At 70.7% G+C, this 47837-nt stretch carries 44 protein-coding genes and 1 pseudogene (1 of these 45 only partly in view); 26 read left to right on the top strand and 19 right to left on the bottom strand.

What is annotated here, in order from left to right; translation table 11 throughout:
• Positions 1–62: 62 nt before the first annotated feature.
• From ligM to RS82_RS09565, 3 genes are all read right to left on the bottom strand, one after another.
• Entirely contained in the window at positions 63–1469 is a 1407-nt protein-coding gene (ligM, locus tag RS82_RS09575; RefSeq protein ID WP_045298694.1) for a vanillate/3-O-methylgallate O-demethylase, read from the bottom strand.
• A 68-nt stretch (positions 1470–1537) separates the two neighbouring features.
• Positions 1538–2413 (bottom strand): formyltetrahydrofolate deformylase, encoded by an 876-nt coding sequence (gene purU, locus RS82_RS09570; protein ID WP_045298773.1) that lies wholly within the window; start codon positions 2411–2413, stop codon positions 1538–1540.
• Positions 2410–3231 carry a methylenetetrahydrofolate reductase gene (locus tag RS82_RS09565; RefSeq protein WP_169748686.1) on the bottom strand — a complete coding sequence of 274 codons (822 nt, stop codon included), beginning with the start codon at positions 3229–3231 and terminating at the stop codon, positions 2410–2412. The genes purU (RS82_RS09570) and RS82_RS09565 overlap by 4 nt, the downstream gene beginning before the upstream one ends.
• A gap of 411 nt (positions 3232–3642) precedes the next feature.
• Here RS82_RS09565 and RS82_RS09560 point away from each other — a divergent pair, with 411 nt between their 5' ends.
• From RS82_RS09560 to RS82_RS09540, 5 genes are all read left to right on the top strand, one after another.
• On the top strand, positions 3643–4626 hold the full coding sequence (locus tag RS82_RS09560; protein ID WP_045298690.1) for an ABC transporter substrate-binding protein: 984 nt from the start codon (positions 3643–3645) through the stop codon (positions 4624–4626).
• 94 nt (positions 4627–4720) lie between these two features.
• Entirely contained in the window at positions 4721–5548 is an 828-nt protein-coding gene (locus RS82_RS09555) for an ABC transporter permease (protein ID WP_084695555.1), read from the top strand.
• Positions 5545–6369: an ABC transporter permease gene (locus tag RS82_RS09550; RefSeq protein WP_045298688.1), complete on the top strand. Its 825-nt coding sequence runs from the start codon at positions 5545–5547 to the stop codon at positions 6367–6369. Before RS82_RS09555 ends, RS82_RS09550 begins: the two co-directional genes overlap by 4 nt.
• A complete protein-coding gene (locus tag RS82_RS09545) occupies positions 6362–7183 on the top strand; it encodes an ABC transporter ATP-binding protein (protein WP_045298686.1) in 822 nt (273 codons plus the stop codon). The genes RS82_RS09550 and RS82_RS09545 overlap by 8 nt, the downstream gene beginning before the upstream one ends.
• Before the next feature lie 2 nt (positions 7184–7185).
• Positions 7186–8040 (top strand): PaaX family transcriptional regulator, encoded by an 855-nt coding sequence (locus RS82_RS09540; RefSeq protein WP_052676768.1) that lies wholly within the window; start codon positions 7186–7188, stop codon positions 8038–8040.
• Positions 8041–8052: 12 nt separating this feature from the next.
• On the opposite strand, the gene RS82_RS09535 is transcribed toward RS82_RS09540, so the two are convergent.
• The 6 genes from RS82_RS09535 to RS82_RS09510 all read right to left on the bottom strand — a co-directional run bounded on the left by RS82_RS09535 (position 8053) and on the right by RS82_RS09510 (position 13595).
• On the bottom strand, positions 8053–8514 hold the full coding sequence (locus RS82_RS09535; protein ID WP_045298683.1) for a DUF3237 domain-containing protein: 462 nt from the start codon (positions 8512–8514) through the stop codon (positions 8053–8055).
• On the bottom strand, positions 8511–10034 hold the full coding sequence (locus RS82_RS09530) for an acyl-CoA synthetase (protein ID WP_045298681.1): 1524 nt from the start codon (positions 10032–10034) through the stop codon (positions 8511–8513). Before RS82_RS09530 ends, RS82_RS09535 begins: the two co-directional genes overlap by 4 nt.
• A gap of 85 nt (positions 10035–10119) precedes the next feature.
• Positions 10120–10572 (bottom strand): MaoC family dehydratase, encoded by a 453-nt coding sequence (locus RS82_RS09525; protein ID WP_045298679.1) that lies wholly within the window; start codon positions 10570–10572, stop codon positions 10120–10122.
• Between the two features lie 20 nt (positions 10573–10592).
• Entirely contained in the window at positions 10593–11783 is a 1191-nt protein-coding gene (locus RS82_RS09520) for an acyl-CoA dehydrogenase family protein (RefSeq protein WP_045298677.1), read from the bottom strand.
• A 1-nt stretch (position 11784) separates the two neighbouring features.
• The gene (locus tag RS82_RS09515; protein WP_045298675.1) at positions 11785–12669 is read right to left on the bottom strand and encodes an amidohydrolase family protein; all 885 of its coding nucleotides are present in this window, start codon (positions 12667–12669) and stop codon (positions 11785–11787) included.
• On the bottom strand, positions 12666–13595 hold the full coding sequence (locus RS82_RS09510; RefSeq protein WP_045298673.1) for an SDR family NAD(P)-dependent oxidoreductase: 930 nt from the start codon (positions 13593–13595) through the stop codon (positions 12666–12668). Before RS82_RS09510 ends, RS82_RS09515 begins: the two co-directional genes overlap by 4 nt.
• Before the next feature lie 93 nt (positions 13596–13688).
• Here RS82_RS09510 and RS82_RS09505 point away from each other — a divergent pair, with 93 nt between their 5' ends.
• Positions 13689–14153, top strand: a complete 465-nt coding sequence (locus RS82_RS09505; protein ID WP_045298671.1) for a MarR family winged helix-turn-helix transcriptional regulator — start codon at positions 13689–13691, stop codon at positions 14151–14153.
• 24 nt (positions 14154–14177) lie between these two features.
• Here the strand turns inward: RS82_RS09505 and RS82_RS09500 are convergent, their stop codons facing one another.
• From RS82_RS09500 to RS82_RS09490, 3 genes are all read right to left on the bottom strand, one after another.
• The gene (locus RS82_RS09500) at positions 14178–15404 is read right to left on the bottom strand and encodes an MFS transporter (RefSeq protein WP_245619571.1); all 1227 of its coding nucleotides are present in this window, start codon (positions 15402–15404) and stop codon (positions 14178–14180) included.
• Between the two features lie 84 nt (positions 15405–15488).
• Positions 15489–16673 carry a 4-hydroxybenzoate 3-monooxygenase gene (locus tag RS82_RS09495; protein ID WP_045298665.1) on the bottom strand — a complete coding sequence of 395 codons (1185 nt, stop codon included), beginning with the start codon at positions 16671–16673 and terminating at the stop codon, positions 15489–15491.
• A 238-nt stretch (positions 16674–16911) separates the two neighbouring features.
• Complete coding sequence (locus RS82_RS09490) at positions 16912–17664, bottom strand: IclR family transcriptional regulator (protein ID WP_045298663.1); 753 nt, start codon at positions 17662–17664, stop codon at positions 16912–16914.
• 77 nt (positions 17665–17741) lie between these two features.
• Between RS82_RS09490 and RS82_RS09485 the strand changes: the two genes are divergently transcribed.
• The 12 genes from RS82_RS09485 (at position 17742) to RS82_RS09430 (ending at position 28207) form a co-directional block, all read left to right on the top strand.
• Positions 17742–18500 carry an IclR family transcriptional regulator gene (locus RS82_RS09485; protein WP_045298661.1) on the top strand — a complete coding sequence of 253 codons (759 nt, stop codon included), beginning with the start codon at positions 17742–17744 and terminating at the stop codon, positions 18498–18500.
• Between the two features lie 72 nt (positions 18501–18572).
• Entirely contained in the window at positions 18573–19442 is an 870-nt protein-coding gene (pcaH, locus tag RS82_RS09480; protein WP_045298659.1) for a protocatechuate 3,4-dioxygenase subunit beta, read from the top strand.
• Positions 19442–20017 (top strand): protocatechuate 3,4-dioxygenase subunit alpha, encoded by a 576-nt coding sequence (gene pcaG, locus RS82_RS09475; RefSeq protein ID WP_045298657.1) that lies wholly within the window; start codon positions 19442–19444, stop codon positions 20015–20017. Before pcaH ends, pcaG begins: the two co-directional genes overlap by 1 nt.
• Complete coding sequence (locus RS82_RS09470) at positions 20007–21407, top strand: lyase family protein (protein ID WP_245619570.1); 1401 nt, start codon at positions 20007–20009, stop codon at positions 21405–21407. Before pcaG ends, RS82_RS09470 begins: the two co-directional genes overlap by 11 nt.
• Positions 21404–22183 (top strand): alpha/beta fold hydrolase, encoded by a 780-nt coding sequence (locus RS82_RS09465; protein WP_045298655.1) that lies wholly within the window; start codon positions 21404–21406, stop codon positions 22181–22183. The genes RS82_RS09470 and RS82_RS09465 overlap by 4 nt, the downstream gene beginning before the upstream one ends.
• Positions 22180–22584, top strand: coding sequence for a 4-carboxymuconolactone decarboxylase (gene pcaC, locus RS82_RS09460; protein ID WP_211255898.1), 405 nt, complete (start codon positions 22180–22182; stop codon positions 22582–22584). The genes RS82_RS09465 and pcaC overlap by 4 nt, the downstream gene beginning before the upstream one ends.
• A gap of 98 nt (positions 22585–22682) precedes the next feature.
• Positions 22683–23129, top strand: coding sequence for a MarR family winged helix-turn-helix transcriptional regulator (locus tag RS82_RS09455; RefSeq protein WP_045298653.1), 447 nt, complete (start codon positions 22683–22685; stop codon positions 23127–23129).
• 84 nt (positions 23130–23213) lie between these two features.
• On the top strand, positions 23214–24578 hold the full coding sequence (locus RS82_RS09450) for an alpha/beta hydrolase family protein (protein ID WP_045298651.1): 1365 nt from the start codon (positions 23214–23216) through the stop codon (positions 24576–24578).
• A gap of 181 nt (positions 24579–24759) precedes the next feature.
• Complete coding sequence (locus RS82_RS09445; protein ID WP_045298649.1) at positions 24760–25521, top strand: 3-oxoacid CoA-transferase subunit A; 762 nt, start codon at positions 24760–24762, stop codon at positions 25519–25521.
• Positions 25518–26204, top strand: coding sequence for a 3-oxoacid CoA-transferase subunit B (locus tag RS82_RS09440; RefSeq protein WP_045298647.1), 687 nt, complete (start codon positions 25518–25520; stop codon positions 26202–26204). Before RS82_RS09445 ends, RS82_RS09440 begins: the two co-directional genes overlap by 4 nt.
• Position 26205: 1 nt before the next feature.
• Complete coding sequence (locus RS82_RS09435) at positions 26206–27378, top strand: thiolase family protein (RefSeq protein ID WP_045298645.1); 1173 nt, start codon at positions 26206–26208, stop codon at positions 27376–27378.
• A 37-nt stretch (positions 27379–27415) separates the two neighbouring features.
• Positions 27416–28207 (top strand): IclR family transcriptional regulator domain-containing protein, encoded by a 792-nt coding sequence (locus RS82_RS09430; protein ID WP_045298643.1) that lies wholly within the window; start codon positions 27416–27418, stop codon positions 28205–28207.
• A gap of 27 nt (positions 28208–28234) precedes the next feature.
• On the opposite strand, the gene purU (RS82_RS09425) is transcribed toward RS82_RS09430, so the two are convergent.
• Complete coding sequence (purU, locus tag RS82_RS09425; protein ID WP_045298641.1) at positions 28235–29110, bottom strand: formyltetrahydrofolate deformylase; 876 nt, start codon at positions 29108–29110, stop codon at positions 28235–28237.
• A gap of 98 nt (positions 29111–29208) precedes the next feature.
• On the opposite strand from purU (RS82_RS09425), the gene RS82_RS09420 reads away from it, so the two are divergent.
• On the top strand, positions 29209–30213 hold the full coding sequence (locus RS82_RS09420) for an acyl-CoA thioesterase (RefSeq protein WP_045298639.1): 1005 nt from the start codon (positions 29209–29211) through the stop codon (positions 30211–30213).
• A gap of 9 nt (positions 30214–30222) precedes the next feature.
• Here RS82_RS09420 and RS82_RS09415 read toward each other — a convergent pair whose 3' ends face one another.
• A complete protein-coding gene (locus RS82_RS09415) occupies positions 30223–30597 on the bottom strand; it encodes a MerR family transcriptional regulator (RefSeq protein WP_045298636.1) in 375 nt (124 codons plus the stop codon).
• 78 nt (positions 30598–30675) lie between these two features.
• Here RS82_RS09415 and RS82_RS09410 point away from each other — a divergent pair, with 78 nt between their 5' ends.
• On the top strand, positions 30676–31887 hold the full coding sequence (locus RS82_RS09410) for an MFS transporter (RefSeq protein ID WP_052676765.1): 1212 nt from the start codon (positions 30676–30678) through the stop codon (positions 31885–31887).
• A gap of 23 nt (positions 31888–31910) precedes the next feature.
• Here RS82_RS09410 and RS82_RS09405 read toward each other — a convergent pair whose 3' ends face one another.
• Entirely contained in the window at positions 31911–32864 is a 954-nt protein-coding gene (locus tag RS82_RS09405; protein WP_045298634.1) for a LysR family transcriptional regulator, read from the bottom strand.
• Positions 32865–33080: 216 nt separating this feature from the next.
• Between RS82_RS09405 and RS82_RS09400 the strand changes: the two genes are divergently transcribed.
• The 5 genes from RS82_RS09400 (at position 33081) to RS82_RS09380 (ending at position 40005) form a co-directional block, all read left to right on the top strand.
• Entirely contained in the window at positions 33081–34382 is a 1302-nt protein-coding gene (locus RS82_RS09400; protein WP_045298631.1) for a C-glycoside deglycosidase beta subunit domain-containing protein, read from the top strand.
• A gap of 26 nt (positions 34383–34408) precedes the next feature.
• Positions 34409–35890 carry a C-glycoside deglycosidase beta subunit domain-containing protein gene (locus RS82_RS09395; protein ID WP_045298629.1) on the top strand — a complete coding sequence of 494 codons (1482 nt, stop codon included), beginning with the start codon at positions 34409–34411 and terminating at the stop codon, positions 35888–35890.
• Positions 35883–36791, top strand: coding sequence for an alpha/beta hydrolase (locus RS82_RS09390; RefSeq protein WP_045298627.1), 909 nt, complete (start codon positions 35883–35885; stop codon positions 36789–36791). The genes RS82_RS09395 and RS82_RS09390 overlap by 8 nt, the downstream gene beginning before the upstream one ends.
• Complete coding sequence (locus tag RS82_RS09385; RefSeq protein ID WP_045298625.1) at positions 36788–38416, top strand: DUF5597 domain-containing protein; 1629 nt, start codon at positions 36788–36790, stop codon at positions 38414–38416. Before RS82_RS09390 ends, RS82_RS09385 begins: the two co-directional genes overlap by 4 nt.
• A gap of 128 nt (positions 38417–38544) precedes the next feature.
• On the top strand, positions 38545–40005 hold the full coding sequence (locus RS82_RS09380) for a family 43 glycosylhydrolase (protein WP_045298761.1): 1461 nt from the start codon (positions 38545–38547) through the stop codon (positions 40003–40005).
• 1 nt (position 40006) lies between these two features.
• Here RS82_RS09380 and RS82_RS21810 read toward each other — a convergent pair whose 3' ends face one another.
• The 4 genes and pseudogenes from RS82_RS21810 to RS82_RS09365 all read right to left on the bottom strand — a co-directional run bounded on the left by RS82_RS21810 (position 40007) and on the right by RS82_RS09365 (position 46933).
• Positions 40007–40231, bottom strand: a complete 225-nt coding sequence (locus RS82_RS21810; protein WP_245619573.1) for a fibronectin type III-like domain-contianing protein — start codon at positions 40229–40231, stop codon at positions 40007–40009.
• 213 nt (positions 40232–40444) lie between these two features.
• Positions 40445–42089, bottom strand: a pseudogene (locus tag RS82_RS09375) (glycoside hydrolase family 3 N-terminal domain-containing protein); the annotation flags it as partial.
• 159 nt (positions 42090–42248) lie between these two features.
• The gene (locus RS82_RS09370; RefSeq protein WP_045298623.1) at positions 42249–43541 is read right to left on the bottom strand and encodes an ABC transporter substrate-binding protein; all 1293 of its coding nucleotides are present in this window, start codon (positions 43539–43541) and stop codon (positions 42249–42251) included.
• 179 nt (positions 43542–43720) lie between these two features.
• Positions 43721–46933 carry a glycosyl hydrolase gene (locus tag RS82_RS09365; RefSeq protein WP_045298620.1) on the bottom strand — a complete coding sequence of 1071 codons (3213 nt, stop codon included), beginning with the start codon at positions 46931–46933 and terminating at the stop codon, positions 43721–43723.
• Between the two features lie 147 nt (positions 46934–47080).
• Between RS82_RS09365 and RS82_RS09360 the strand changes: the two genes are divergently transcribed.
• On the top strand, positions 47081–47837 hold the 5' portion of the coding sequence (locus RS82_RS09360) for a carbohydrate ABC transporter permease (RefSeq protein ID WP_045298618.1). Its footprint extends 203 nt past the window's final position; only the first 757 of its 960 coding nucleotides appear in the window; it begins with the start codon at positions 47081–47083; its stop codon lies off the right edge, out of view.

Below are 47837 nucleotides of genomic sequence, written 5' to 3'. Positions count from 1 at the left end.
GTGGTGGGGGAAACGGGGGGAGGGGACCGCCCGGCCGGACGGGCCCCTCGCGGCCGGACGGGTCAGGCCGGCTGGTACTGCGTGCGCCAGCCGCCGTGATAGGTCTGGCGGGCGACAGTGGAGTACGGCACGGGCGAGACCACGGCGCGCACCTCGAGCTGCTGGTGCGGCTCGACGGAGGCCTTCGTGGTGCCGCCGTTCGGCTCGCCCCACACGACCGTCACCTCGGCGCCCTCGGGCACGTCGGGGTTCACCGTGGCGAGCGAGAGGGCGCGCTTCTCGTTTGCGCTGTAGCCGGTGAACATCGAGAATCCGACGACGTTGCCGTCGGCGTCGGTCACGGAGTCGTAGTTCGCCGAGCCGTAGTTCGCCAGCGGCAGGTCGAAGAACTTGTAGCTGTCGCCCTCGGTGTCCAAGAGCGAAGCGAAGATCTTCGTGACGTCCTCGGCGTTCCAGGCGAGGGTGACCTTCCGGCGCTGGGTCTCGGGGTCGACCTGTTCGAGGGCGTCGCGGCCGATGAAGTCGTGGTCGAACTTCACGAACGAGCCGTACCCGAGCTCCCACGGGGTCAGGTAGTAGTCCGAGATGTCGTCCGACACGAAGGACCCTGCGAGCGTGCCGGTCGCCTCGTAGCTGTCGACGCCGAGCCACTCGCGGTAGCCGCGCTCGGCCTCGCCCGAGTAGATCGCCGGCAGCGGCGAGGGGATCCAGCCCGATTCCAGCGTGTTCGACGGGTACGCCCGCGAGCCGACCGGGACGAGGCCGAACTCGGCGCCCGCCTCGACGATGATGTCGCGCACGCGGTGGTGGTCCTCGTAGGGGCCCCACACCTCGAGGCCGGGGGCGCCGGCCATGCCGTGGCGAAGGGTGCGGACATTCGCGCCGCCGATCTGCATCTCGGACATGCTGAAGAACTTCAGCTGCTCGAGCGGGCCGCCGTTGAGCTTCTCGATGACGTTCCACGCCGCCGGACCCTGGATCTGGAACCGGTAGTACCGGCGGCTGACCGCGTCGCCGTACGGGCGCGAGGGCGAGCGACGGTCGACGGTGATGTCGAGGTCCGAGTACCCGCCGGTCTCGCCGTGGTACAGCAGCCAGTTCGACGCGGGCGCGCGGCCGACGTAGACGTACTCGTCCTCCGCCTCGTGGAAGAGGATGCCGTCACCGATGACATGGCCCGACGCGGTCGTCGGCACATACTGCTTGGCGCGGTTCACCGGGAAGGTCGCGACGGAGTTGATCGCCGTGTCGGAGATCAGCTTGATCGCGTCGGAGCCCTTGAGGAACACATTGTCCATGTGGTGCGACTGGTCGTAGAGCACGGCGGTGTCACGCCACGCGCGCTGTTCCTTGATCCAGTTCTGGAAGTCCGCGGGGACCACCGGGTAGATGTACGAGCCGATCTGCGAGTTGCGCAGCATCTCAACGGCGTTCTGGCCGTCGAGCAGCTCCTGCAGATTCTTCGCCATGGGGAACCTCTCTGTTCATGGGATGGAGTTCAGCGGGACGGATGCCTCGGCGCGAGGCATCCGTTCGATCATGTGAAGACGATGGTGTGGTTGCCGTGACGGATGACGCGGTCCTCGGCGTGCCACTGGACGGCGCGGGAGAGCACCGCGCGCTCGACGTACGCGCCCCGGGCCTGCAGGTCACCGGCCGTCATCGCGTGGGTCACGCGGGCGACGTCCTGCTCGATGATGGGCCCCTCATCGAGGTCTTCGGTGACGTAGTGGCTGGTCGCGCCGATGAGCTTGACGCCTCGTTCCTTCGCCTTGCGGTAGGGCGCCGCGCCGATGAAGGCGGGCAGGAACGAGTGGTGGATGTTGATCACCGGCACCCCCACCTCGTCGAGGAACGAGTCGGAGAGGATCTGCATGTAGCGGGCCAGCACGACGAAGTCGACGTTCCCCTTGAGCAGCTCGACGATCTTCGCCTCGGCGGCGGACTTGTCGGGTCCCTGCGAGGGGACGTGGAAGAACGGGATGCCGAAGCTGCGGACATCCTCGGCGGTGTTGGTGTGGTTCGAGATCACCATCGGGATGGTGACGGGCAGCTCGCCGCGGCGGTGGCGCCACAGCAGCTCGAGCAGGCAGTGGTCGCTGGTGGAGGCGAGGATCGCCATGCGCTTGGGGATGGACTGGTCGGTGATCCGCCACTCCAGGCCCAGCGGGCCGAGCGTCTCGTCGAGATCGGCCTCGATGGCAGGCAGGGCGGCCTGGAGGTCGGGCCGGTGGAACACCACCCGCTGGAAGAACTCGCCGCCCTCGGGGTTGTCGGAGTACTGGTCGAGCGTGACGATGTTGCCTTCGTTGCGGGCGACCAGCGCGGTGACGGCCGCCACGATGCCCGAGCGGTCGGGCCCGTGCACGATCAGGCACGCATGGTCGCGCCGCACATCGAGGTGGGTCGTCATCGACGAGCCCCCGAGGACTGCGCCGCGACGAACTCGCGCGCCCACTGCGAGGTCGCAGCGAGGCCTCCGAACGTGTAGAAGTGCAGCTTCACGTCGCCCGAGCCCGGGTCGTCGGCGAGGAGCGTCGCGAGGTCCGACACGAAGCGGTCGGGTCCGGCCGTGCCCATGAGGTTCGTGAGCGAGAAGCCGTACTTCTTCACGATCATGGCGTTCGCTCCGATGCCGAAGCGGCGGGCGAAGCCGAGCAGCCGCTTGATCCCGGCGGGGCCAGGGGTGCCGATGCGGATCGGCGTGTCGATCCCGCGGGCGCGCACCGCGTCGATCCACGTCATGACAGGATCCGTGTCGAACGCGAACTGCGTCAGGATCACCGCATCCAATCCCTGCTGCGCGAGCGCGAGCGCCTTCTCGTCGAGATGGCTCCACAGCACGTCGTCGGAGATGTCGGGGTGGCCCTCCGGGTAGCCGGCGATCGAGACCTCGCGCACGCCGAACCTCTGGAGCACGCCCGAACGGATCACGGTGAGTGAGTCCGGGTAGGGGCCCTCGGGCTCGGCCGGGTCGCCGCCCACGGCGAAGACGTGCTCGGTGGCGCCGACCTCCTGGAGCCGGCCGAGGAACTCCTCGAGCTCGTCCTGCGAGCGCAGGCGGCGGGCCGAGAGGTGGGGGACCGGCACGAAGCCCATCTCCTTGACCGCCTTGGCGGCCGCGACGCGCATCTCGAGGTCCTCGTTTCCGAGGAACGTCACGTTGATCTTCGTCCCCTGCGGGATCAGCTCGCGCGCCTCTTCGAGTCCGGCGATGTCCTTGCCGGTCATCTCGAGCGAGAAGCCGTTCACGAGCGAGGCGGCTTGCGGGGAGACGGGGATCGAATGAGCCACTGTCGAGGTCCTTTCCTCTGCCGGGATGCGTCGCTGCACCGGCTGGATCCGAGAATACCTATGACCATAGGTAATGGCAATAGGCACGCTGTGCGTGCGCCTCCATCCTGCGGGGCGGCGTGCGTGGCCTCCTGCGCGGCTTCCATTGGCCGGACATCATCGCCTCCGGCTTTCTCGGCATGCGTCGCATTGTTCACGAGTTTCGTGACGGGCGTCACGGAAGCATTGACAATCGATCCGACGTGGCGCACCATGACATGTGTCCGGCACGCCGCGGTGAGGACTCCGACTCTTGGGACGGAACCCGGGCCGCCGGCACAACCCGCATCTGCCACGAGAGGCCCGTCAATGAAGAAGAGTCTTGCCACCATCGGCGTGCTCGCCGCCGCCGCGATCGCGCTGAGCGGCTGCACCGATTCCGCCGCCGGCCCGTCCTCGAGCCCGACCGACGACAGCGCGTCGGGCGAGCTCACCGCCGTCCGCGTCGCCGCTCTCCCCATCGCCGAGACCGGCGCGCTGTGGGCCGCGATCGACGAGGGCATCTTCGAAGACCACGGCCTCGAGGTCGAGGTGGTCCCCGCGCAGGGCGGCGCCAACGCCATCCCGGCGCTCATCAGCGGCGACATCCAGTTCGCCATCGGCCAGCCGTTCGGTCCGATCCGCGCCGACCAGCAGGATCTCGGCGTCGTGATCGTCGGCAACTACGCGAACAGCCTCGCCGACGGCGACGACGTCAACGCCGTCGTCGCGCTCGGCGACTCCGGCATCATGCGCCCCGCCGACCTCGCCGGCAAGAAGGTGTCGGTCAACACGATCGGCGCCGCCGGCGACCTCACGATCCGCAAGGCCGTGGCGGACGACGGCGGCGACCCCTCGACGATCGAGTTCGTCGAGGTCGCCTTCCCCGACGTGCCGGCGCAGCTCGAGGCGGGCACGATGGATGCCGCGTGGGCGCCTGACCCGTTCCGGGGGATGATCCTCGGCGAGGGCGGTGTCTCGGTCGTGCAGCCGTACCAGGCGACCATCCCGGGGCTGTCGGTGCTCACGAACATCACGACGCAGGCGCTCCTCGATGAGGACCCCGACCTCGTCGCAGCGTACTCGGCGGCGATGGCGGAGGCGCTCGAGTGGGCCTCCGGCAACGAGGAGGCCGTGCGTGCCGCGATCGCGACGAACCTCGAGATCCCCGAGGAGGCGGCGGCGGGCATCACCCTCCCGACCTTCACGTGGGACCTCGCCGACGCCGGCATCGAGGACCTCGGCGCGCTGGCCGTCGAGTACGCGTACATCGACACCGAACCCGACTACGACCGCCTGCTCCAGCAGCAGTAGCCACGCGACGAGAGGGTGACGGATGCCTCGCCCCGAGGCATCCGTCGTCCTCCCGCCCTCTTTCTCCTTCATCCGCATCGTCGATCGGATTCACATGGCCACCGCCGCCGCCGTGCCCGCCCCCGTGAGGCGGAGCCCGCGACAGCTGCGCACGCTGCGAAAGCTCGCGCTCGGCGTCGCCGGCATCCTCGGATTCCTGGTGACGTGGCAACTGCTGCCCACCTTGGGCCTCGTCGACCCGCGCTACTTCCCTACGGCGACGGAGACCCTCGCCCAGCTCGGGCAGGAGATGCGCGACCTGGAGTTCTGGCGCAACGTCGGGCGCACGCTGACGGCCTGGGGCATCGGCCTCGTGATCGCGACGGTGCTCGCCACGGTGCTCGGCACCGTCATCGGGCTCGTGCCGTTCCTGCGTCGCGCGACCCACACCACCGTCGAGTTCCTGCGGCCGATTCCGTCGGTCGCCCTCATTCCGCTCGCGGTGCTGCTGTACGGCTACCAGCTGCAGGCCGCGCTCATCATCATCGTGTTCGCGAGCTTCTGGCAGGTCTTCATCCAGGTCCTCTACGGCGTAGCCGATGTCGACGCCGTCGCCCGCGACACCGCGCGCAGCTTCGGGCTGTCGCGCGGCTCGCGCATCGTGAACCTCGTGCTCCCCACGGCCCTCCCGTATCTCATGACCGGCCTGCGCCTGGCTGCTGCGGTCGCGCTGATCCTCGCGATCACGGCGGAGATGTTCATCGGAAACCCGGGACTCGGTCGTGAGATCGTGTTCGCGCAGTCGGCGGGCAACTGGCCGGTCGTCTATGCGCTCGTGATCGTCACGGGCCTGCTGGGGCTGCTCATCAACCTGGTGTTCCGCGCGATCGAGCGCCGCTCCCTGGCGTGGCATCAATCGGTGCGAGGAGAGGAAGTGTTGTGACCCTCTACACGAGCACCGTCGTCACGCCCCGCCCCCGCTCGCGCGTCTGGGCGAAGATCGGCGAGAACACGGCGTACGCGATCGGTCTGCCGCTCATCCTCGTGGTGATCTGGGGGATCTGGGCGACCGTCGCCCCGGCGCAGTTCTTCCCCTCGCCCGCTGAGCTCCTCGAGGCGTTCGTCGACACGTGGATCGGGCCGGCTTTCGTCACCGACGTGCTGCCCAGCCTCGGTCGTCTCGCCATCGGCATCGTGCTCTCGATCGTGGTCGGCGTCGTCGCAGGCACGCTGATCGGCCTGAACCGCTGGCTGCGGGAGCTGCTCGAGCCGATGCTCGAGTTCTTCCGTGCCGTGCCGCCGCCCGTGCTCCTTCCGATCGCGGTCGTGCTGATGGGGCCGACGGACGCCATGAAGATCGTGGTGATCGTGATCGGGTCGGTGTGGCCGATCCTCCTCAACACGATCGAGGGCGTGCGCTCCACCGATTCGGTCATGACCGAGACGGCCCGTTCGTTCGCGCTGACGCGAGGGGAGCGGCTGCGCTATCTGGTGCTGCCCGCGGCGAGCCCTCGCATCATGGCCGGCGTACGCCAATCGCTGTCGATCGCGCTGATCCTCATGGTCATCTCCGAGCTCGGCTACTCGTCGTCGGGTCTCGGCTATCAGATCGTCTTCTTCCAGCGCAATTACCTCATCGCCGAGATGTGGAGCGGCATCCTGCTGCTCGGCCTCATCGGTATCCTGCTCGCGGCGATCTTCGGTCTCGTCGAGCGACGCGTGCTGCGCTGGTATCACGGAATCAAGGAGGTGGAGCGTGCCTGACTCGCTTCGAACAGCACAGACGCTCTTGAACGTCGAGCACCTGCGCAAGGTCTACGAGTCGTCGACCGGGAACGTCGAGGCGATCGGCGACATCGGATTCCGGATGGATGCCGGTGAGTTGGTGTGCATCGTCGGCCCCTCGGGGTGCGGCAAGACGACGCTGCTGAAGTGCATCGCGGGACTGCTCAAGCCGACGTCGGGCGTCGTGGAGCTCGGCGGGCGGCGGGTCACCGCTCCGCCGCCGAACATGGCCTTGGTCTTCCAGGAGTACGGGCGCAGCCTGTACCCGTGGCTGACGGTGCGCGGCAACGTCGAGCTGCCCCTCAAGCACAAGAAGCTGTCGCGCACCGACCGCGATCGTCTCATCGACGATGCGCTCGTCGCGGTGGGCCTCGACCATGCCGCCAAGAGCTATCCGTGGCAGCTGTCCGGGGGCATGCAGCAGCGCGTGGCGATCGCGCGCGCTGTGGCCTACCAGCCCGAGGTGCTCATCATGGACGAGCCGTTCGCCGCCGTCGACGCGCAGACGCGCGCCGACCTCGAGGATCTGGTGCGGGCGCTGCACCGCGAGCGCGGCATGTCGATCCTGTTCGTCACGCACGACATCGACGAGTCGGTGTACCTCGGCGAGCGTGTCATCGTGCTGTCGAAGTCTCCCACGTGGGTGCAGGAGGACCTCGCGATCGACCTCGCGCCCGAGCGCGACCAGATCACGACGCGGGCGCTGCCCCGGTTCACCGAGCTGCGCACGCACGTGTACGAGCAGATTCAGCGCGCGAAGCGCGGCGAGGCCGTCCGACCGGAGGCCGCGTGAGCGTGGCTAACGTACGCGCGACATCGCCGGCGGCGGGAGCGTCGCTCCTCGAGACGTCGGTGCTGACGCGCAAGCCGCGGCAGCTGCTGCTGGCGTTCTTCGGCGAGTTCGTGTGCGACCGCTACTTCGAGCCGTTACGGGCCAGCGTGCTGATCGGCACGCTCGAGAGTGCGGGCGTTGCCGCCTCGGCGGTGCGGACCAACCTCGATCGCATGGTCGAGAGCGGACTCCTCGAGCGCCGGCGTCTCGGGCGTGAGATCGGATTCGAGCTGACATCGCACGGCAGCGAGGTGCTGCGCGAGGCGTCCGGCCGCGTCAACGGCCCGGCTCCGTTCGAGCCGCAGGGCGAGGGCTGGACCCTCGTGACCTTCACCGTTCCCGAGCACCTGCGCGACCTCCGGCACCGGCTGCGCGCGACACTCACCTGGTCGGGGTTCGCAGTGCTGCGCGACGGACTGTGGATCGCGCCCGGTTCGGTGGACTTGGCCGCTGCGCTCGAGGCGATCATCCCGGAGCTGCCCCCGGCATCCGTCAATGCCTTCTCGGCGACGGAGCTCGCCGGCTTCCCGATGGCCGAGACGGTGCGCGTCGCCTGGGACATCGAGGGCATCCGCGCCGCCCACGACGAGTTCATCGAGCACTGGGAGGGGGAGGACGCCGCCGCCGACCTGCCTGCCGTCACGGCGCGGACGCTCCTCGTGGCCGACTGGCTCGCACTGCTGCGCGCCGACCCGCGGCTGCCGCGGCAGTACATGGGCGATGACTGGCCCGCCGACCGCTCCGCCGAGCTCTTCACCCGGCGGCACCGGGAGTTCGCCTTCCCGGCCGTTCGCGATTTCGCGGGACTCGTCGACTGAGACCCGGCCGCGCTAGGTCACGCGGTAGGCCACGTACTGCACGCGGTGCGCCTCGCGGATGTACGAGGCGAGATAGACCGACCGTTCGAACTCGGGATGCGCGGCCGACTCGAGCGTGAGCGCGGCGCGGAAGTAGTAGTCGGCGGGATCGACGTCCTCGCCGCGCAGGAGCGCGTCGAGCACCGCCGGGTCGCCGCTGCGCACACCCCGGGCGCGGATGTAGAGAAGCGACCCGTCGTCGCCGCGCGCGCTGTAGCGCCCGTCGATCTCGACCGATCCATCGGCGCGAACGGTCTGCCAGTCGGCGCCGCCGGAGAGGATCGTGCCGGTGAAGTCGCCGGTGATCGTGCCGCCGACCACCGGGATGACGCGGCGGTGGCCGGCACGCGTCATGCCGTGGTCCTCGAGCGGGCCGAGGTCGGCGACGACCTCGAACGCGCGTTCCAGCGAAGGCACCGGCGGTTCGTGCGTCATCGGCTCTCCCCGTAGCGGGCGCGGAGGTCCGCCTTGCGCACCTTGCCCGAGGCGGTGCGGGGCAGATCCTCGACGACGACGACGTTCTTGGGCAGCTTGTAGCGCGCGAGCAGGCCGTCGAGGTGCGCGCGGACGATCTCGGTGTCGACTTCGGCGCCCTCGCGGAGTGTGACGACGGCCCACGGGACCTCCCCCCAGCGCTCGTCGGGAACGCCGACGACGGCCACGCCCGAGATGCCCTCGATGTCGGCGATGAGGTTCTCGACCTCGGCGGGGTAGATGTTCTCGCCTCCCGAGATGATCATGTCCTTCAGCCGATCTGAGATGTAGAGGTAGCCGTCGGCGTCGAGGTAGCCGAGATCGCCCGAGCGGAACCATCCGTCCGCGGTGAAGGCGGATGCGCTGGCCTCGGGCAGTCCGTGGTACCCGAGGAAGACGTTGGGACCCGCGACCTCGATCTCACCCACGGTCCCCCGCGGCACGACGTCGCCGTGCTCATCGGTGATGCGGACTTCGGTGAAGAAGTGAGGCAGTCCCACGCTGCCCTGCTTCACTCGGGTCATCGCGGGCGAGAGCGATGTCGCGCCGGGGGAGGTCTCGGTCATGCCGTACCCCTGCGAGAACGACAGTCCCCGCTCCTCGTATGCGTTGAGGATGCGGGTGGGCACGGCGGACCCGCCGCAGGTGAGCTTGCGCAGGGTCGAGAGGTCGGTGGACGCCCACGAGGGGTGGTCGGCCATCAGCTGGTAGGTCGTCGGGACGCCGCTGAGCATCGTGATGCCGCGCTCCTGGATGAGCGCCAGCGCGCGGCCCGGCTCGAAGCCCTTCTCGAGCACCAGCGTCGCGCCCTTCAGGAGCACCGGAAGCGCGCCCATGCCGAGTGAGGCGACGTGGAAGAGCGGCGAGATCATGAGCGACACGTCGGTCGAGACCACGTCGTAGTCGACGATGCAGTTGAGCGCGACCCACGTGAGGTTGCCGTGGGTGAGCACGGCGCCCTTCGGCCTGCCGGTGGTGCCCGACGTGTAGACGATGGCGGCCGGGTCGTCGAGGTCGACGTCGGCGACGGTGTGGCCGCCGGGTGCGGTGGCGGTGAGCCGCGCGAGACCGGGGTGCTCGGCAAGGCCCTCGCCCGTGACGATGACGTGAGCGATCCGGCCGGCTTCCACGCCCGGCATCGCCCGCTCGAGGAACTCCGGGTCGAGCACCACGGCCCGCGCCGCGGAGTCGACCAGCAGGTGCTGCACCTCGGGGGCGGCCAGACGGGTGTTGACCGGCACGAACACCGCCCCGAGCTGCGCGGCGCCGAACATCACCTCGAGGAACTGCGGGCTGTTCTCGCCGATGTACGCGACGGCGTCGCCGCGACGGATGCCGCGGTGCCAGAGCACGGCGGCGACGCGGTCGGCGGCGTCCGCCAGCTCTCGGTACGTCAGCTCGTGGTCGCCGAAGACGACGGCGGTCTTGTCGGGGTCCTTCAGGCGCCGTTTCGCGAGCCAGAACCCGATCCCCTTGTGCATCGTTGCGGTGTCCTCTCCCTCGAGGAGTCTGTCGGGTCCTCGAGCCGGTCGAAGGGCGCTTCGACCAGCTCGGCGACCGCGGAGGTCAGGCGTAGAAGCGGTAGAGGCCGCGTGCGACGAGGGCGGGCTTGCCCCCGCCCTCGATCTCGATGGTCTGGTCGACGGCGAACTGGTAGCCGCCGGGGATCTCCGTGACCTCGGCGATGACGGCCCCGCCGCGCACGCGCGCGCCGACCTTCACCGGCGACACGAACCTCACCTTGTCGAGGCCGTAGTTGACCCGCGTGGTCACGCCGGTGACATCGAACAGCTCGGACCAGAACTTCACGGTCAGCGACAGCGACAGGAAGCCGTGCGCGATGGCGCCGCCGAACGGGCCCTCGGCCGCGCGCTCGGGGTCGACGTGGATCCACTGGTGGTCGTCGGTGGCGTCGGCGAAGAGGTTCACGCGCTCCTGCGTGACCTCGAGCCACTCGGTCCAGCCGAGATCGGTCCCGGCGAGTCCTGCGACGCCGGCGTAGTCGACGGTGGTGGTCATGGGTTCTCCTTCGATGGGTTTCAGGTGAAGGCCGAGGCGCCCGTGAGGGCGCGGCCGACGATGAGGGCGTTGATCTCGTGCGTGCCCTCGTACGAGTACACGGCTTCGGCGTCGGCGAAGAAGCGGGCGGCGTCGTGCTCCAGCAGGATGCCGTTGCCGCCGAGCACCTCCCGCCCGAGCGCGACGGTCTCGCGCGCGAGGCGGGCCGTCTGCAGCTTGGCGAGCGCGGAGTTCTCGTCGGCGTACTCGCCGCGGTCCTGCCGCAGCGACAGCTGCACGACCATCGACAGCGAGGCGACGACGTTGCCGAGCATGCGCGCGAGCTTCTCCTGCACGAGCTGGAACCCGCCGACAGGCCGCTCGAACTGGTGCCGCTCGCGCACGTAGCGCACCGCCGCGTCGAGCGCACCCGCCTGGAGTCCGGCGGCGATCCACGCGACGTCCGATCGCATCGCCCGCAGGATCCGCGCCACGTCGCGCCAGCCGTTGACGTTCTGGAGGCGGGACGCGTCGGAGACCCGCACGCCGTCGAGCGTGATCACGGCGTTCTGCATGGGGCGCAGGGCGATCTTGCCGCCGATCGCCTCGAGTCGCACGCCGGCCGCACCGGTGGGCGCCAGGAACGCCTTGACCGCGTGGTCGTCGACGTCGCGGGCGAACACGACGAGCACATCGGATGCCGCGGCCCCGCCGATCCACTTCTTTCGGCCATCGAGCACCCACGCGTCGCCTTCGCGGCGCGCGGTGGTGGCGAGTCCGCCTGCGATGTCGGACCCATGCTCGGGCTCGGTCAGCGCGAAGACGCCCTTCAGGTCGAAGCTGCGCACGCGCGGATCCAGCTCCTCCGCTTGCGCGGGCGACCCGCCGAGCCCGATCGAGGTGCGGAAGAGACCCGACTGCGCGTTGTAGAGCGTCGCCACCGACACGTCGGTGCGTGCCAGCACGTAGTTGCGGAACCCGGAGTACACACTCGACGCCGCCTCCGCGGCATCCACCCCCGCCGGCTGCATGAGGTCGAGTGGGATGAGGGCTTCCAGCACCTCGCGCGGCATGGTCGCGGTCTCCCACGCCTCCGCGAGGAGCGGACGGATGCTGCTCTCCAGCGTCTGCTGCAGACCCCCGAGCGCCGCCCGCGCGGCGGGGCTCAGATGCGCGGCCGCGATCGCGTACGGGTCGAACCCGAATGTCGCATCCGCCTCGAGCGCGGGCATGTCAGCCCGCCAGTCCCAGCAGCCGCGCCGCGTTGTCCTTCAGGATGCCGGGCATGACCTCGGGCTTGAGGGCGGTCTGCTCCGCGTCGCGGAGCCAGCGGTCGGGGGTGAGCAGCGGGAAGTCCGATCCGAACAGCACCCGGCTCCTGAGGTACGAGTTCGCGGCGCGCACGAGCGACTCGGGGAAGTACTTCGGGCTCCAGCCCGACAGGTCGATCCACGTGTTGTGCTTGTGGGTCGCGACGGAGAGGGCCTCGTCCTGCCAGGGCACCGACGGGTGGGCCATGATGATCTGCAGCTCGGGGAAGCGGGCCGCGACCGGGTCGAGCAGCATGGGGTTCGACAAGGCCAACAGCAGGCCGCGCCCGCCGGGCAGGCCCGCGCCGATGCCGGTCTGACCGGTGTGGAAGAGCGCGACGACTCCGGCGTCCTGCAGGGTCTCGTACAGCGGGGAGTGCGCGGGGTCGGACGGATCGAAGCCCTGCACCGTGGGGTGGAACTTGAAGCCCCGCACGCCGTGGTCCTCGATGAGGCGGCGGGCGTCGTCGACGGCAGTCGGCACGAGCGGGTCCACCGAGCCGAAGGGGATGAGCACGTCGTTGTTGCGCGCGGCACCCTCGGCGATGTCGGCGCTGGAGATGGGCGCGTGCCCGAAGTTCGTGCGTGCGTCGACGGTGAAGACGACGGCCGCCATGCGGCGCTCGCGGTAGTAAGCGGCCACGCCGTCGAGGTCGGGGTTCGGCCCGTCGGAGCTGAAGTACTTCGCCGCGGCGTCGCGCAGGTCATCGGGCAGCGACGAGTGCCCGTGGTGGTCGACCTCGATGTGCACGTGCACGTCGATCGCGGTGATCGCGTCGAGGTCGATCGCGGGTTCGTAGCGGGTCACGAGCGCTGCAGCTCCTCGGGCAGCGGCGGGAACTTCTCGCCCACCGACTGGAGGGGGCCCGCCGCGTCGGCGAAACCGGTCGCGAGGTCGTCGTACGACCAGCCGCCGTCGCGGTAGGCGGTGGCGACGGCGTCGGGGTGCGACCACAGCTGAAGGCGGTCGCCGCCGATGCCGATGGCCTGACCGGTGACGGCGGCCGCGGCATCCGATGCGAGGAAGGCGATGAGTCCCGCGACGTCCTCCGACGTGCCGAACCCGAGGTCGTGGCGGAAGAACGCGGGCATCGGCTCGCCCGCAGCGTCGGCCTCGACAGCGGCGGCGAAGTAGGGCACGGTCGCGGTCATCGCCGTTGCGGCGACAGGGATCACGGCGTTCGCGGTGATGCCGGCCCGCTTCAGCTCGAGCGCCCAGGTGCGCACCATGCCGACGATGCCGGCCTTGGCTGCCGCGTAGTTGGTCTGGCCGAAGTTGCCGCGCTGGCCGGTGGGGGAGCCGATGCAGATGATGCGGCCGGCGACTTCGTTCTCGCGCATCCAGCTCGCGGCTTCGCGCACGCAGGTGAACGTGCCGCGCAGGTGCACGTTGATGACGGTGTCGAAGTCGTCGTCGCTCATCTTCCACAGCACGGTGTCACGCAGGACGCCCGCGTTCGTGACGAGGATGTCGAGCCCGCCGAACGTGTCGACAGCGGTGCGGACCAGCTCCTGCGCCGTCGCGGTGGGGCCGACCGGCAGGGCCACGGCGACCGCGCGGCCGCCTTCCGCCTCGATGGTGGCGACCGCCTCGGCGGCGGTGGCCTCGTCGACGTCGTTGACCACGACGGCGGCGCCCTGGCGAGCGAGTTCCTGGGCGTAGGCGAGGCCGAGGCCGCGGCCCGAGCCGGTGACGATGGCGACCTTGCCGTCGAGCGGTGCGTGCGATGACATGCGTGAACTCCTTCGTGTCGGATCCATTGAAGACCCAACTGTTGAGAAAGTCAATCATTCCGTTCATCCATGAATTGGACTACCATCTTGGGCATGCCCCACACCGCTGACCCCATCGCCCCGGAGGGGCTGCGGGCGTCGGTGCTGACCGACGACGTGAGCTTCCTGCTCGCGCGTGCGAACGCCGTCGCGCTCGCCGCGGGCAACGCCGCGCTCGCCGAGCACGGGCTGAAGGCGCGCTCGTACTCGGTGCTGGTGCTGACGTCGGGCGAGGCCAGGCCGTCGCAGCGTGAGCTCGCCGAGTTCCTCCGGCTCGACCCGAGCCAGGTCGTCAGCCTCGTGGACGAGCTTCAGTCGCGCGGCCTCGTCGAACGCAAGCCCGATCCGGCGGACCGGCGCGCCAACGTCGTCGTCGCGACCGACGCCGGGCAGGCACTCGTCGGCCAGGCGCGGGAGTCGGCCCGGGCGGCCGAAGAGCGCGTGCACGCCGACCTGTCGGAATCGGAACGCGCGACGCTCGCCACGCTGCTGCGCGCGGTCGCCTTCCCGTCCGACTGACGGCGACCCGCGGCATCCGTCCGGCTAGCGACGTTCGAGCACGTACCGATCGCGACCGGCGAACATGCCTACCACCGTGAGTGCGACGAGCACCGCGAGCACGAGCGCGAGGGACGCCGTCCAGCCGCCGGTGACGCTGTGCAGGGCGCCGAAGGCGACCGGGCCGAGCGCGGCGATGACGTAGCCGACCGACTGCGACATCCCCGACAGGGCCGCCGACGTGTCGTGGTCGCGGGCGCGCTGGGCCATGAGCGTGAGTGACATCGCGAGCGTCGCGCCACCCGTCAGTCCGATGAGGGAGCCCCACACCAGCACGCCGTCGGGCGCGATCATGAGGCCCGCGACGCCGACGACCGCGAGCGACGGGATGAGCGCCGGCGCCCAGCGCTCGAGTCCGCCGCGCACTGCCAGTGGGAGCAGCAAGCACCCGGCGAGAGAGAACAGCTGGTAGACCATGACGTCGACCCCGGCCACGACCTCGGAGCGTCCGATCGACATCGAGAGCGGGGCGAGCCAGGTCACGAACATATAGAACATGGATGCCTGCAGGCCCATGTATCCGGCGACCAGCCAGGCGATCGGGTCGCGCCAGATGCCGGTGCGCCCGCGCGGTGCCGCGGAGCGGTCGTGCGTGCGGGCTGCCCCGCGGTGCGCCCGCCACCACGCGACGATCGCGAAGGGCAGGAGTGCCCCGCCCGTGACGAGCAGCGCGAAGCGCCAGCCCGCCGGATCCCCGCCGACCTCGATGTGCGAGATCGGCACGACCACACCCGACGAGACGGCGCCGAGCCCGGCGAGCAGCGCGGTGTAGACCGCGGTGACGGCGGGGACGTGGCCGGAGAACTCGCGCTTGACCACGGCGGGCATGAGCACGTTGACGATGGCGATCCCGATGCCGATGATGGCCGTGCCGATCCACAGGCTCACCACCGGGCCCGGGATCGAGCGCACGAGCGTGCCGACGAGCAGCACCAGCAGTGAACAGAGGAGAACCCGCGGCTGGCCGAAGCGGCGGCTCAGGTCGTGCGCGAGCGGCGAGAACAGCGCCCACGCGACGAGCGGCACCGCGGCGAGCAGGCCCAGCGCCGAGACCGACATGCCGGTGTCGGCGCCGATCTGGTCGAGCAGCGGCCCGAGGCCCGTGATCGCCGGCCGCATGTTCGCCGCGACCAGGCACACGCCCGCGAGGAGCATCAGGGCAGAGGCGGTGCGCGACGGCTCGGGCGGTGCGGTCCGGGGCGGTGAGGCCATAGGCACCGGACTATAGCCGAGGCCGGGGCCGCAGCATCCGTTCATTCCCGTTCAGCGGCAATGCCGCGGGCGCGCAGTTCCCCGTCAGGCGAGGCCCTCGAGCGGCCAGCCGGTGTACGCCTCGGCGAGGAAGCGGCGACCGGCTTCGGATTCGACGACCGAGCGCAGCTCGCCGAGTTGGCGCAGGCGGTCGAAATCCGAGGCGTCGGGTGCGACGTGGAGCATGTTGGTCATCCACCATGAGAAGTGCTGGGCCTTCCAGATTCGGTGCAGCGCCTTCTCGGGGAACGCCTCGATGAGGCGGTCGTCGTTGTCGAGGAGGAGGGCGCGCAGCGCTCGTTCGAGAACGAGCACATCGGCGACGGCGAGGTTCATGCCCTTCGCGCCGGTCGGCGGAACGGTGTGCGCGGCGTCGCCGATCAGTGCGACGCGGCCGTTCAGCAGCTCGTGGGCGACGAAGCTGCGGAACCGCAGCACGTCGCGCTGGAAGATCGGGCCCTCCTTGAGCGTCGTTCCGGGCACCCGCTTCTGCAGCTCCTCCCACAGCTGCTCCTCGCTGAGGGCGTTCGGGTCGGCGTTCGGGTCGCACTGGAAGTACATGCGCTGCACCGTGGCGCTGCGCTGGCTGATGAGCGCGAACCCGCCGGGCGAGTTGCTGTAGATGAGCTCCTCGGCGCTCGGCGGCGCCTCGCACAGGATCCCGAACCACGCGAACGGGTACTCGCGGAAGTAGCCGCCGGTCGACGAACCCGTGACCGCCTCGCGCGCGACGCTGCGCGAGCCGTCGGCGCCGACGACGAACTCGGCCTCGATCTCGAGGGGCGCGCCGTCGGCGTCGGTCGCGATGACGCGGGGGCGATCGGATGCCGCGTCCTCGACCCGCACGGCGGTCACGCCGAAGCGGAGGTCCTGGCCCTTGGCGAGGCGCACCGCGATGAGGTCCTTGAGGGCCTCGTGCTGCGGGTACAGCCAGACGCCGCGGCCGACGAGGTCGGCGAAGTCGATGCGGTGGCCGGCGCCGGCGAAGCGCAGCTCGATGCCGTCGTGGCGGTTGCCGACGGTGCGGACGCGGCTGGACGCGCCCGACGAGTCCAGCACCTCGACGGTCCCCTGCTCGAGGATCCCGGCGCGGATCGTGGTCTCGATCTCTTCGCGCGAGCGCTGGTCGATGACGACCGACTCGATGCCGGCGATGCCCAGCAGGTGCGACAGCAGGAGCCCGGCCGGGCCGGCGCCGATGATGGCGACGCGGGTGCGGATCGTGGACATGGACGTCTCCTTCGACGTTCGGAACGGATGCCTCGCCCCAGTGTGAGCCCGCCGTGCGCGGCGTGGTCGAGATTCCCGTTGAACGGGCACACCGCCGCGGCGGTCATCCCCGCATCGGCTCGTCCCATGCCGGATGACGTTCCTGCGCGGAAACGCTCCTGGGGATAAGGACCCCGACCCTTGTCCTTATCCGCAGGAGCCCGCGAACGGGCATGAGCGGATGCGGCACCACCGGCGCTCAGCGGCGGTCGGCCCGCAGGTCGGCCTCGATCCCGGCCGCCGCCTCCCGCAGCGCCTGGATCGCCGGCTCAGGGTCCGTCTCGCGGGGAAGCACGACCGACAGCGCCGCGACCACTTCGCCGGCGTCGCGGATCGGCACGGCCACGCCCGTCGACACGGCCTCTATCGAGCCGGGCGCCACCACCACCCCGGCACGGCGCACCTCGGCGAGCAGGCGGCGCAGGCGCGCGGCATCCGTCACCGTCTCGGGAGCGAGGGGGCGCAGCGAACCGGCGAGCACCCGCTCGCGCAGGGCGGACGGGGCATGGGCGAGCAGGACGAGGCCCGACGACGAGGCGTGCAGCGGAAGGCGCCCGGCGATCCGGGTGATGTTGGCGCCCGCATCGGGGTGGGAGAGGCGCTCGAGGAAGAGTGCCTCGTCCTGCTCGAGCACGGCGAGCTGGGTGTGCTCGCGGATGCGCGCCTGCACCTGCTCCATGTGGGGCAGTGCGGCCTGGCGGAGTCGCAGTGCCGTCGAGCCGCGGAGGGCCAGCTCCCACAGGCGCATGCCGAGGTGCACGCGGCGGTCCTCGTCGCGTTCGAGGAGGCCTGCGTCGACGAGCTCGTCGACGATCCGGTGCGCGGTCGACGAGGGCAGTCCCGCGCGGCGGCCGATGTCGGCCGCGGACTGCATCGAACGCTCGGCGGTGAACGTCTCGAGCACCCGCACGATGCGCTCGGTCATCGAGTCGCCGGAGGGCGAGTTGGCCATGCGCCCACTCTGCCATTGCGGCGAGGCTCGACGCTGTCCCGCAGCGTGGGGCGGGTAACGTCGCACGAGGAGGATCCATGGCGGAGGGCGAAGGCGTGCTCGAGCGCACGCTGCGCGTGCTCGGCTGCTTCACCGACGACGAGCCGGCGGTCACCGCGACGACGCTCGCGGCGCGCACCGGGCTCGCGTCATCCACGCTGCACCGCCTGCTCGCGACCCTCGTCGCCGAAGGCCTCCTCACGCGCGGGCCGGGCCACACCTATGCCATCGGTCCGCGGCTCTGGGAGCTCGGCGAGCTCTCGCCCCTGTCGCTGCGCCTGCGCGAGACGGCGCTGCCCCATATGGTGCGGCTGTACGAGGCGACCGGCGAGAACGTGCACCTCGCGGTGCTCGACGGAGCGGCGCCCGCGACGACGACCGCCCTGTACGTCGGGCGCCTCACCGGACGCCAGTCGATCCCGACGCTGAGTCGCATGGGCGGGCGCGGGCCGCTGCACACGACGGGCGTCGGCAAGGCGCTGCTCGCGACGCGCGACGAGGCCTGGCTGCGGCAGTACTTCGACGCTCCGCTCGAACGGGAGACCGTGAACTCGATCACGTCCGAGCAGGAGCTCCGCGCCGATATCGCACGCACGAGGGCGCTCGGGTATGCGACGACGCGCGAGGAGATGACCCTCGGCAACGTCTCCGTCGCTGCCGCGCTGCCGCGCGTCGAGGGCCTGCCGCCGGTCGCGCTCGGGCTCGTCGTGCACCTCGCGCGTGCCGACGAACGGCGCCTGGGGCCGCTCGTCGTGCAGGCCGCGAAGGACCTCCACCACGACCTCCGTTCCCACTGAGTGGGATTCCGCGGCGTCGAGTCCACGCGGGAGTGCGACCCTGGGACGACCCGAGTCGTCGAAGGAGACCTCATGACACAGGCCCAGCCCGATACCCAGGGCGAGGAGGCGTTCTCGTCGTCGGTGGTGCTCGAGCAGACGGCGGCGGCCCCCGAGTCGCTGCTGGCCTCGCCCGACCAGCTCACCCAGCGCGAGATCACGCAGGAGATCGTCGACTACCACGCCGCCGCCGCACGGCGTGAGGCGGCGGGGGAGCGGCTCAACATGAGCTTGCACGACTTCCCGCCGTACCGGTCCAGCCTGCTGCGCCACCCGACCAAGAACCCGAAGCTCGTCGACCCCGAGACGATCGAGCTGTGGTCGCCGGCCTTCGGCCAGCGCGACGTCGCGGCCATCGAGTCCGACCTGACGCTGCAGCACATCGGCGAGCCGCAGGGCGAGCGCATGACCGTCGAGGGCCGTGTGCTCGACTCGTGGGGGCGTCCCGTCGCCAATCAGCTCGTCGAGATCTGGCAGGCCAACGCCGCGGGCCGTTACATCCACCAGCGGGATCAGCATCCCGCCCCGCTCGACCCGAACTTCACCGGCGCGGGCCGCATCGTCACCGACGACGACGGGTTCTACAAGTTCACGACGATCAAGCCCGGCGCCTACCCGTGGAAGAACCACGTCAACGCGTGGCGGCCGGCGCACATCCACTTCTCGATCTTCGGCTCGGGCTTCACGCAGCGCCTCGTGACGCAGATGTACTTCCCGGGCGACCCGCTGTTCCCGCTCGACCCGATCTACAACACCATCTGGCGTCAGAAGGACCGCGACCGCCTGATCGGCCAGTACGACCACGACCTGTCGGTGCCCGAGTTCTCAATGGGCTACCGCTTCGACATCGTCGTCGACGGCCCCGACGCGACCTGGTTCGAGCCCGAAGAAGGAGAGCACTGATGGCCCGCTCCGCCCGCGATCTCGGCCCGAAGACCCACGAGGCCACCGGCGGGCAGACCGTCGGTCCGTTCTTCGCCTTCGGTCTGGACTACGAGAAGAAGCACCAGGTGGTGTTCCCGCACAGCCCGGGCTCGGTCGTGCTCGGCGGCACGGTGTTCGACGGCGCCGGCAACCCGATCCCCGATGCGGTCATCGAGATCTGGAGCGCCGACGAGAACGGCCGGATCCCGCGCGCCCACGGCGCCTTCCACCGCGACGACCACTCGTTCACGGGCTTCGGCCGGGCGGCGACGACCGACGTCGGCCGCTACGAGTTCTGGACCCGCAACCCGGGCCCGATCGACGGCGGCGCGCCGTTCTACTCGGTCATCGTGTTCGCGCGCGGCCTTCCCGACAAGCTCGTCACGCGGATCTACCTGCCCGAGCCCGAGGAGCTCCTCGCCGCCGACCCGCTGCTGTCCTCGCTCGAGGAGGACGAGCGCGCTACGCTCATCGCGACGCGCCTGCCGGACGGCAACCTGCACCACGACATCCACCTGCAGGGCGAGAAGGAGACCGTGTTCCTTGCCTTCTGACCGTGACCGGCCCCCGCTCGATGAGGGCCTGCTCTCGCCCGTGACCGTCGGTCACGACGAGACGGTGACGGATGCCGCGTACCTCGACGCCCTCGTGACGGCCGAGGTCGCGCTGGCGCGGGCCTACCGCGAGGTCGGCCTCGCGCCCGATGAGGCGGTCGACGAGATCGAGACGGAGTTCGGCTGGCAGGGCGCGCTCCGCGGTTGCCGCGACCACGGTGTCGACGGCACGGCGCTGGCCGCCTCGGCCGTCGCCGGCGGCAACCCGGTGATCCCGCTCGTCGTGCGCCTCAGGGAGCGCGTCGGAGCCGACGCGCGGGTCTGGGTGCACCGCGGCGCGACCAGCCAGGACATCGTCGACACCGCGGCTATGGTGGTCGCCCGGGCGGCGACGAGCCGGATCGTCGCGGCGCTCGTGCACGCCGAGGTGTCGCTGCGCTCGCTCGCCCGTTCGCGTCGCGACGAGGTCGCGGCGGCGCGCACGCTGACGCAGCACGCCGTGCCGACGACCGTCGGCCTGCGCGCGGCCGGGTGGCTGCGCGCCGTCGAGCGTGCGAAGGAGCGCGTCGAAGAAGCGCAGCAGCGGCTGCCGGCACAGCTCGGCGGCGCCGCGGGAACGCTGGCGTCCTTCACCGAGATCGCCGGGCCGGAGGCCGCCGCCGCGCTTCCCGCCGCCTTCGCGCACGAACTCGGACTCGCCGCACCCGACGCCCCGTGGCACACGAGCCGCTGGCCGGTCACCGAGCTGGGCGACGCCCTGGTGCAGGCGATCGACGCCGTCGGCAAGATCGCCACCGACGTCGCCACCCTCAGCCGTACCGAGGTCGGCGAGCTCGCGGAGGGCGCCGGCGGCGGATCCTCGGCGATGCCGCAGAAGCGCAACCCCGCGGCATCCGTCCTCATCCGCTCGGCCGCGCTGCGCGCCCCCCAGCTCGGGGTGACACTGCACCTCGCGTCGGCCCTCGCCGCAGACGAGCGCCCCGACGGCGCGTGGCATGCGGAGTGGCCGACGCTGCGGGAGCTGCTGCGCCTCGCACTCGGCGCGACCGCGCACGCTGCGTCGCTCGTGGCCGGCCTGCACGTCGACACCGCCGCCGTCGCCCGCAACCTCGAGGCCACCGGGGGGCTCATCGTCTCGGAGCGCCTCTCGATCGTGCTCGGACCCGCACTGGGTGCGGCGCGCGTGTCGGAGCTCGTGACCGAGGCCGCCGCGGGAGGCGACCTGGCAGGTCTCCTTGCGGCGTCGCCCGACGTCGCCGCCATCGCGCGCGAGCGCGACACGACTCCCGAGGCTTTCGTCGCCGACCTTCTCGACCCCGCCCGCTACACCGGAATCGCCGGCCGCCTCGTCGACGAGGCCGCCGCACGCACCGCAGAGGAGGACGCGTGACCGTCCCCGCCATCTCCCTCACCGACCCCGTCGGCCCCTCACACGCGCCGCTGCTCCTGCTCGGGCCGTCGCTCGGCACGTCGACGCTGCTGTGGGACCGCGTGGTCCCGGCGCTCGCCGAGCACTACCGCGTCGCCCTGTGGGATCTGCCCGGCCACGGCGCCGCGCCCGCGTCGACCGACCGGTTCTCGATCGCCGAGCTCGCCGACGCGGTCGCGACCGCCGTCGACGGGCCCTTCCTCTACGCCGGGGTCTCGCTCGGAGGCGCCGTCGGGCTCGAGCTGCTGCTGCGCCACGGTGACCGCATCGCCGCCGCGGCGATCCTGTGCTCGGGCGCGAAGATCGGCACGCCGGAGGGCTGGCACGAGCGGGCGGCCCAGGTGCGCGCGCAGAGCACCTCGAGCCTCATCATCGGTTCGGCGCAGCGCTGGTTCGCGCCGGGCTCGATCGAGCGCGATCCCGATCTCACCGGGCGGCTCCTCCACGTGCTGCAGAACACCCACGACGAGAGCTACGCCCGCTGCTGCGAGGCGCTCGCCGTCTTCGACGCGCGCGACCGGCTGGGCGAGATCGCCACGCCGGTGCTCGCGGTGTGGGGCGATCACGACGCGGTCACGCCCGAGGCATCCGCTCGCGAGATCGCCGCAGGTGTGCAGCACGGCGAGGCGATCGGGATCCCGGATGCCTCGCACCTGGCGCCCGCGGACTCCCCGGCGCAAACCGCCGCGGTGCTGCGGGGGTTCTTCGACACGGTCGCCGCGGAGCGTGCCGCGTGAGCCGCCCGGACGGCGAGGGCCTCACCGACGAGGAGCGGTACGACCAGGGCATGGTCGTGCGCCGCGAGGTGCTGTCGGACGCCCACGTCGACCGCGCGATCGCGGGCACCACTGAGCTGACCGCCGACTTCCAGGACTTCATCACCCGCGTCGCGTGGGGCGACATCTGGTCGCGCCCCGGCCTCGACCGCCGGTCGCGGTCGGTCGCGGTGCTCACGGCGCTCATCGCGCTCGGGCACCACGAGGAGCTCGCGATGCACCTGCGCGCGGCGCTGCGCAACGGCCTCACCGTCGACGAGATCAAGGAAGTGATCCTCCAGGCGGGCCTGTACTGCGGCGTTCCCGCCGCCAACACCGCGTTCCGCATCGCGAAGGACGTGTTCGCCGAGGCCTCCTCTTAGGTGGCGCAACACGCGCGATGTCGCGGGGGATGCCGCGACTTGGCGTAGGCGGCGGCGCAACCCCGTAGTCTTCATCGCATGACGGACCCGGGGACCGCATGACGGCCGAGCACGCGCCGCGCATCCTCTACCAGGTGAAGCAGGTCGAATTGGCCGTCCGCGGGCGGCTCGACGCCGTGGTCCGCCCGCACGGCATCACCGTCACCCAGTACACCGCGCTCACGGTGCTGGAGCAGCATCCGGAGATGAGTTCCGCGCAGCTCGCACGGCATGCGTTCGTGTCGGCCCAGGCGATGGAGGGGATCGTCCGCGCGCTCGAGGGGGCCGGGCTCATCGAACGGGCGCGCGACCCGCAGAACCGACGTCGCATGACGATCTCGCTCACTCCGGCCGGCGTGGCGCTGCTGGCGGCGTGCCGAGACGATGTGGATCGCATCGAGGGCGAAGCCTTCGCGAGCCTGTCCGCGCAGCAGCGGGGTCAGCTCGGCCGCTGGCTGCAGGAGGCGCGAAGAGCATTGGAGCAGCCCGCGGCACCTGTTGACTGATCATCAGGAAAGTTGATAATTGGTCCCAGCGCCGTCGATGACGACGGCGCCACTGTCGACGACGACAACGGAAGGACCATCCCCATGTCCCCACGCGTTCGCATTCGCACACTCGCGGTCGCCGCGGCCACCGGTGCGGCACTCTCGATCGGTCTCGTCGCGCCACCCGCGATGGCCGACGCAGGCGCCGACTATTCCGGCTCGCTCGCGAACGGCACGACCTGGCTCGCGTCCGTGCCCTCGGACTGGAACGGCACCGTCCTGCTGTACAGCCACGGCTACCGGCCCTCGTTCGTGCCGGGGAATCCGGCATCCGTCGCCCCGAACGACGACACCAAGGCGCTCCTGCTCGAACGCGGCTACGCGCTCGTCGGGTCGTCGTACGCCTCGAGCGGCTGGGCGGTCCCCACCGCCGTCGACGACCAGCTGCAGTCGCTCGACGCCATGCTCGATCAGACGGGACTCGAGCCTGAGCACATCCTCGCCTACGGCACGTCGATGGGGGGCCTGGTCACCGGGCGCCTCGCCGAGTCGGCCGGCGACGTCATCGAGGGGGCGATGCCGACGTGCGGGCTGATGGAGGGCGCTGTCGACCTGAACAACTACCAGCTCGACGGATCCCACGCGATCGCGCAGCTCCTTGCCGGTCAGGACCTCCAGATCGAGGGGTACGCGACGCTGAACGAGGCCTTCGCGACGTCGGCCGCTCTGAGCGCCGCCGTGCAGGCGGGTCAGCAGACGGCCGAAGGCCGGGCGCGCGTCGCGCTCGCTGCCGCCCTCTTCCATCTGTCGGACGGCGTGCTCGAAGCGGAGGCGACGAAGGACCCCGCTGTTCGGCAGGAGTCGCTCTACACCCAGCTGCTCGGAACGATCGGGTTCGTGACTCCGGGTCGCTTCGACATCGAGTCGACGGCGGGCGGGAACGCGACCTGGAATCTCGGGGTCGACTACGGCAAGCTCTTCGCGCAGTCGGAGGATCGCGGCCTCGTCGCCGAGCTCTACCGCGAGGCGGGCCTCGACCTCAAGGCCGACCTTGCGACACTGACGCAGACCGCCGACATCGCGGCCGACCCGGGCTCGGTCGAGACGCTGCGTGCGTCGTCGGGCCTCACCGGCGACCTGCAGATGCCCGTCGTCACGCTGCACACCCTCGACGACGTGCTGGCGCCCGTCCAGGTCGAGCAGGAGTACGCCGAGGACGTCCGCGGCGCGCACGACGCGAGCCTGCTGCGCCAGTTCTTCGTGGATCACGTCGGCCACTGCAACTTCACCGCGGCCGAGATCGCCGCGGGCATCGAGGTGCTCCAGCAGCGGGTCGAGACCGGCCACTGGTCGGGGAGCTCGGCGACGGTCATGAACCGACTGGCAGCCTCGCTCGACGACAGCGGCTCGGCGTTCGTGGCCACCCAGCCCGGCGAGTTCCTGGGCGACCGCGAGGGGCGGCGCTGACGTCCACCGGCGCGCACGCAGCGGGGCGACATCCGAACGGATGCCGCCCCGCTGCGTGTTCCCGGCGCGCCGCGTTCGCGCGTCCTCCGCGGCCGGGTCTTCCCTGTTCGGAGTCGGCCGCGTAGACTGATCGGTAATGCGAACAGTCGTTCGCACAGCGAACACCCCAGCGAGGTGCCGAATGATCGACAAGACCGTGGCGACCGTCGAGGAGGCCGTGTCCGGCATCCGTGACGGAGCGACCATCATGATCGGCGGCTTCGGCCGGGCCGGACAGCCCGTCGAACTCATCGACGCCCTCATCGCCCAGGGGGCGTCGGGCCTCACGATCATCAACAACAACGCCGGCAACGGGGATGTCGGGCTCGCGGCGCTGCTCGCCAAGAAGCGGGTGCGCAAGATCCTCTGCTCGTTCCCGCGCCAGCACGACTCGTGGGTGTTCGACGGCCTCTACCGCGCGGGCGAGATCGAGCTCGAGCTCGTGCCCCAGGGCAACCTCGCCGAGCGCATCCGCGCGGCGGGCGCGGGCATCGGCGCGTTCTTCTCGCCCACGGGCGTCGGCACCCAGCTCGCCGAGGGCAAGGAGATCCGCGAGATCGACGGCCGCTCCTACGCGCTCGAGTACCCGATCACGGCCGACTACGCCCTGGTGAGCGCGTACCGCGCGGACCGGTGGGGGAACCTCGTGTACCGCGAGACCGCGCGCAACTTCGGGCCGATCATGGCGTCGGCGGCGACCACCACGATCGTGCAGGTCGACGAGCTCGTGCCCCTCGGCTCGCTCGACCCCGAGACGGTCGTGACCCCCGGCATCTTCGTCGACCGCGTCGTCGCCGTGGGCGAGCGCGGGTGGCTCGACGCCGGCGCCTTCGTCGGGGGAGTGGACATCGAGGGTCGCCCGCTCGCCGGCGCGGCAGCATCCGGAACGGAGGTCGACCAGTGACCGAGACGACCGCGCAGGCGACGCGCATCACCCGCGAGCAGCTGGCGGCGCGCATCGCGCAGGACATCCCCGAGGGCTCCTACGTCAACCTGGGGATCGGCGCGCCCACGCTCGTCGCCGACTACCTGCCGCTGGACCAGGAGATCATCCTGCACACCGAGAACGGCATGCTGGGCATGGGCCCGTCGCCCGAGCGCGGCGAGATCGACCCCGACCTCATCAACGCCGGCAAGCAGCCCGTCACGGCGCTGGCCGGTGCCGCGTACTTCCACCACGCCGACTCGTTCGGCATGATGCGCGGCGGGCACCTGGACGTGTGCGTACTCGGCGCGTTCCAGGTGTCGCAGCGCGGCGACCTCGCCAACTGGTCGACCGGGGCGCCCGGCGCGATCCCGGCGGTCGGCGGTGCGATGGACCTCGCCATCGGCGCGAAGAACGTGTATGTCATGACCGACCTCCTCACCAAGACCGGTGGGTCGAAGCTCGTCGAGGCGTGCACGTACCCGCTCACCGGCGTCGGCTGCGTCACGCGGGTCTACACCGACCACGCCGTCTTCGACGTCACGCCCGACGGCTTCGCGGTGCGCGAGGCCTTCGGCGACAACACCGTCGAGCTCCTCGCCGAGCTCACGGGCCTGGAACTCGTGGATGCCTCGACCCGCGGCATCCGGGAAGGTGAATGACATGACCACCTACGTCTACGACGCCGTCCGCACGCCGTTCGGCCGCGCCGGCGGCGCGCTGTCGGGCGTGCGCCCCGACGACCTCGCGGCCGTCGTCATGAAGGCAACCATCGAGCGCACCGGCCTCGATCCCGCCCGCATCGACGACGTGATCTTTGGCGACGCGAACCAGGCAGGGGAGGACAACCGCAACGTCGCACGCATGGGAGCGCTGCTCGCCGGGTTCCCGACCACGGTGACCGGCGTCACGGTCAATCGGCTCTGCGCGTCGTCTGTCGAGGCGGTCATCCAAGGCTCGCGTGCGATCGACGCGGGCGACGTCGACGTCGTGCTCGCCGGCGGCGTCGAGTCGATGAGCCGTGCCCCGTACGTCGTCGAGAAGTCGCCGCGGCCGTGGCCCAGCGTCGGCAACCAGACGCTGTGGAACACGGCGATCGGGTGGCGCATGACCAACCCGAAGCTGCCGAAGCACTGGACGATCTCGAACGGCGAGTCGGCCGAGCTGATCGCCCGCGAGTGGGGGATCTCGCGCGGCGCGCAGGACGAGTTCGCCGTGCGGTCGCACCGGCTGGCAGCCGAGGCGTGGGCCGCGGGCGTCTACGACGCCGAGACCGTCCAGGTGCCGGGCGCCGAGCTCGCCCGCGACGAGGGCATCCGCGACGACACGTCGGTCGAGAAGCTCGCCGGCCTCAAGGCGCTGTTCGCCGCGGACGGCGAGGGCAGCGTCACGGCCGGCAACTCGTCGCCCATCAACGACGGCGCGTCCGCGGTCCTGCTCGGCCGAGAGGGCGTGCTGTCAACGGAGCCGCTCGCCCGCATCACCGGCCGCGCGTCCCATGGCGTCGACCCCGACCAGTTCCCGATCGCGCCGATCGAGGCCGCGAACATGGCGCTCGCGCGTGCGGGCCGGACGTGGGCCGACGTGGACTTCGTCGAGCTCAACGAGGCGTTCGCGTCGCAGTCGCTGGCGTGCCTGGCGGGCTGGCCCGATCTCGACCCCGAGAAGCTCAACATCCACGGCGGCGCGCTCGCGATCGGACACCCGCTCGGCGCCTCGGGCGCACGCATCATCGGCCACGCCGCGCACGAGCTCGCCCGCCGTGGGGGCGGGGTCGCGGTCGCGGCGATCTGCATCGGCGTGGGGCAGGGCCTCGCCGTCGTGCTCGAGCGCTGAACCGGGCGAGCGCCCCGCAGATGGGTAGGGTGAGCCGGTGACCGACGACGCGGCCCGCACCAACGACACCATCCAGTCCCTGGTCCGCGGGCTCGCGGTCATCCGCGCCTTCGATGCGGAGCACCCCGAGCTGACGCTGAGCGAGGTGGCGCGCCGTGCCGCGATCACGCGCGCGGCCGCGGGACGGTTCCTGCGCACCCTCCAGGAGCTCGGCTACGTCCGTGGTTCGGCGGGATCGGGAGTCGGCCGCACGTTCGCGCTCACCCCGCGAGTCCTCGAGCTCGGGTTCAGCTACCTCTCCGCCCTGTCGATCCCCGAGATCGTGCAGCCGCACCTCGAGCGGCTGTCGCGCGAGGTCGACGAGAGCGTCTCGGCCGCCGTGCTCGACGGGGGCGACATCGTCTACATCGCGCGCGTCCCGACGCGGCGCATCATGAGCGTGCGCATCACGATCGGCACGCGGTTCCCCGCCTTCGCGACGTCGATGGGCCGCGCGCTGCTGGCGGGTCTGCCGGATGCCGCGGTCGACGCGGTGCTCGCAGCATCCGTCCTCCCGTCCCTCACCGAGCGCACCGTGACCGACACCGTCGAGCTGCGCGCGGAGCTCGACCGCGTGCGCGCACAGGGCTGGTCCCTCGTCGACGGCGAGCTGGAGCCGGGCCTGCGCTCGGTGGCCGTGCCGCTGCACGATCGCCGCGGCGACGTCGTGGCCGCGGTCAACGTCTCGACCAGCGCCACCCGCGACACCGTGGAGCACGTCCTCGAGCGGCACCTGCCGGTGCTCCAGGAGGCCGCCGCCGCGATCGACGCCGAACTGCGACTGGTGTGACGGATGCTGCGGGCTGCGCCAGCCGTCTCAGAAGACGATCGTGTGGTTGCCGTGGCGGATGACGCGGTCCTCGGCGTGCCAGAGCACGGCCCGGGAGAGCACCTGGCGCTCGACGTCGGCGCCCCTGCGGGCGAGCTCTGCGGCGGAGTCGGCGTGGGTCACCCGGACGGTGTCCTGTTCGATGATCGGGCCTTCGTCGAGGTCGTCCGTGACGTAGTGGGAGGTCGCGCCGATGAGCTTGACGCCCCGCTCCTTGGCCTTCTTGTACGGCTCGGCCCCGATGAAGGCGGGCAGGAACGAGTGGTGGATGTTGATCACCGGCACCCCGAGCTCCTTGAGGAAGTCTCCCGACAGGATCTGCATGTAGCGGGCCAGCACCACGAAATCCACGTTCCCGCGCAGCAGCTCGAGGATCTTCGCCTCGGAGGCCGACTTGTCGGGGCCGGCGACGCCCGGCACGTGGAAGAACGGCACGCCGAACGAGCGGACGTCCTCCGCGGAGGCGGTGTGGTTCGAGATCACCATCGGCACGGTCACCGGCAGGTCGCCGCGGCGATGCCGCCACAGCAGGTCGAGGAGGCAGTGGTCCTGCTTCGACGACAGGATCGCCATGCGCTTGGGCACGGACTGGTCGGTGAGCGACCACTCCAGGTCGAAGCCGGCGAGGGTCTGGGCGATCTCGGCCTCGATGTGCGGCCGGGCGGCCGCGAAGCCCGGCCGGTGGAACACGACCCGCTGGAAGTACGCACCGCCCTCGGGGTTGTCGGAGTACTGGTCGAACGCGACGATGTTGCCGCCGATGCGCGTGATCATCGCCGAGACCGCGGCCACGATTCCCGGCTGGTCGCTGCCGTGGACGATGAGGCAGGCGTGGTCGGGATTCAGGTGCAGGGAGGCGGCCATTGTTCGATTCTGCCCTGTGCGAAGGAACGCCGCTTCTTGAGGCCGTTCCGCGCGACATGCGGGGGACAGACGGATGCCGCGGCCCGTACCCTGACGGCATGAGCGCCACCTCCGGGGCACGGGCAGCGGCCCGCGACGACCGCATCACGATGCGGTTCATGGCGGTCCCGGCCGACACCGCCGCGGGAGGCCGCTCGGTCGCGGCGGGCAGCGTCATGGAGTGGATCGACAAGGCCGGGTACGCCTGCGCGGTCGGCTGGGCGGGCGCCTACTGCGTCACCGCCTATGTCGGGAACGTCCGCCATCGGCGGCCCATCGCGCCCGGCAGCCTCATCGAGGTGCAGGCCCGCATCGTCTACACCGGGCGCACGAGCATGCACGTGGTGGTCACCGTCTCGTCGACCGACGTGAACGAGCGCCTCTACACGCCGGCGACGACGTGCATCCTCGTCTTCGTCGCGAAGGGCGCCGACGGCCGGCCCACCGAGGTGCCGGCGTGGAAGCCGGTGAGCCGGTCCGACCACAAGCTCGCCGAGGGGGCGCTGGAGAGGATCGAGTCCCGCGCCGAGATCAAGCGCCTCATGCTCGAGGAGGACTACACGGATGCCTCGACCGCCCCGCGCACCACGCTCAGGTTCCTCGCCCCGCCCGGGGTCGTGAACTTCGGGGGCAAGGCGCACGGAGGCACGGTCATGCGCTGGATCGACGAGGCCGGCTACGCCGTCGCCGCGGCATGGGCGAAGGACGGCGAGGACGCGAGTGCGGCGATCGGCGTCTACTCCGGCGGCATCCACTTCCTCGCGCCGGTCGTGATCGGGCATCTCGTCGACGTCGACGCGCGCATCGTCTACACGAGCCGGCACAGCATGCACGTGAGCACACGGGTGTGGACCGCCGACCCGCGTACGCCCGAGGACCGCACGCTCACCACGCAGTGCCTCAGCGTGTTCGTCGTGCCCGGCGCCGACGGCGTCGCCCAGCCGGTCCCGCAGTGGACGCCAGAGCTCTCCGAGGACGAGCGCCTCCAGGAGCACGTGCGCGAGATCATGGCGCTGCGCGAGGAGATCGTGCCGATCGCCGCCTCCCTCACGCTCGAGCCGTAGCCCGAGGAGCTAGGCCGCGCCGACCAGATCGCCGTTGCGGGTGAGCGTGAGATACCGCGCGACCGCATCGCGGCTCTTGGTGAGGCATGCGAGGCGGTCGTCGAGCGCCGACAGCTCGGTCGCGAGCATCTCGGCGAGTTCGCGCGAGCATGTCGGCTGCGCCAGCGCGCACTGCCGCTCGACGTCGAGAACGACCTTGGCGAGGCGCGTCGAGAGCCCCGCCTGAACGAGGCCGCGGGCGCGCGTGGCGCGCTCCACGTCGGCCTCGTCGTAGGCCCGGTAGCCGTTCGCCGAGCGCTCGGACGCCAGCAGCCCCTGCTCCTCGTAGTACCGCAGCATCCGTGCGGGGATGCCGGTGCGCTGCGACAGCTCGCCGATCTTCATGCCGCGATGCCCTCCGTGTCGATCCGTGTCGCGCGAAAGCTTGACATTGACATTGATGTCAAAGTTTAGCCTCGCTGCATGACCTCGTCCACGGCATCCGTCACCCTCCCCGGAACCTCCGTCTCGCGCTTCCCGCTGGGCGCGCTGCTGCTGCTCTCGCTGGGGGTCTTCGTCACCGTCACCGCCGAGTCGCTGCCGGCCGGGCTCATGCCCGAGATGGCCCGCGACTTCGGAGTCGATCCCCTGCGCATCGGACTGCTCGTCTCGGTGTGGGCGGTCGTGGTGATCGCCACGAGCATCCCGCTCACGCGGGCGACACGGCGGATCGACCGACGCATCGTGGTCGCCGTCTCGCTCGCGGTGTTCGCCCTGGCGAACGTCGCGACGGCCTTCGCGCCGACGTACGAGTTCGCGTTCGCGACGCGGGCGGTCGCCGCGGTGGCGCACGGCGTGTTCTGGGCGATCGTGATCGTGTACGCGTCGTCCCTGCTGTCGGGTGCGCAGCTCGGCCGCGGGCTCGCTCTCGTCACCGGCGGCGGCACGGCGGCGACGGTGCTCGGACTTCCCGTCGCGACGGCGCTCGCGCAGCTGACGAGCTGGCGGGTCTCCTTCGCGGTGATGGGCATCGGGATGCTGATGCTCGCCGCCGTCGTCTTCCGCCGGCTGCCGCGGTCGGTGGTCGAGCCCGTGCCTGCGGCCGAGCGTGCGCCGCTGCGCCACGATCGGTCACTCCCGCCGCTGGTCGCGTTCGGGATCGCGGGGCTCTTGATCGGCCTCGCGCAGTTCCTCTCGTTCGTGTACATCCGGCCGTACCTCGCCGAGTCTGCCGGCGTCGCCGACGGCTGGGCGAGTGCCCTGCTCTTCGTGTTCGGCGCTGCGGGCATGGCCGGGGTGGCGGTGGCCGGCAGCCTCGCCGATCGGTTCCCCCGTACGGCCCTGACCGCGACGCTGCTGGTGTTCGTCGTCGCCTTCGCCTCACTCGCGATCGCTCCGCACGCGACGTTCGTCGTGGTCGTCGCCCTGGCGCTCTGGGGTGCCGGCACCGGTGCGATGTTCCCGCTGATCCAGACGGCGCTCATGCGCGCAGCATCCGATCGTCTCCGCGACCTCGCGAGCGCGTCCATCGTGGTGCTCTTCAACGTCGGGATTGCCGGCGGCTCGTGGGCCGGCGGCCAGCTCACCGCGACGTACGGGCCGACGGCGAACATGGCGGTGTCGGCCGTGGTCGTGCTGGTCGCCGCCGGCCTCACCGCGGCGGGGTCCGGATTGGCGGCGCGACGGCAGGCGTGAAGTCACGCCCTCAGGGCGGGCGCTCAGGCGGGCTGGCTCACGACGGACGTCGGGCGATTCGACACGGATGCCGCGGCCTGCTCGAAGATGCCGCGCATCCAGGCGTGCTCGGGGTCGCGGCCGTGGACGGGGTGCCACCACAGTGCGTTCACGACGGGCGTCGCGTCGAAGGGCGCTTCGAGCGTGCGCACCCCCGGCACCGATTCGGCCACGTGGGCGAGACCCGCCTGGATCAGGCCGAGGCGGTTGGTGCCGGCGATGAAGTGCGGCAGTGCGAGGAAGCTCTCGACGACCGCCTCGATGTGCGGCTCGATGCCGAGCTGCTGCAGCTGCCGGGCCGCCGAGGTGAACGCCGTACGCGACTGGTAGGTGAAGACCCACGGCAGTGCGCCGAGGACGTCCATCGTGAGCTCGTCGCCGACCTGCTCGTTCGACTCGGAGGCCACGACCACCCAGCCGTCCCGCCAGAGATCCGCGTACGGGAGGTCGACGAGGTAGCCGTGCGGGATCACCATGCCGTCGGCCGAGCGCAGCCGGTTGAGGGCGTCGTCGACGATGGCCGGGTTGTGGAGCATGAAGCGGAAGCGCACACCCGGGGCGGCCTCCGCCGCGAGGCGGGACACCTCGCTGCCGATGGTGGCGAAGCCGTAGTCGGAGCCGTAGATCGAGAATTCGCGGGTCGAGTCCCTCGGACTCCACGTCGCCTGGCTCTCGAACACGCGGCGCGCGGCCTCGAGTGCCGTCGTCGTGTGCTCGGTCAGGCGCAGGGCGAGCGGGGTGAGCTCGTAGGTGTTGCCCCGGCGGGCGAGGATCTGGTCGTTGAAGTGCGTGCGCAGCCGCGCGAGCGAGGCGCTCAGTGCGGGCTGGCTCAGGTGCAGCCGCTCGGCCGCGCGCGTCACGCTGCGCTCGGTCAGCAGCGCGTCCAGGGCGACCAGGAGGTTCAGGTCGAGCCGGGAGAGCAGCGGTTGATCGGACACGACGGTGTGCTCCTCCGGGGTCGGGATGCCTCGGGCCCAGTGTATCCGTGCAATCTATGCGGCGGGTAGGTGGCATCGTCCGCGACGATGTGCGCGCGGTGTCGTAATTATGTGCGCATCACACTTACTTATGTCGAAATCAAGCCTAACGCTGATACTCTCGAAGGGACTCCCGGCCCGCAGCAGCGCGGTCCCGACCCCAGAGAGCGAGCATCGATGCTTCTCGAGAGAGATCTCATCCAGTCCGTCGGCTTCCGCAATGTGCGCGAAGGGGGTGAGACCACCGGCTTTCAGTTTCGCCTCCGCATGCCCTCGTACCGCGGCATGGCCGCATCCCTCATCGACGGCGTCGCGGTCCGCGTCGGCGATCTCGTCGACGTCCCCGCGGAGGTGCCCTGCTGGACCTTCGCCGGCCGCACGTACTCGCTGCAGGAGCTGTGGGACTCGGAGGGCGTCCGCTGGCCGCTCGAGGAGGCTGCGATCGTGACGGTGCCGCACCCGGGCGGGCTTCCCGAGGGCACGCACGAGGTCTCGATCCAGCTGCGCCTGCGCATGTCGTACATCCCCCAGGAGCACCAGCCCTCCACGTACGAGGTCTCGCGGCACATCACGCTGACCTCCTCGGAGGACGGCGGACCCTTCAAGTACGGCGTCAGTCTCTACAGCTTCATGAGCGACTACGGCACCGTCATGGACCTCGAGACGGCGCTCGCCGCGGTGGCCGACGTCGGCGCGACGGGCGTCGAGATCCTCGGCGAAGGGCACATCGAGCGGTACCCGGAGCCCACGACCGAGTGGATCGACCGCTGGTTCGCCCTGCTCGAGAAGTACTCGCTCGAGCCCACGAACTACGGCTCGTGGATCGACACCCGCCTGCACTCGAGCGGCGCGAACGCGCGCGACCTCACGGCAGCCGAGGGAGCTGCGATGCTGCAGCGCGACCTGCGCCTTGCGAAGCGGCTCGGGTTCCGCTTCGTGCGCCCGAAGATCGGCGTCGTGTCGAGCGACCTCGTCCCGCACCCCATCTGGACCGAGTCCGTCGAGCGCTCGCTCGACCTCGCGGCGGAGCTCGACGTCGTCATCTGCCCCGAGATCCACTCGCCGACCCCCATCAAGCACGAGGTCGTCGACGACTACATCGGTCTCATCGAGCGCACCGGAACCCAGCACTTCGGACTGCTGCTCGACACCGGCATCTTCCAGGACCGGCCCATCCCGCTGAAGCCCGGAGAGCTGCCGGGTCGTCGTCCCGCGTTCCTCGACGGCATCGCCGTCGACCCCGCCGACATCGCCGACATCGCGAAGTACGTCGTCTTCATCCAGGCGAAGTTCCACGACATCGACGAGAACCTCGTGGATCAGCAGATCCCGTGGGAGCCGGTGCTGCGCGCCCTCAAGGACGCCGGATACGCCGGGTACCTCTCGAGCGAGTACGAGGGCGATCGCATCCCCTGGCGCTCGATCGAGCAGGTGCGCCGGCAGCACTCCCTCATCCGATCCATCGCCTCCACCCTCTGACGAACCGCCCGAAAACGGAGAGAACCATGCCCAACGGACTCATCGCCGAAGACAGCCTCCGTCCGCACCCTGACGGGCTCGCCCTGAAACTCACGATCCCGTGGTACCGGAGCCTGTGGCTCTCGTCCGTCTCGACGCTCCGCCTCACCGTCGACGGCGTCGAGCTCCCGGCCGACGACCTCGCCTTCGAGCTCGGCGGCACGCGCTACGCGCTCGCCGAGCTGCCGCAGCAGAGCGAGACGCTGTGGTTCCTGCAGCAGCATCCGCTCCTCGTCGCACGGCTCGACCAGCCGGTCGCGCTCGGCGAGCAGCACGACGTCGAGATCTTCGGCGAGCTGCGCCTGCCGTACATGCAGATCGCGCCCGGACAGGACGGCGGCCCCGGCCTGTATGTGCCGAACATCGTGCGCCAGTCCTTCACGCTGACAGTGACGGACACGGATGCTGCGCCCCTCGCGACCGCGACCGACATCGCGCCTCCGCCGCCCGCCACGGAGGACGACCCCTTCAAGCTCGGCCTCACGCTGTACTCGGCGAGTGCGGAGTTCCGCGCGGGCTGGTACGACTTCGACGGCCTGCTCGACCGCGTGGCCGAGCTCGGCATCGGACCCGGCATCGAGATCGTCGCGTCGCAGGTGCTGCCGACCTACCCGGTGGTGTCGGACGAGTTCGTCGCGCAGTGGCGCGCCGCCTTCGACAAGCACGGCTTCGACGCGAGCTCCTTCGGCGCGAACCTCGACATGGGTCGCCGGCGCGACCGTGACATGACTCCGGACGAGGAGTTCGAGTTCAGCGAGCTGATGTTCCAGGGGGCGAAGAAGCTCGGGTTCCCGCTGGTGCGCATCCAGTCGGCGAAGCCCGAGCTGCTGCGGCGGCTGCTTCCGGTGGCGGAGCGACTCGACCTGCAGCTGGCGTACGAGATCCACGCGCCGATGGGGCCGAACGCCGAGCCGATCCTGAAGGTGCGCGACACGTACGCCGAGCTGGACTCGCCGCTGCTCGGATTCGTCGCGGACTTCTCGTCGACGATGCACAGCATGTCGCCGACGCTGCTGCGCGCCGTGGCGCGCGCAGGGCTGGATGACGCCGCGCTCGCCGAGCTGCAGCGCATCTGGGCGACCGATGCCACCATGCAGGAGCGGCAGCAGGAGTTCATCGGCTACCTGAAGTCCCGCGGCTTCGACCCGGGCCGCCTCGGCTCGTTCGCGCACCTCGCCTTCAACATGCACGGCCACGTCGACCCGCGCGAGTGGGCCGATATCATGCCGCAGATCACGCATGTCCACGCGAAGTTCTACGACATCGACGAGAACGGCCAGGAGCCCGCGATCGACTACCCGGAGCTCGTGCGCGTCTTCGTCGAGGGCGGCTACCGCGGCTATTGGTCGAGCGAGTGGGAAGGGCACGCCTTCGCCGAGCTCGGCGAAGTCGATCCGCTGCTGCTCGTCCGAAAGCAGCACGACCTCATCCGCGCCTCGATGCGCGCCGTGCAGGCGGCTCATGTCTGACACCGAGGTCGACTTCCGCACGCTGCCCCTGCCCGAGGTGCTCCGGATGTTCCGCGAGCAGGGCGAGCCGGCCGACCCGCGACCCGACATCGACACGGAGTCGCTGAAGCGCCGCTTCCCGCGCCTCGCGAACGTCGAGACGCGCGATGCCGCGATCGACGGGGGCGCCCGTGCCGTGCCGGCGCGGCTGTACACGGATGCCTCGGCCGAGGCATCCGGTCGCGCGCTCGTGTGGGTGCACGGCGGCGCCTTCATCGGCGGCCACCTCGACATGCCGGAGTCGAACTGGTTCGCGCTCGAACTCGCGGCGCGCGGCATCCCGGTGCTCGCCGTCGACTACGTCAAGTGCCTCGGCGACGTGCACTTCCCCGCGCCCTCGGACGACGTGCTCGCCGCCTGGCGGCACGCGGTCGCGCACGCGGATGAGCTGTTCGCCGCCGACACCGTATACCTCGGGGGTGCGAGTGCCGGCGGCAACCTGACCGCCGGCGCGGTCGCGCGACTGAGGGACGCCGGCGATCGGGTGCCCGACGGGCTCGTGCTCGTCTACCCGGTCGTGCATCCGAACGGACCAGCGGCCTCCGCAGAACTCGATCCCGACTCCCCGCATGGTGGCCTCGCGCTGAACTTCGCGGGGTCCGTCGAGGCGCTCGGCGATGCGCACGCCTTCGCGGCACTCGGGTCGGTCGACGGCTTCCCGCCGACGTTCGTGCTCGTGTGCGAATTCGACGGCCTGCGTCCGTCGGGCGAGGCTTTCGCACGGCAGTTGGATGCTGCCGGGATCGACGTCGCTCTCCGCCTCGAGGCCGGCGCCGACCACGGCCACATCAACGAGCCCGCCGACCCGGCCGCGCTGCCGACCATCGAAGCGATCGTGCGCTGGATCGGCGGGACGCAGTGAGCGCCGGCGATCGCTCGGCCTGGTCGTTCGGCGAAGACCTGCGTCTGCGCAAGGACGGCGAGCTCCGCCTTCTGCTGGGCGGCCAGGTGCACAACTCGTCGAGCTCGTCGACGGCATCCATCCGTCAGTCGTTCGCCCATGCGCGGGAGCTGCACGCGAACACCGTGCTCGCGCCGGTCAGCTGGGCGCTGACCGAGCCGCGCGAGGGCGAGTTCGATTTCACGCTCGTGGACGCGATGATCGACGAGGCCCGCAGCCGGGGACTGCATCTCGTGCTGCTGTGGTTCGGTGCGTTCAAGAACGCGACGTCGACGTACGCGCCGCGGTGGGTGCGGGCGGACCGGACGAGATTCCCGCGCGCCGTGGTGCACGCGAAGACCCGGGGGAGTGCCTTCCACTATTCCGGTGTGATGCCGACGCCCGTGCTCTCGGTCTTCAGCGAGGCGCTCCGCGATGCCGATGCCACCGCGTTCGAAGCCTTCATCACTCACCTCGCAGAGGTCGATCGGACCGATGTCGTCGCCCTGGTCCAGGTCGAGAACGAGTCGGGGATCCTGCGCGACAGCCGCGACCGGAGCGACCTCGCCGAGACGGCGTGGCGTCGGGGTGCGCCGGCCGCGCTCATCGCCGCCGCTCGCGAGGGCGACGAAGGGTCGCTGCTCCACTCACTCTGGGTGCACGGCGGCCGGCGTGACGCGGGCACATGGAGCGAGGTGCTCGGCGACGGCTCGGGCGCCGACGAGATCTTCATGGCGTGGTCGATCGCGTCGTACGTGCAGCACCTCGCCGAGCGCGGTCAGTCCGTCAAGCGGATCCCGATGTACGCCAACGCGTGGCTGGGTCCTCAGCCCGGGCAGGACGAACCGGGCCAGTGGCCGAGCGGCGGACCCTCGAGTCGCGTCATCGACGTGTGGCGCACGGCGGCACCCTCCCTTTCGCTCGTCGGGCCCGACATCTACGTGGACGACGCCGATTCGGCGATGCGGACCTACGCGACAGGTTCACAGCCGTTCTTCGTGCCGGAGAGCAGACTGCGCGCGGCCGAGCTCGCACGCGCCATCGGCGCCTATCGGGCGGTCGGATGGTCGGGTTTCGGCGTCGACGGAGCCAACCCCGAGGGCCAGGTCGCCGGGATGCTCGCCTACCTCACCGCCTTCGAGCCGGAGATCGCCGAGGCCCAGCGAGCCGGACGCATCGGCGCCGTCGTGGTGGAGCCGGGCGCCCCTCCGGCCGAGACCACGGTCGGGGACCTCACGGTGAGCGCTCGGGGGCTGAGTGACATCGTCCGTGACTTCCTGCTCGACGTGGGTGTGCAGCTTCCCGACGAGGCGCTGCCGGTCCCCGACGAGACTCTCCCGCGTGAGCCCGTTCCGACGCCGGGCGAGCAGCGGCCGTTCGGGCTGATCTTCGCCGTGGCCGACGACGAGCTCGTCGTCATCGGCCAGGGCGTGAAGCTCGACTTCGCCGCACCTCAGGGATCAGTGGAGGTCGACTCCGTCGTCGAGCTTCTCCTGGACGAGGGCGGTGTCGCTCCCGGTCGCGTCCTCAACGGCGACGAGCGCCTCCAGGTCGTCCCGGTGGATCGCGTCGGCGCCGCGCGAGTCGCCCTGCTCCGAGTGTCTTGAGGAACCGATGAGTCAGACCGAGTTCCCGGGAGCGCAGATCCCGCCGCATCCTCGTGACGCCGCGGCCACGCGTGGTCGTCGGCGTGACGTGGCCGCGCGAGCAGGAGAAGATCGTGGAGAGTGAGCGGATGCCGCCGACCTTCGTCAACCCCGTCCTCGGCGGAGACCGGCCCGACCCCGCTGTCATCAAGGTCGGCGACGAGTACTGGATGACGTACTCGTCGTTCGAGTCGGCGCCGGGTCTCCTGCTCTATCGCTCACCGGACCTCGTGAACTGGACCTACGCGGGGTCGGCGCTCGCCGAGCCGCTCGGCAGCACGTTCGCGGTCGACATCGCAGAGGTCGACGGGCGCTTCTTCATCTACATCCCGTTCATCCCCGCGACGTGGTCGGCACTCGATGCACCGGCGATCTTCGTCATCCACGCCGACTCGATGGAAGGCCCATGGTCGGACCCGATCGACCTGGGCATCCGGTGGGCGATCGACCCGGGGCACGTGGTCGGCGAGGACGGCAAGCGCTACCTCTTCGTCAACGGCATCCGCCGCATCGGTCTCACCGACGACGGACTCGCCACCGTCGGCGAGCTGGAGAAGGTGTACGACGGCTGGCGTTACCCCGAGGAGTGGATCACAGAGGCGTACGCGCTCGAAGGACCCAAGCTCTTCCGCCGCGGCGAATGGTTCTATCTCGTGAGCGCCGTCGGCGGCACGGGCGGGCCGCCGACCGGGCATATGGTCATCGTGGCGCGGTCCCGCTCGGTCCACGGGCCGTGGGAGAACAGTCCGCACAACCCCGTCGCCCGCACCGAGCAGGCCGCTGAGAAGTGGTGGTCGCGGGGACACGCGACGATCCTCCCCACCGGCGAAGGCAGCTGGTGGATGGTGTCGCACGGCTACGAGAACGGGTATCGCACACTCGGTCGCCAGATCCTGCTCGAGCCCATCGCGTGGACCGAGGATGGCTGGCCTGCCGCCGCGCTGGACGACATCGGAGGCGAGCTGGATGCCCCGGCCGCGGCATCCGTCCCCTCCCCGTCTCGCGGGTTCGACGACGACTTCGCCGCGCTGCGACTGGGGGAGCGGTGGACGTTCCATGCCCCTTCGCCCGGCGAGGCCGCGCGTCTGACGCTCGACGACGGCCTCGTGCTCGCGGGCAAGGGAACGGGGCCGGGCGACACGTCGCCGCTCGCACTCGTCGTCGGCGACCACTCGTACGAGGTCGAGGTCGACGTCGAGATCGACGGGGCCGAGGGCGGGCTGCTGCTCTTCTTCAACGACCGGCTGTTCTGCGGGATGGGGATCGACGGCGAACGGATGAGGAGCTACTCGGGCGGCCACGTCACGCACTGGCGCGAGCCGGCGCCCGCCGTGCGTCGCCTGCAGCTGCGGATCCGCAACGACGAGCACATCGTCACGGGCTGGTACCGCGAGCCCGGCGCTGAGTGGGTGCGGCACGCGATCCGCTACGAGACGTCGGGGTACCACGCCAACACGATGGGCGACCTGCTGAGCCTGCGCCCGGCGCTCTACGCGGCCGGCGCAGGTATGGCGCGGTTCCGCGACTTCCGGTACCGGCCCCTGCGCTGAGTCAGACGACCCGAAGCTCGACGGCCTGAGTCGAGGTGAGCGTCGCACCGACGTGCAGGCGGAAGAGGCCGGGCTCCGCGACGAACTCCGGCGTCGCGCCGGTCGTCGTCCAGAAGCCGAGCTGATCGGGGCCGATCTCGAACTCGAACACCGCGGTGCGGCCGGGCTCGATGGTCCTGCGCTCGAACGCGACGAGCCGACGGACGGGAGGAGCGATGCTCGCCACGACATCCTCGACGTAGACCTGCACGACCTCGTCGCCCGTGCGCGCCGACGTGTTGGCGACCTCGAGCGACAACGACAGCGTCGCGCCGGCGTCGAGGTCGGCGCCGCTGATCGAGGAAGCGGACAGCGTGGCCCGCGCGTGCGCGAACGTCGCGTAACCCGAGCCGTGGCCGAAGGGGAACTGCGGGCCGAGCTCGAGATCGAGGTACTTCGAGGTGTACTTGTCCTGCACGTTCGCGGGGCCGTGCAGGCCGATGTCGGCGGTCTCGGTGGTGAGAGAGCCTCCCGTCGTCGCGGGCCGCCCGGTGTTCTCGTGCGCGTAGCGGATCGGGATCTGACCGACCGATCGCGGCCACGACATCGGAAGGCGCCCGGCGGGCTCGGCGTCGCCGAGGATCACGTCGACGATCGCCCCGGCGGCCTCGGTGCCGCCGTGCCAGGCGACGACGACCGTGTTCGCGAGATCGATCCAGTCGGAGACGACGAGGGGGCGACCGGTCTCGAGGACGACGGCGAACGGGACGCCGCAGGTCGCTGCGGGAGGCCGCCTCGCCCGAGAGGGCGCTCGGCTCTCCCGCGAGGACGATCACGATGTCGCTCTCCGCCGCCGCCGCGACGGCGTCCGCGATGCCGGCGTCGTCGTCGCCCAGAAAGCCGACGCCGGGGACGACCCGCAGGTCCACGCCTGGCCGACGCGCGGCGAACTCGTCGGCGATGGTCCCTGCATCCGCGCCGAAGGACTGCGTCCAGGCGCCGAGGTGATCGGTCGAGTCGGCGTAAGGGCCCGTCAGCAGCACGCGGGCGGGTGCGCCGAGCGGCAGCGTCCCGTCGTTCTTGAGCAGCACCGACGACCGGGCGGCGGCTCGCCGCACGAGTGCCCGCCCCGTGGCGGTCGGGGCGGTGAGCTCGTCGGCCTCGCTCGCGTACGGAGAGGCGAAGAGACCGAGCGACTCCTTGAGTGCGAGCACGCGGGCGACGGCGTCGTCGAGGCGCGCGGGGTCGATCGCTGACAGCAGGGCGTCGGCGACTTCCGAAGGAGCTCCGTCCATCTCGACGTCGAGACCGGCGCGGAACGCCTGGGACGCGGCATCCGTCAGATCCTCGGCGATGCCGTGCGGAAGCAGGTTGCGCACGCCCTCGGCATCGCCCACGACGACGCCGGGGAACCCCCACTCGTCCTTGAGCACCCCGGTCATCAGCTGCCGGTTGGCGTGCATCGGCACCCCGGCGACGGTGTTGAACGACGCCATGACCGCGGCCGCGCCCTCGTCGACGACCGCGCGGAAGGGCTCGAGATAGATGTTGCGCAGCCGGTGTTCCGACACGTCGACCGCGTTGTAGTCGCGGCCGCCCTCGGGTTGACCGTAGGCGACGAAGTGCTTCGCGGTCGCGGCGATCGCGTGTGGGCCGGCGAGGTCGTCGCCCTGGTAGCCGCGCACCATCGCCCGGCCCAAGACCCCGGTGAGGTGGACGTCCTCGCCGAACCCCTCGACCACGCGGCCCCAGCGCGGATCGTGGGAGACGTCGACCATGGGGGAGAAGGTCCACGTGACGCCGCCCGAGCGTGCTTCGGCGGCCGCGAGCGCGGCGAGCTCCTCGACGAGCGAAGGGTCGAAGCTCGCGGCCTGCGCGAGCGGGACGGGCGCGATCGTGCGCTGCCCGTGGATGACGTCGAGCCCGACGAGCACGGGGATGCCGAGGCGGGTCTCGTCGACGGCGATCCGCTGCAGCGCGTTGGTCGCCGCCGCCGAGCGGGGCCAGAAGATCGAGCCGAGGCCCTCGCGAATGAGCTCTGCGACATCGTCGTGCCGCGGACGGAACACGATCTGCAGCTGGCCGAGCTTCTCGGCCGGGGTCATCTCGGCGAGCAGCCGCTGCACGCGGGCGGATCGGTTCACGTCAGGCTCCTTGGGGGGTGGATCGGGTTCGGCGTCGCGTCGTTCTCGGACGCCGGTCATGACGATGCCGCCCGGGGCGCGAGGCCCCGGGCGGCATCGTTCACCGCTGATCCCGTGGGATCACTGGTCCCAGGCGGCGTCCATGTCGGCCAGCACCTGGTCGACCGTCTTCTGACCGGTCAAGAGGCCCTGCACGCCGACGCCGAGGGCGTCGTAGACGGCGGGGTTCGGCCACGTCGCGTTCGGCAGGCCCGCGTAGTCGCCGTTCGCGAGCAGGTCGCCGATCGGCGCGTACTCCGGAAGGAGCGTTTCGGTGTCGATGCCCGTGATCGGCACCGAACCCGAGAGGTCGGCGTACGCCTTGGCGTTCTCCGGCTGGGCGACCCAGTCGAGGAAGGCCTGCGCGGACGCCTTCACGGCGTCGTCCGACGCGGCGTTGATCCCCCACGCGTAGTTGGCGCCCGTGACGGTGAAGGCCTTCTCGCCGTCGGCGGGCGGGAACGCCTGCACGTTGAGCTCGGCGCCGGTGGCGTCGCCGATCGAGGCGGCGGCGCTGCCGGGAACGGCGGCCGTCAGAGACGTCCCGCCTCCCATCCCCTGGGTGATCGAGTCGAACGTGCCGCCCGCGGCGCCATCCTGGAAGCAGCCCTTGTCGTTCATCTCGACGATGTCGTCGAGGACGTCCTTCCAGCCGCTGTCGGCGAACGTGACGTCACCGGCTGCGCGCTGCTCGTTCCAGTCCGGCGTCTGGGCGTACACGCGGGTCGCCGAGATCAGCATCGAGATGAGCCCGGTGTTGAACGAGACGCCGCCGGCGAGAACGGTGAACGACTTGCCCGCCTCCCGCGCGTCAGCGCACGCGGCCAGGAGGTCTTCGTACGTCGAGGGATACTCGGTGACGCCTGCCTCGTCGGCCGCGGTCACGTTGAACACCATCCCGACGGGGGTGAGCGCGGTCGGCTGGGCGTACGTCTTCCCGTCGATCTGGAACTCCGCCTCGCTGCCGGCGGGCAGCAGGCCCGCGGCGGTGTCGTCGAGCGGCTCGAGGAAGCCCGCGTCGGCGAGAGTGATGACCGAGATCGGCTGCCCGGTGCCGGGCGCGAGGACCATCATGTCGGCCGCGTTGCCTGCCTGAAGCTGGGTCGTGACCTGGGTGTTGTAGGCATCCGACGGGTAGGGGATGACTTCGATCGGGACGCCGGTCTCTTCGGTGTACTTCTGCGCGGTCTGGGCGTAGAAGTCGTCGGCGTCGTTCGCCTGGGCGACCATGAGGCTGAATCCGACGGTGTCCGGATCGGCTGAGCTGTCGCCACCGTCGGTGGAGCCGGAACAGCCGGCGAGGACGAGTGCACCCGCCGCAGGGATCGCGAGGAGCGACCACCGGAGGTGCCGAATGCGTGAGTGCTGTGGCATTTCTACCCTTTCATGACGTCGTTGTCACCAGCATCGGGACGCTGGCTCGGCCTCGGGGCCGCACCTCAAGCCTCGCACGATATGTAGATTTCTGACATTAGTAATGCTGATGCGCGGCAATTGGCTCGCTGATCCCCTTCCGGGAGCTGTTCGATCGCACTCGTCGTCGATCACGCACCTCAGGACGAGGACGGATGCTGCGGCCGCTCGGCGACGAATCGCACCGGTCCCGCCAGCCCGGCCGGCGAGCGGCGTGCGGTGGGCTCGAAGACCCGCGTCATCGGCGTGGACATCTCACCGCTCGGCGCGGCCGACTCGGCGATGAGCCGGTTGCGCCACGGGTTGGTGACGTGCACCTCGATCTCGTTCGTTCCCGTGCGGACGGCGCCGCTCACGTCGATGCGGAACGGCGGCGTCCAGGCGACGCCGCAGTCCACTCCGTTGACCCTGACGCGAGCCAGGTCGAAGGTGTCGCCGAGGTCCAGGAGCACGCGCGTGGCGTCTGCGGGCAGGTGGAGCTTCGCGGTGACCTTGTACGTGGCGGTGCCTGAGAATCCCGCGGCGACGGAGTCGGCATCCGTCCACAATCGCGGTTCTGGTCCGAGCGTGAGCGGTGCCGCATCGGGGAGCTCGAGCGTCCAGCCGCCCCGCACCGGCACGTCGACGAGATCGACCCTCCGGGTGCCGGCGCCGGGATCCTCCACGAGGAACAGCGACCCGAATGCGGGGAGCCGCACCGCGTATCGCCGCTCGCCTTCGCCCGATGGATCGAGCGGCGCCAGGTGCAGCGCCTGCACGGTCACCGGGTCCCACGCCGCGAGGCCGACCCGGCTCGTCGCGACGAACGTCCGCTCGCGATCGTCCGGATTCGCCACGAACATGATGCGGCGGCCGCCGACGATGCGCGCGATGCGTCGCACCTCCGTGTCATCCAGTCCGATCGCGGGCTTTACGCCGAGCTCCGTCAGTGCGGCGCCGAGGTCGCGGGTCGGCAGCACGCGCCCCCGGGTACGGGGCAGCGTCCACACCCCATCGCACAGTCGTGCGAACTCGGCGTCGTCATCGGCGAGCGACGGCGATCGGTCCGGGCGGACGCCCACGACCGTCGCCCCCGCGTCCAGCAGCCGCGCGACGTGGCGCAGGGTTGCGATCGTCATGTGATCGCTCGATCCGCCGAGATACAGGAGTCGATACCGCGCCCCGGCCGAGGCGAGCCGGTCGTCCTCCATGCTGAGCAGCGCGAGGCCGTCCTTGCCCACGTAGTCGAAGTCGACCTCCACGGGAACCGCGTCGTCGAACCGCCCGCCGAACAGCGCGGTGACCGGCGCCTCCTCGCCGACGAAGTACGCGACGTCCACGGCGGGTTCACCCGACGAGAGAACCGCCGAGCAGCGTCCCAGGTAGTCGATCCATGGACCGGCGTCGCCGGCCCATGTCTCGTTGACGGTGAAGGCCTGCCCGAGGAACGGCGCGAGCGAGATGCCAGGCGGGGGCGCGGCGAGCGGCTGGTGCGGCGAGGTGTGGATGCAGAACCGCGTCACGCCCAGCGCGAGCTGAAGATCGGCGACGTGCTTGAGGCTCCGAGGCGTCGACGACCAGGGACGATCGAAGCTCGTGAACGCCTCCGCGCCGGTCCACGCCTTGCCATGGACATGGGCGACGGATGCCGCGCCCTTGAGGTCGGCGACATAGGTGGGGCGCGGCCCGTGCTCGGGCAGGAAGGTCCACATCGCGCCCATCGGCACATCGGCGTGCGCGCGCATCGCGAGGTCGTCCCCGAGCTGCGGGCGCTGATCTTCGAGCGCTTCGGCGTAGTACACCATGCCGCGCGCGTGGGCCGCGGCCGCCAGTGTGCCGTAGTACTCGCTCGCGAGCAGTTCGGAGATCGTGCGGCGGTAGTCGTAGAGGAACCGATCGGAGTCAGACGCGGTGCGCACGATGAAGCCGGCGAGAGCCGGAAGCCAGGGGAGCGGGTCGTAGCCCCTCGCGTCGGCGAAGCGGCCCAACAATGCGTCCGTCCAGTTCTGCGGACCCGCCTCGATGCTGTCGCTGAGGAGTGCGGCGAAGCCGTCATCCGCGCCGAAGCGCGCGAGGTGCTCGTCCAGATACGCCGAGACCCGCGGCCCGTCGAGCTTGTCGACCTCGAGTCCGGTGGTCTCCGGCGACGCGGGGCCGTTGGTCTGACCCGTGAGCGACGCCCCGAGCCGCAGGATGGTCCAGAGCCCGGGCGGAGCATCCCACCGCAGGACGCCGTCGGCGACCGACGACGTGACGTCGACGATCGCGTCCGGATCGACGGAGCCTGCGCGGATGCGCGCATCGGTGCCGACCGCGTAGTAGTCGGGCACGACGCCGAACCCCGCCTTGACCTCCGCGTGATGCACGCGGCCGGCTGCGCGCAACGCGAACTCGGACACGACGAACTCCGACATGCGGCGCAGAACGGGGGGAACCCGCACGCCCTCGTCCAGCGCCGGCAGCACCTCCGCCGCGCTCGCGCCGGTCAGCACCAGCCGGAAGCGCCGCGCGGTCGTGGCCGCGAAGCTCACCGTGCGTGCCGGGACGGTCGTCACCGGCAGCACGGCGACCTCCCGGTACGTCACGCCGTCGTCGCTCGCCTCGAGCACGGCGCTCGGGGGCGGGGCGGCGCCGAATCCGCGCGGCCCCGGCAGCCCGACGACGGCCGAGCGCACCGTCACCGGCTCGTCGAAGATCTGCTCGACCCACGCCGACGACGTCGCTTCGGGATCACGGGGAAGAAGCACCGATCCGTCGAACGAGCCGTCGACGAGGCATCCCCAGTCCTCCACGCGCCTGGGGGCAGCTCCCGGAAGGACTGCGGATGCCACCACCTCCGCGGGTCGGTGCGCCACGTGAACCGGGTCCGCCGGCACGGCCAGGACGACGGAATCGGTCGCCCATCGCGGCGCATCGGCGGCGAGGCCCCAGCGCCGGCAATCCTGAAAGAGGCCCGGGACGTCCGGCAGGGCCGCGAGTTCGACGATGCGACGACCGCCGCCCTCGAGGGGCGTCTCGGACCACACGAGCTTCTTCATCGCATCCGCGGGCGCGACCCACGGGCCGCCCGAGGCGCTCCATCCCGACGAGGTCGCGACGGCGAGCTCCATCCCCAGCTCATCCGCGGTCTCGACAGCCGACGCGATCGCGCGGCGCCAGGTCGTCGATCCGGGCCGGACCGCCGCCGGCACGATGAGAGGACCGCCCATGGCTCCGTCGAACAGCTGCACCCCTCTCACGCCGATCGCGTGCAGCCAGCGCAGGTCGCGGCGCACGCCGGCGGGGTCGACGTTGCCGTCCATCCAGTGCCACCAGGCGCGAGGCCGGGCCCCGTCGGGCGGCTCGAGGAAGTCCTGCCAGAGCGGATCGGTCATGGATCCATCCTCTTCTCGACGCCTGAAGGGTGGCGTCCGCACCACTTATAGCCGATATCGCTGATACTAATGTGTGCTTTCGACACAAGTGTGGGAGGGTCTTCTCAGGCGCCGACGAGGGCGCGTGACGACGAGGTCAGAGAGCAGATGACAGTGACGATCGAGAAGGATGCCACTCGCACACTCACCGTGCCTCCCGGAGCGCGGCGCACCCCGCGTCCTCGCGGCCGCAAGCCGCTGATCAGCTTCGGCCATTGGTGGTGGGCGGTGCCGGCCATCATCATGGTCGTCTTCGTGCACTACGCGGCGACACTGACAGGCGGCTTCTTCGCCTTCACGAACTGGACGGGCCTCGGCGACTGGGAGTTCGTCGGGCTCGACAACTTCGCGCGCATCTTCAACGACCCGCTCCTGGTGGGCGCCGTCTGGAACACGCTGTTCCTCGCGTTCGGCTCGGTGATCCTCACGAACATCCTGGGCCTCGGGTTCGCGCTCGCGATAAATCGCACCCTCAAGACCCGCTACATCCTCCGCACGCTCCTCTTCATGCCTGTCGTGCTGAGCCCGCTCGCCGTCGCGTATGTCTGGAAGTTCATCTTCCAGTTCAACGGGCCGCTCAACGGGTTCCTCGCGGCGATCGGACTGCCTGAACTGCAGAAGGTCTGGCTCGCAGACCCCACGTGGTCGATCTGGGCGATCCTGCTCACGGTCGTCTGGCAGCAGACGGGCTTCGTCATGGTCATCTACCTCGCCGGTCTCGCGTCGGTGCCGGTCGAGCTCGAAGAGGCGGCTGCATTGGACGGCGCCGGGATCTTCAAGCGCTTCTGGCACGTGACGGTTCCCGGCATCCGCCCCTCGATCGCGATCGCGTCGACACTCGGCATCATCCAGGGCCTGCGGATCT

Origin of the sequence: Microbacterium trichothecenolyticum, assembly GCF_000956465.1 — a bacterium.
Lineage (GTDB): Bacteria > Actinomycetota > Actinomycetes > Actinomycetales > Microbacteriaceae > Microbacterium > Microbacterium trichothecenolyticum.
The sequence above is the reverse complement of the archived record's forward strand: the minus strand, read 5'-3'. Positions and strand labels throughout refer to the sequence as shown.

Coding starts and splice junctions, on each gene's coding strand:
- ligM (WP_045298694.1), bottom strand. CDS start 1,469: ATGGCGAAGAATCTGCAGGAGCTGCTCGACGGCCAGAACGCCGTTGAG.
- purU (WP_045298773.1), bottom strand. CDS start 2,413: ATGACGACCCACCTCGATGTGCGGCGCGACCATGCGTGCCTGATCGTG.
- RS82_RS09565 (WP_169748686.1), bottom strand. CDS start 3,231: ATGACCGGCAAGGACATCGCCGGACTCGAAGAGGCGCGCGAGCTGATC.
- RS82_RS09560 (WP_045298690.1), top strand. CDS start 3,643: ATGAAGAAGAGTCTTGCCACCATCGGCGTGCTCGCCGCCGCCGCGATC.
- RS82_RS09555 (WP_084695555.1), top strand. CDS start 4,721: ATGGCCACCGCCGCCGCCGTGCCCGCCCCCGTGAGGCGGAGCCCGCGA.
- RS82_RS09535 (WP_045298683.1), bottom strand. CDS start 8,514: ATGACGCACGAACCGCCGGTGCCTTCGCTGGAACGCGCGTTCGAGGTC.
- RS82_RS09530 (WP_045298681.1), bottom strand. CDS start 10,034: ATGCACAAGGGGATCGGGTTCTGGCTCGCGAAACGGCGCCTGAAGGAC.
- RS82_RS09525 (WP_045298679.1), bottom strand. CDS start 10,572: ATGACCACCACCGTCGACTACGCCGGCGTCGCAGGACTCGCCGGGACC.
- RS82_RS09520 (WP_045298677.1), bottom strand. CDS start 11,783: ATGCCCGCGCTCGAGGCGGATGCGACATTCGGGTTCGACCCGTACGCG.
- RS82_RS09510 (WP_045298673.1), bottom strand. CDS start 13,595: ATGTCATCGCACGCACCGCTCGACGGCAAGGTCGCCATCGTCACCGGC.
- RS82_RS09505 (WP_045298671.1), top strand. CDS start 13,689: ATGCCCCACACCGCTGACCCCATCGCCCCGGAGGGGCTGCGGGCGTCG.
- RS82_RS09500 (WP_245619571.1), bottom strand. CDS start 15,404: ATGGCCTCACCGCCCCGGACCGCACCGCCCGAGCCGTCGCGCACCGCC.
- RS82_RS09495 (WP_045298665.1), bottom strand. CDS start 16,673: ATGTCCACGATCCGCACCCGCGTCGCCATCATCGGCGCCGGCCCGGCC.
- RS82_RS09490 (WP_045298663.1), bottom strand. CDS start 17,664: ATGGCCAACTCGCCCTCCGGCGACTCGATGACCGAGCGCATCGTGCGG.
- RS82_RS09485 (WP_045298661.1), top strand. CDS start 17,742: ATGGCGGAGGGCGAAGGCGTGCTCGAGCGCACGCTGCGCGTGCTCGGC.
- pcaH (WP_045298659.1), top strand. CDS start 18,573: ATGACACAGGCCCAGCCCGATACCCAGGGCGAGGAGGCGTTCTCGTCG.
- pcaG (WP_045298657.1), top strand. CDS start 19,442: ATGGCCCGCTCCGCCCGCGATCTCGGCCCGAAGACCCACGAGGCCACC.
- RS82_RS09455 (WP_045298653.1), top strand. CDS start 22,683: ATGACGGCCGAGCACGCGCCGCGCATCCTCTACCAGGTGAAGCAGGTC.
- RS82_RS09450 (WP_045298651.1), top strand. CDS start 23,214: ATGTCCCCACGCGTTCGCATTCGCACACTCGCGGTCGCCGCGGCCACC.
- RS82_RS09445 (WP_045298649.1), top strand. CDS start 24,760: ATGATCGACAAGACCGTGGCGACCGTCGAGGAGGCCGTGTCCGGCATC.
- RS82_RS09435 (WP_045298645.1), top strand. CDS start 26,206: ATGACCACCTACGTCTACGACGCCGTCCGCACGCCGTTCGGCCGCGCC.
- purU (WP_045298641.1), bottom strand. CDS start 29,110: ATGGCCGCCTCCCTGCACCTGAATCCCGACCACGCCTGCCTCATCGTC.
- RS82_RS09420 (WP_045298639.1), top strand. CDS start 29,209: ATGAGCGCCACCTCCGGGGCACGGGCAGCGGCCCGCGACGACCGCATC.
- RS82_RS09415 (WP_045298636.1), bottom strand. CDS start 30,597: ATGAAGATCGGCGAGCTGTCGCAGCGCACCGGCATCCCCGCACGGATG.
- RS82_RS09410 (WP_052676765.1), top strand. CDS start 30,676: ATGACCTCGTCCACGGCATCCGTCACCCTCCCCGGAACCTCCGTCTCG.
- RS82_RS09400 (WP_045298631.1), top strand. CDS start 33,081: ATGCTTCTCGAGAGAGATCTCATCCAGTCCGTCGGCTTCCGCAATGTG.
- RS82_RS09395 (WP_045298629.1), top strand. CDS start 34,409: ATGCCCAACGGACTCATCGCCGAAGACAGCCTCCGTCCGCACCCTGAC.
- RS82_RS09390 (WP_045298627.1), top strand. CDS start 35,883: ATGTCTGACACCGAGGTCGACTTCCGCACGCTGCCCCTGCCCGAGGTG.
- RS82_RS09380 (WP_045298761.1), top strand. CDS start 38,545: ATGCCGCCGACCTTCGTCAACCCCGTCCTCGGCGGAGACCGGCCCGAC.
- RS82_RS09370 (WP_045298623.1), bottom strand. CDS start 43,541: ATGCCACAGCACTCACGCATTCGGCACCTCCGGTGGTCGCTCCTCGCG.
- RS82_RS09365 (WP_045298620.1), bottom strand. CDS start 46,933: ATGACCGATCCGCTCTGGCAGGACTTCCTCGAGCCGCCCGACGGGGCC.